Origin of the sequence: Streptococcus sp. A23, assembly GCF_043674155.1 — a bacterium.
GTDB lineage: Bacteria > Bacillota > Bacilli > Lactobacillales > Streptococcaceae > Streptococcus > Streptococcus suis_V.
The window spans coordinates 1-55,551 of record NZ_JBIMJP010000012.1 but is presented as its reverse complement, the minus strand read 5'-3'; the positions used below and the strand labels follow the sequence as shown (position 1 = coordinate 55,551).

Below are 55,551 nucleotides of genomic sequence, written 5' to 3'. Positions count from 1 at the left end.
CGACAAAATAGAATGCAATATGAACTTAAAGTTTACGATTATTATCGTTCAGAAAAGTAATATTGAGGTCTTTAATACGAAAGATACGTTTGTCAAGAGTGAACCATATTAACTATTTTCTGACAATGCTTGGTCTATTTTTAGGAAGCGTAGTAGAAAGACCAAATGATGAATAGAATCTGGAATTCATTGTAAGGAAATAGTTACTCATTGAAATCAAAAAGGAATTTTAAAGAGGTATAAATATTGAAAAGAATGAGTCAACATTCTGGACCAATGCTTAATTTTTTTAAGAGTATAATAGAATATAGGATTCTAGTTTCAATAGTGCTTTTTGTAATATGTGTTAGTTTAGAATTGCATGGTAGCTCTATTGCTAATTGGAACAATTTTGGTGTACGAGAAACGGTTAATGGACTTCAGCAATCAACAATAAATGGTTTTTCAAGGGAAGATACTAGTATTGATTATATAGAGACTGCTGTCAACTGGATTTCCATACCTCCGAGGGAGGACGGGACTATTCTTGGTTATCCTCGAATGATAAGAAGTGATGAATGGTTGGTCCAGACGCCATTTTATCTTTCTCAAGCTTCTAGAAAATTACAGGTTGAAAATCCTAATTATGCCGTTTCAGGACAGAATATGATTGTAGCTTATAATGCTCCTGTGAGACATATATCAATTATTGGTAAGCCATTTAATTGGGGATTCTTATTTTTGTCTAATGCTAAAGCTTTATCTTGGTACTGGAGTTTAAAAATCATTGGATTTTTATTGCTAGCTTTTGAATTTTCAATGATTTTGACCAGGAAAAATAAGTGGTTATCTGCAATAGGTAGTTTTTGGATTACCTATACACCTGTTATACAATGGTGGTTTATGCAACATTTGGGAGATATAGTCTTTTTTACACTATTGATTGCAGTGAGCATTTACCATTATTTTAAATCTAGTTATATTTGGCCAAAACTTCTATTTTCGTCCATGCTAAGTATTGGTATAGTTGGATTTGTTTTGGTCATTTATCCTGCTTTCCAAGTAGTTTTTGGATATTTTATATTGTTATTTTTCATTGTAAATTTGCATAAAGCTATTAAGAATAAGCTGATAAATAAAATAGATTTTTTCTTTATTGTTGCAACAGTCTTGTTCTCCGTTACTATAATAGGATATAGTTTGTACGGTAGCTTAGATGCATTAAAATTAACACTTGATACGGTCTATCCAGGGAATCGTGTTTCTAGTGGTGGAGAAGTTACAATCAATGAACTTGCCGGAGTGTTGTTGAACTTTGTATTGCCGTTTAAAACTCCTGGTTTTAGCAATCAGGTGGAGTTATCTAATGGTCTACATTTTATATTTCCAATATTAGTCTTACTTCCTTTTGTTGTTAAAACTAAAGATATAAAACGAGAATGGCTAGGTGTTCTTCTTTGTATTTTTTCTATTATTTTAGCCTTCTATTCAATTATCGGTTTTCCAGAGATCGTGTCGAAAGTAACATTGTTTAGTTTTGTGACAAGTGGTAGAGCTTGGCAGGCCATGTCAGTCTTTAGTGTTTTTTCAACAATTTGGGCTATTGGTTTGATTTGGAATCAAAAATTAGCTATTAGAAAGGCTATTTTGCTACCAACAACATTTTTTGTAACCATAGGTCTGTTTTTTATATTTTTTTCCAATCAAGACTATATTGGATTCTTGGGAAAAAAAGTTGGTATCATTTTAATAGTTTGTTTGAGTCTTACTTTTTGGTTGTTGGTATCAAGAAAAAAAGTTGCCTTCATAATGTTAATTGGTCTAATTGGTATTTCAGGAATGACAGTTAATCCAATGGTTCAGGGGCTTCCAATGCTTGACAATAAAATACTTGTTCATAAAATTAAAGAAATTGTCAATAAAGATTCTGGGGCGATTTGGATTAATGATAATAATCAACTTTATAATTTTCCACAAATGTTCGGTGCTATCTCAGTTGATGGAGTACGTTTTTATCCTGATAAGAAGTTAATGGAAAAATTAGATCCTTCACATAAATATGAATCAAATTGGAATCGTTATTCACATGTCCACTACACTTTGATACATGAAAAAACTAAGTTTGAGAATCCAGCACCAGACAACTTGCATATTCAACTGGAATATAGTCAATTGAATAAGTTAAATGTCAAATATGTTCTAACAAATAGGGAGTTAGATACTGAATTTGGTAATAGCTTTAAGCTAATTTATGGTTCGGATTTGGACGGTAATAGAATCTATCAATATGATAGATAATCATAGTTTTTCGAAGCAAAATAAAAAATGAGAAAGCACGACGATTTGCTTTCTCATTTTTTACATTTTCTTCCATTTATGATAAAATAATTTTAGAAACTGCCAGTATTTTTCGAATTATGTAAGTAGTAGAACTAAATTCGGAGGATACTCATTTGTCAAAACGCCGCCACAAGATTAATCCCTTAGCTGATATTGTTGCTAAGAAAATTTTTAGCGACCATGAGATTACCATTGATTTTATCGAAACTTTTCTGGGCTTTCGCCCCCAGTCTGTTGAGATTTTGAACGGTACTATCGCAGACCTCAAGCGAGAGCGGAAGGGATTTTTCAGCACCACAGTGGATATTCTGGCTCTCATGGAGGATCAGACCCAGGTCATCATTGAGATACAGGTGGCCTACCAGAAGAATTTCATCAAGCGGCTCTGGACATATTCTTGTCAGCACCTTGTCAAGGATTTGCCCAATGTTCGCAAGAAGGTTTACAAGACCCACGATATGTATGAAAAAATTATGCCGGTCTATTCTATAGCGCTAGTCGCCAGCCGTTATTTTGATGATAATCGTCCCATTCATTCTTTCATCATCACGGACAGTCATACGGGCGAAGTATTGGAGCAACCCTTCGGCGAAACTGGGCAGTACAAGAAACCGTTTGAAATGGTGATAATCGAGTTGAAAAAATTTCGTGACAGCATGCTGGATGAGAAGCAACGCCTCTGGCTGGAGTTTTTCTCCAACCGTGGCTTTAGCCAGCGCCCGACACCTATTATTGACAAGGCAGAGCAGCTACTCGACAGAAATGCCATGACCAAGGAGGAAATAGACATGATAGACCAATGGAATCGCAATGCATCTAACCATTTTTGGGAAATTCATTCAGGTATCACTCGCCATGAAGAGGCTGTTCGTGAGAAAGCCTTGAAAGAGGGGATTGAACTTGGTATTGAGCAAGGAATTGAACAAGGAATCGAACAAGGGCAATTGAGTATGATCGGTCGTATGTTACAGCAAGGTCGTAGTCCTATGCAGATAGCTGACTTCGTTGGTTTGGACTTGAGTTTGGTTCAAAAACTTACTCAACAGCTGTCTTGAGATTACCATGACCAAGGAGGAAGTAGACATGATAGACCAGTGGAGCCGCAACGCATCCAACCATTTTTGGGAAATTCATTCAGGTATCACCCGCCATGAGGAGGCCGTGCGTGAAAAGGCTTTGCAGGAGGGGATTGAGCAAGGAATCGAACAGGGAGTTATCATCCGTAATATGGAGATTGAACAAAACCTTTTATCTATGGGAGTCCCAGTTGACCAGATGTCTCAAGGAACAGGTCTGTCCGTTGCCGATATTTTGAACTTGGCGACGAGTCACAGTTAATCTGTGCTGGACAGGTGTGTTTCTCTAGACAACGTCATCCGTTCTGTAACACAATCGCAATCTCTTTGTAATAATTTCACACAATTTAAGGATTTTCCATAGGAAAATCCTCATTTTTGTGCTAAAATAGAAAAAGGAGGTATAAAATGATCCGACTATTTGGAAAATTAAGATACCATTGGCAACCGGATTTTGCGACCTCGATGATTTATTGGTCCCTGTCCTTGGTTCCTCTCTTTCTAGGGCTATCCCTCATTTTGGAGAGAAGTCGCCAGGTATTTATCATTTTTCTCTTGCTGTTTACGACGATTGTCTTAGCGATTTTAGGCAGTCATCGGTACTTTCTCATTGAAGATGAAAATCTATATATCGCATCAGCAAATCTATTTAAGAATAAAAAAATTGACATTGCTTCCATCAGCAAGGTCAAGGTCAATTATTTATCTATCAGTATCTGTAGGAGAGATGAAGCCGAGGAGCTAACATTCTGCATGAGGAAGTGGCCTAAGAAATACTTCATCAATGCCTTAGCCCTTCATCCCAAATTTCAAGGCGAAATAGAGCTTGTCGACCATTTGGTCAAGCAGGATTATTTTGAAGTCTACTATTCAGATGAAGCGAAATCACTCCGCAAGAATAGCCTTGGTGGGGCATGATTTTGCAGCCAGGAGAGCCTGATTATCAGCTGGAATGCTTGTTTCTAATGCTTCAGTATGGCTAAAGATAACGATACCGTCATCATCATAGTCAAACAAGGGCGAGTAGGTCTGACATAGACCACAGGCGATACATTTTTCAGGAATCAGTCTAATATTCATAGAATAATTGTAAACATAATAGGAAAAAAATACAAGGAGAAGCTATCAATGTCACAAGAACCATGGAATGATGAACTTTTTGAAGAAGAATTGGAAGAAGTTGAGGATGAACAAGTGTCAGTAAGTCGTAGAAATCGAAAAGTAGGTATGATGGCGAGTAGTCGTTTGTTTACTATTTTAGCTTCAATCTTTGTTTTCTTCCTTTTGGCCATTATCATTTTGGCTATTTACCTGTCTACAGGTGGCAGTAATACTGACTCGACAGAAGGTTTTTATAATGCTGAGAATGCCCAGGTTGCAGCTTCGAGTTCATCTGAGCAAGATTCAAACGCAACTGAAACGACTGAGACTACAGCAGCAGCCACTGAGGAATCATCAACAGAGGCAAGCTCCGCTGCCGATTTGGTAGATCGTGGAGATGGTACAACCACAACTGTCCAACCTGGCGAAGGTCTTGCAAGTATTGCCAACCGAGCAGGGATTTCTATGGCTGAGTTGGAACGCTTGAATCCAGAAAAAATGGTGGGACCTGGTGGTACTTGGTGGGCCAACCCAGGAGATGTAGTACGTATTAGATAAGAGGATTTATGAATTCAATTCAAATCGCCATCGACGGACCTGCTTCGAGCGGAAAGTCGACTGTGGCAAAAATTATTGCGAAAAATTTTGGCTATACCTATTTGGACACTGGAGCTATGTATCGTGCCGTTACACTGTTAGCTCTGGAAAATAAACTAACAGCTGATATGGTTGACGATATTTTAGCTTTCTTGGCTCAGCATCCGATTTCATTCGGCCGTTCGGAAGATGGCCAGCAACTGGTGTTCCTCGGTCAACGGGATGTCAGTCTTGCCATTCGTGATAACGACGTGACCAACAATGTTTCTTGGGTGGCAGCATTGGCTCCTATTCGTGAAAGACTGGTCGAACTCCAGCAAGAAATTGCCCAGGCAGGTGGCATTGTCATGGATGGTCGTGATATTGGCACAGTTGTTTTGCCTCAGGCAGAGTTGAAAATTTTCCTGATTGCCTCTGTTGAAGAGCGGGCCCTTCGCCGTTTTAAGGAAAATAAGGCGCGTGGCATTGAGACGGATTTGGAAACCTTGAAAGAGGAGATTGCGGCCCGTGACTTGAAAGATAGTACACGAGCAGTTTCACCACTCAAAGTAGCAGAAGATGCCATTACCTTTGATACAACTGGTGTTTCTATTGAAGGTGTTGTGCAATTTATTTCAGAAAAAGCGAAAGAAATCCTTGACAAGTAGTGTAGGACATGATAGAATGGTCGTATTGAGAAAAGCAGAAGTGAGAGCTTCTCGCCTTGCGACTAACGTTGTCTGGCCCTACGGATTAAGATTTCTTCGGAAAGAATAATGGTGTAGTGCGGACTTGTGTAGCAAGTCCGTTTCGTTTTTCTCGAAAAAAAATAAAATGAGGTGAAAGCCATAGCAAAGCAAGATTTGTTCATCAATGATGAAATTCGAGTGCGTGAAGTTCGTCTTATCGGTCTTGAGGGTGAACAGTTGGGAATCAAACCGCTCAATGAGGCTCAGGCCATCGCTGATCAGGCAAATGTGGATTTAGTATTGATTCAACCGCAAGCTAAACCGCCAGTTGCTAAAATTATGGACTACGGTAAGTTCAAATTTGAGTATCAGAAGAAACAGAAAGAACAACGCAAGAAACAAAGTGTTGTCACTGTCAAAGAAGTGCGTCTAAGTCCAGTTATTGACAAAGGGGATTTCGAGACGAAACTTCGTAATGCCCGTAAATTCCTTGAAAAAGGAAATAAGGTCAAGGTTTCGATCCGTTTCAAGGGTCGTATGATTACCCACAAAGATGTTGGCGCGAAAGTATTAGCTGAGTTCGCCGAAGCAACCCAAGATATTGCCATTATCGAACAACGCGCTAAGATGGACGGTCGTCAAATGTTTATGCAGTTGGCCCCAGCTTCAGATAAAAAATAAGCTTTTTACGCTAAAAGGAGAATTAAAATGCCAAAACAAAAAACTCACCGCGCATCAGCTAAACGTTTTAAACGTACAGGTTCTGGTGGATTGAAACGCTTCCGCGCTTATACTTCACACCGTTTCCACGGTAAAACTAAAAAACAACGTCGTCACCTTCGTAAAGCAGGTATGGTACATGCTGGTGACTTTAAGCGTATCAAGTCAATGCTTACACAAATGCGCTAATCTCGCATCAGTATTGCACAATTACTATTTGAATTATTTGGAGGAAAATTAAATGGCACGTGTTAAAGGTGGCGTTGTTTCTCGTAAACGCCGTAAACGTATTTTAAAATTAGCTAAAGGTTACTACGGTGCTAAGCACCTCTTGTTCCGCACTGCGAAAGAACAAGTAATGAACTCTTACTACTATGCATACCGTGACCGCCGTCAGAAAAAACGTGATTTCCGTAAATTGTGGATCACTCGTATCAATGCGGCAGCTCGTATGAACGGTTTGTCATACTCACAATTGATGCACGGTTTGAAATTGGCTGAAATCGAAGTGAACCGTAAAATGCTTGCAGATATCGCAGTAAACGATGCAGCAGGTTTCACAGCTCTTGCAGACGCTGCAAAAGCAAAACTTGGTAAGTAATTATCAGGAGGCTTCCTTTTGGAAGTCTTTTTGTGTTTTAGTTTCTTTTAAGTTACATCGTTTATACTAGAGAGGTCAAGCTAGGAGTATAAGAACCTGTCTTCACAGCTCAGAACCTGAGCTAAGGATATTTTTCTGCCACTCATTGGTAGAACCTACAGTCAGTATTCCATCTTAAGCGGCCTGGATTAGCAAGAAACTATCCCATATCGAAATGTATCGCACTTGTGACTACAGGTTCTAACATCTATTCGTGCACCTGCTGCATTCAATAGTAGGAATTGTTGCTAGTTTGGCTTTTTCTAAATAGAAATATGAATGTGAAGATGTTATAATGAGTAAAAAAGGAGACAGATATGATTAAAATATTGCTTGTTGAAGACGATCTAAGCCTATCTAATTCGGTGTTCGACTTTCTAGATGATTTTGCTGATGTTATGCAGGTTTTTGATGGCGATGAGGGCCTCTATGAGGCAGAATCAGGTGTCTATGATCTGATTCTCTTGGATCTGATGTTGCCAGAGAAGGATGGATTTCAGGTCTTAAAAGAAATCCGCGAAAAAGGAATTTCTACTCCGGTCCTGATTACGACGGCTAAAGAAAGCTTGGATGATAAGGGCCACGGTTTTGAATTGGGGGCGGATGATTACCTGACCAAGCCATTTTATCTAGAGGAGTTGAAGATGCGTATTCAGGCGCTTTTGAAGCGAGCTGGTAAATTCAATGATAATCAGCTAGAATTTGGCAATGTGACTGTTGATTTGTCTACCAATATGACCTATGTGGACGGCAGTGAAATTGAGTTACTAGGAAAAGAATTTGATTTACTGGTGTATTTCTTGCAAAACCAGAACGTTATTCTTCCTAAAACTCAAATTTTTGACCGTATTTGGGGCTTTGACAGCGATACGACCATCTCAGTAGTAGAGGTCTATGTTTCAAAAGTCCGAAAGAAATTGAAGGGAACGGTTTTCGCAGACCGCTTGCAGACCTTGAGAAGTGTAGGGTATATTTTGAAAAATGATCAATAAGATGAGAAAGCTCACCAAGTCGGACAATTTTTCCTACTTTATCCGCTATTTTGCCGTATTTACGCTGATTTTCATATCCATGACGGCCATTATTTTTCAACTGATGCGGTCTACCATGTATCGTAGTACAGATATCCAGTTTGACAAAATCAAGCAACATCCTGACTTGGTTTTGAATTTTGCGGCAGCTAGGATGCTGAATCCAGATTCGGAAATTATTCTTCAGCACGAGAGCAATCAAGGTAATGCGAGTGCAAATACTCTCCCAGATGATACTGATGGTGGTCCCGGTGAGCCCATTCGTTTGGGAACCAATTTCCACGTACTCTTGTATAATTCTGCGGGTGAGCTAGTCAATTCTGATGTCTTCAGTGGTTTGTCTGAATTGGCTTTTGATAAGGAAAGTTTGAAAAATGTAAAGGAAGTCAGCGTCGAAGGGCCATTTGGTGACGATGATTTCCGTTATACCACCCTGGAGTTGCCGAGTGAGGTAACGGAAAAATATTCGACGCTAGACTTGAAATACGCGACTATCTGTGTCAATGTCAGTCAGATTAAAATGTCTATTCAGACCTATGAGCGAACAGTGGCGATTGTCATGGTCTCCTTCTGGTTTATTTCGCTGTTTGCCAGTCTTTATTTAGCTCAACTCAGTATGCGGCCAATTTTGCTGAGCTATCAAAAGCAGAAGGATTTTGTGGAGAATGCTAGTCATGAGCTCAGGACACCATTGACTGTCCTACAGAATCGCCTAGAGGGGCTCTTCCGTCATCCCAATGCGACCATCATTGAATCCAGTGAAAGCATTGCCTCCAGTCTTGATGAAGTGCGGAACATGCGGATTTTAACCAGTAATTTGCTGAGTCTGGCTCGGCGAGATGATGGTTTCCATATTGTGATGGATGATTTGGATCCACAATATCTCGAGGAAATCTTTGACAATTTTAACATTATAGCTGAAGAGAGTGGCAAGGATTTACTTGTTACGAATCATATTAAGCAGCCTATTCGGACAGATAAGGCCCTGCTAAAACAACTCCTGACTATTATTTTTGATAATGCATTGAAATATACAGGAGACGATGGACAAATTAGCATTCAGGCAAGAGTAAAGGATAAATTTGCGTACTTTACAGTTGCGGACAATGGAATAGGAATTAGTCAGGATGATAAGACCAAGGTCTTCGATCGTTTTTATCGGGTAGATAAGGCTAGAACGCGACAAAAAGGTGGTTTTGGACTCGGCTTGGCCTTGGCTAAACAGATTAGTGATTCCTTGAAGGGGGAAATTTCAATTCGTGATAACCAGCCAACAGGAACTATTTTTGAAATCAAGATACCGAGATAGGATTGGCAGCGCCAGTCCTATTTTTAAAATAAAAAAAGAAGTCTTGACGACTTCGATTTTATTACGCAAGTTTTGCTGCAAGACGTGCTTTGTCGCGGCTTGCTTTGTTTTTGTGAATCAAACCTTTAGTTTCTGCCTTATCGATTGCTGAGCTAGCAGCGCGGTAAAGCTCTTCAGATGGGTTAGCTTCAAATGCTTTGATTGCAGTACGCATAGCTGATTTTTGTGCTGAGTTTTTAGCGTTTTGTTTAACGTTCAATTCAGCGCGTTTGATAGCTGACTTAATGTTTGCCAATGGTTTCACCTCCACCCTTTCTTGTACTAACCATACCATTATATCTGAAAAGACTGGTTTTGACAAGTGTTATTTATTTTTTTAGATAAATTTTATCAATTTCATGGTTTTCAGCCTTGTGCAAGATAATATCCGCCCGATTGCGCGTCGGCTCGATGTATTTTTCGAGGTTGGCAAGGTTGATATTTTTCCAAGTATTTTGAGCGACTGCGATGATTTCTGGATAGGTGAGCCGGGTGTAGCGATGGTAGTAGTTGCTAGAGTCATTTTTTGCAAGCTTCAGCAATTTTTGGAAGCGTTCTAAGTACCAGGTTTCGATATTCTCCACCTCGGCATCCACATAGATAGATACATCAAAATAATCGCTGACATAGAGTCGCTGGTTTTGAGGGTTCTGGAAGACATTGATTCCCTCGACAATTAGAAAATCAGGGACCTGAATTTTTTGACTTTTATCAGGGACAATATCGTAGGTTTCGTGAGAATAGACAGGAATTTCACAATTGATGCCATTTTTGATATTGTCTAAGAATCCAATCAGTTTTTCCATATCATAAGACTCAGGAAAGCCTTTTTTGTCCAATAGATTCATTTCCTCTAGGGTAGTATTGGGGTAAAGAAAACCGTCGGTGGTAACCAGTTCTACAGTTGAATGCTTGAAAGTGCGGGCAATCAAAATCTGGAGCAAGCGACTGGTAGTGGATTTACCAACAGCAACACTTCCGGAAATACCGATGATAAATGGTTGAGACTTGATGGATTTCTGGAGGAAGAGACTCTTTGTAAAGGTTAAATCTTTTCTGGCCTTGCGATAGATGTGAATGAGGTTGACCAAGGGGAGGTAGACGTCTGATACCTCATGAAGTTGGATCTTATCATTGAAACTTTTGATGGAATTGAGTTCACTCTGAGTCAAGGGGATGGTGGTTTTACGGTGAAGTTGCTGCCAGGTGGAGCGATCGATTTCTTCAAAATTTAAAAATTCATGTTTCATTTTTTGTTTTCCATATCTAGTAATTATTTCTTGTCATTTATTTTAACATATCTTTTCAGGTAAGTAAAACCTCTTGAAAACGTTTTTAGGAAATGTTATAATAAAGACATGTCAGAGATGTATTACGAAAAAAATCCCAGTACAGCACATGATATTCATGAACTCCGTGTCCGTTTATTAGATACCTACATGACATTCTTGACAGATGCAGGTGTATTTAGTAAGAAAATGGTTGATTATGGAAGTCAGGTGCTTTTACAATCCCTAGAATTAGAAACTGGGAAGACCCTCTTGGATGTTGGCTGTGGCTATGGACCACTTGGATTAACCTTGGCAAAGGTCTTTAATGTTGATGTGACCTTGATTGATATCAATAGCAGAGCGCTTGAGTTGGCTGAAAAGAATGCTGAGAAAAACGGTGTTCCAGCAACAATCTTTCAATCGGATCTTTATCAAGCAGTTCAAGGACAGTTTGATGCTGTTATTTCTAATCCACCGATTCGAGCAGGAAAAGCTGTAGTTCACCAGGTTATCACAGGAGCAAAAGAGCACTTGAAATCAGGTGGACGACTGACAATTGTCATCCAGAAAAAGCAGGGAGCACCAAGTGCCAAAGCAATAATGGAAGAAACCTATGGCAATTGTGAGATTATCAAAAAAGACAAAGGATACTATATCCTCGAAAGTGTGAAAGAATGAGAGCAGTTGATTTAATTCAGAAAAAACGAGATGGTTTGGAATTGTCTTCTGAGGAAATTAAATGGTTGATTGAGGGCTACGTGGCTGGAACAGTGCCTGACTACCAAATGTCAGCCCTGGCGATGGCCATTTACTTTAAAGGCATGTCAACGCGCGAGATTTCTGATTTAACTATGAATATGGTGGCATCAGGTGACCAGATTGACTTATCTGCTATTCCTGGTATCAAGGTAGACAAGCACTCGACTGGTGGTGTGGGTGACAAGGTAACCTTGATTTTAGCTCCTTTGGTAGCTAGTTTTGAAGTGCCAGTTGCTAAGATGAGCGGACGCGGTTTGGGACACACAGGTGGCACTCTGGACAAATTGGAGTCCATTAAAGGGTATCAGATTGAAGTGACTCAGGAAGACTTTATCAAGCAGGTTCAGGAGACGGGAGTTGCGGTTATTGGCCAATCAGATAATTTGGTCAAGGCTGATAAGTTGCTCTATGCTCTGCGCGATGTGACAGCGACGGTGGACATTATTCCCCTGATTGCAAGCTCGGTTATGTCTAAGAAGATTGCGGCTGGTTCAGATGCCATTCTCCTTGATGTCACGGTGGGCGAAGGTGCTTTCATGAAGACAGTAGAAGAGGCGCGTGTGCTGGCTCAGACCATGGTGGACCTTGGTAAGGCTGTCGGACGTAAGACTATTGCAGTTTTGACAAATATGTCTCAGCCGGTGGGAACCAGCATTGGTAATCGCCTGGAAATCCTTGAGGCCTTGGAAATTTTACAAGGCAAGGGTAGGGAAGACGTGACAGAGTTTATCTGTGAATTGGCTCAAATCATGTTGGGACTTGCTGATGTTGAAAAGACGGTTGCGGAAGTTCGTCAGCATATTGAAAATGGAGCTGCCCTTAAGAAATTTGAGGAAATGGTTCAGGCTCAAGGAGGCGATTTGGAAGACCTCTACCGTCCGGCAGATGTTTCCCACAAGGTGGACGTATTGGCAGAGCGAGATGGCTATATTGTTGGTTTGCCAGCTCTAGAATTTGGTCTATTTGCCATGAAACTAGGAGCAGGTCGAGCGGTAAAAACAGATGAACTGGACTATGAGACTGGTATTGTTTTCCACAAAAAAGTGGGGGATGCAGTCGAAAAAGGTCAGCCGATTGCAACCATCTATGCAAATGAAAATATTTCGGAAAATATGCTTACAAATTTCCAAAAAAATGTTAAAATAGATGATGTAAGTGTAAATACGAAGGAAATCATTGAAATCATTTCTTAATGTACGGAGAAAACTTATGAAATTAAATAAATATATCGACCATACCATTTTGAAACCGGAATCAACTGAGCAACAGGTTGCAAAGATTATTGAAGAGGCAAAAGAATACGACTTTGCTAGCGTCTGTGTTAATCCAACTTGGGTTGCCTACGCTGCAAAGGGGTTAGCTGGAACAGAGGTCAAGGTTTGTACAGTGATTGGTTTTCCTCTGGGAGCTAACACGCCAGCTGTCAAGGCTTTTGAGACCAAGGATGCGATTGCAAATGGTGCAGACGAGATTGATATGGTCATCAATATTGGTGCCCTCAAATCTCAGAACTATGACCTAGTATTGGAAGATATACAGGCGGTTGTGGAAGCCAGTGGCGATAAATTGGTTAAAGTCATCATCGAAACCTGTCTTTTGACCGATGAGGAAAAGGTGAAGGCTTGTCAATTGTCTCAAGAGGCCGGTGCTGATTTTGTTAAGACTTCTACTGGATTTTCTACAGGTGGTGCGACAGTGGTTGATGTTACCTTGATGCGCCAAACAGTAGGACCAGATATGGGTGTCAAAGCATCTGGTGGTGCGCGTACCTATGAGGATGCCCTTGCCTTTATCGAAGCTGGTGCAACCCGTATTGGTGCATCTTCAGGTGTAGCGATTATGAACGGAGCTGTAGCAGATGGCGACTACTGAGTTGATAAAATTATCTGAGGAAGTGAGTAAGAAAGCCTACGTTCCCTATTCTCATTTTCCAATTGGAGCTGTCTTGGTTGCCAAGGATGGGCAAGTCTTTACAGGTGTTAACATTGAAAACGCCAGCTTTGGCTTGACCAACTGTGGCGAACGAACAGCTATTTTCAAAGCTGTTTCAGAGGGCGTCTTGGATTTTTCTGAGCTGATTGTTTATGGTCAGACAGAGAAACCAGTTTCACCATGTGGTGCTTGTCGCCAGGTCATGGCTGAATTTTTTGATAAGGATTTAAAGGTAACACTTGTTGCCAAAGATCTATCGACAGTCGAGATGACAGTCGGGGAATTACTTCCATATTCTTTTACAGACCTGAACTAGTCTGTAAGACAGTCGTTAGACTGTAGTATCATCACCGCAACGAAAGTTGCAAAAAGAATTTTTTAGGAGGGTTCAGAAATGAACAAGAAACTTGTCGGATTTGGTCTAGCTACTGTTGCAGCTCTTACATTGGCTGCCTGTGGAAGCCGTACTGCAAACAAAGAAGCAGCCTCAACAGACTCATCAGAAATATCAGTTAAGCCAATGATCGTAACAGACATCGGTGGTGTTGATGACCGTTCATTTAACCAGTCAGCTTGGGAAGGTTTGACTGCTTGGGGTGACGAAAATGGTTTGTCAAAAGGTAGCGGCTATGACTACATTCAATCACAAAGTGAATCAGACTACGTAACAAACCTTGACTCAGCTGTTGCTGGTGGTTACAACCTTGTATTCGGTATTGGTTTCGCCTTGGAAACTGCGATTGCTGAAGCAGCTCCAAATAACCCAGAAACTCACTTTGTAATCGTTGACTCAGTTGTTCCAGATCAAGAGAACGTAGTCAGCGTTGGATTTGCAGACCACCAAGCTTCTTACTTGGCAGGTGTTGCAGCTGCTAAATCTACTAAAACAAACCACGTTGGTTTCATCGGTGGTATGGAAGGTGTCGTTATCGACCGCTTTGAAGCTGGTTTCGTAGCTGGTGCTAAGTCTGTAAACCCAGACATCAAAATCACAATCGATTATGCAGGTTCATTCGGTGATGCTGCAAAAGGTCAAACAATCGCTGCTGCTCAATACGCTGCAGGTGCAGACATTATCTTCCACGCATCTGGTGGTACTGGTAATGGTGTATTTGCTGCTGCTAAAGCTGAAAACGAAACTCGTGATGAAGCAGATAAAGTTTGGGTAATCGGTGTTGACCGTGACCAATCTGCTGAAGGTGTTTACACTTCTAAAGACGGTAAAGAATCTAACTTCGTATTGGCATCAACCATCAAAGAAGTTGGTACTTCAGTTAAAGACATCACTGAAAAAGCAGTTAAAGGTGAATTCCCTGGTGGTACAGTTGTTCAATTCTCACTTGCTGACAAAGGTGTAGAATTGGCTGAAACAAACCTTTCTGAAGATGCTTCTAAAGCTGTCGCAGACGCTAAACAAGCAATCTTGGATGGTAAAGTTGAAGTTCCAGAAACACCAGAAAAATAAGCTGAATAACATTAGTTTTCCGAAGTGGCGGCCTATCGGTCGCCCTTTTCGGAGCTGAGATTTTTCTCAGTAAAGCCTATCAAATGGTGGTAGGTTTTACTGACAAAAATGGTACAATAGTTATGTGAAAACGATTTTTCGTTTAGCGATTGTAGTCAGAAAGGAAATAGATTATGACTAAGGATTATGTCATTGAGATGCGTGAAATCACCAAAATTTTTGGTGAGTTTGTTGCGAATGACCACATCAATTTGAATGTCAGACGTGGTGAAATCCATGCCCTGCTCGGTGAGAATGGTGCCGGTAAATCAACATTGATGAACATGCTGGCTGGTCTCTTGGAACCGACTAGCGGTGAAATTGTTATCAATGGTCAATCAGTTAACATTGATTCACCTTCTAGGGCAGCCCACTTGGGTATCGGGATGGTTCACCAGCACTTTATGTTGGTGGATGCCTTTACAGTTGCGGAAAATATTATCCTCGGTAGTGAGACAACCAAGGGCGGTGTGATTGACCTCAAGAAGGCTATTGTTGAGATTAAAGAGCTTTCCCAGAAATATGGTTTGGAAGTTGACCCAACTGCCAAGGTTGCGGATATTTCGGTCGGTGCTCAACAGCGTGTTGAAATCTTGAAAACTCTCTATCGCGGAGCTGACTTGCTCATTTTCGACGAACCTACGGCTGTTTTGACTCCCGCGGAAATTGCAGAGCTCTTGAAGATTATGAAGACCCTGGTTTCAGAAGGCAAATCCATCATCTTGATTACCCATAAGCTGGATGAGATTCGTGCGGTTGCTGATACGGTAACGGTTATCCGTCGTGGTAAATCAATCGAGACAGTTCCTGTCGGAGATGCAACCAACCAAGACTTAGCTGAGTGGATGGTAGGCCGTTCTGTTTCCTTTAAAACAGAGAAAATTCCTGCCAATCCAAAAGAAGTCATTTTGTCTATTAAGGATCTGGTTGTTAATGAGAACCGTGGAATTCCAGCTGTTAAGGGCTTGAATTTGGAAGTCCGTGCTGGCGAAGTCGTCGGTATCGCAGGTATCGATGGAAATGGTCAGAGTGAGCTCATTCAGGCCATTACAGGTCTCCGTAAGGTCAAATCTGGTTCTATCAAGATTAAGGGTGAAGAAGTGGTTGGTAAGACCCCTCGTAAGATTACAGAGATGCAGGTCAGCCACGTACCAGAAGACCGTCACCGCGATGGTTTGGTCCTTCCAATGACGGTAGCCGAAAATATTTCTCTACAGACCTACTACAAAGAACCCGTTTCTAAGAATGGTATTTTGAACTACAACGTTATCAATGAAAAAGCCCGTCAATTGATGCAAGAATTCGATGTTCGCGGTGCCAGTGAATTGGTTCCTGCCAAGGCACTTTCTGGTGGTAACCAGCAGAAAGCTATTATCGCTCGTGAAGTGGACCGTAATCCCGATCTCTTGATTGTTAGCCAACCGACCCGTGGTTTGGACGTTGGTGCCATTGAATACATCCGTAAGCGTCTCATTGCCGAGCGTGATAAAGGGAAAGCTGTTTTGGTTGTCAGCTTTGAATTGGATGAAATCTTGGATGTTTCAGACCGTATTGCAGTTATCCATGATGGTGTCATCCATGGTATCGTTGACCCTGCTAAGACCAACAAGCAAGAGCTCGGTGTGTTGATGGCAGGTGGTCACATTGAGAAAGGAGAAGAACATGCTTAAGAAATATCAAAATCTGATCCTTCCTTTACTTGCTGTTGTGAGCGGTCTTGTATTGGGATCAATTGTCATGTTGATTTTTGGCTATGACCCAATCTGGGGCTATGAGGAATTGTTCTACTCAGCCTTCGGTACTATCAAGTCTGTCGGTGAAATTTTCCGCGCTATGGCACCGCTGATTTTCACTGCCCTTGGTTTTGCGGTGGCGAGTCGTGCTGGTTTCTTCAACGTCGGTTTGTCAGGTCAAGCTTATGTAGGCTGGATTTTTGCAGGGTGGTTTGCCTTGGCTAATCCAGATTTACCTCGTCCAGTCTTGATTTTGGCAACGGTAATCATTGCTATGTTAGCTGGTGGTATTGCTGGAGCCATTCCTGGTGTTCTCCGTGCCTATCTGGGAACCAGTGAGGTCATCGTGACCATCATGATGAACTACATCTTACTCTATTCTGGGAACTACATTATCCGTGATATTTTCTCAGATGATTTGATGAAAAATACGGACTCGTCTATCAACGTTTCGGCCAATGCTTCCTATCAAACAGAATGGTTGCGGGCTTTGACAGACAATTCGCGTATGAATATCGGTATCTTCTTTGCCATTATCGCTGTTATTGTTATCTGGTTCCTCTTGACCAAGACGACACTTGGTTTTGAAATCCGTTCAGTTGGTATCAACCCGACAGCGTCTGATTATGCAGGTATGTCGGCAAAACGGACTATCATCTTGTCTATGATTATTTCAGGTGCACTTGCTGGCCTGGGTGGAGCTATCCAAGGTTTGGGTACCTTCCAAAATGTCTATATTCAAAGTGGTAACCTGGATATTGGTTTCAACGGTATGTCTGTTGCTCTTCTAGCAACTAACTCACCGCTTGGTATTCCATTTGCGGCCTTCCTCTTCGGTGCCCTATCTGTAGGTGCTCCAGGTATGGTTCGTGCTCAGATTCCACCAGAATTGATTAACGTTGTAACAGCGTCTATCATCTTCTTCATCGGTGTGAAATTTATCTTTGAGCAGTTACTCAACTCAAAAAAGAAAGCGAAAGGGGTAAAATAAGATGAACTTGACTATTTTAACGCTACTCATTTCGCAAATGCTGATTTATTCAGCGCCATTGATTTTCACCAGTCTAGGTGGTGTGTTCTCTGAGCGTGGTGGTATTGTCAACGTCGGTCTGGAAGGGATCATGGTTATTGGTGCCTTTGCTGGAGTTGTCTTCAATATTGAATTTGCTGAGACCTTTGGTAAAGCTACCCCACTATTAGCTGTGATTGTTGGTGGTTTGGCTGGAGTTGTCTTTGCAGCAATCCATGCCATGGCGACCATTAACTTCCGCGCGGACCACGTCGTGTCAGGTACGGTACTCAACCTCTTAGCACCAGCTCTCGGTGTCTTCCTGGTTAAGGTTATTTACAATAAAGGTCAGACAGATAGTATTCGTCAATCATTTGGTAAATTCTCTTTCCCAGTGTTGGCAGATATTCCGGTCTTGGGGGACCTCTTCTTCAAGAACACCAGTTTGATGGGCTATGTCGCGATTGCAACAGCCTTCCTATCTTGGTTTGTCCTGTATAAAACGAAATTCGGTTTGCGTCTCCGTTCAGTTGGTGAGCACCCACAAGCGGCTGATACACTGGGTATTAACGTTTATGCTATGCGTTACGCTGGTGTATTGATTGCCGGTTTCCTTGGCGGTGTTGGAGGAGCAGTAAGTGCTCAATCGGTAAACATCAACTTTTCAGCGACAACCATTGTTGGTTCAGGTTTCATTGCCCTGGCAGCTGTTATCTTTGGTAAATGGAATCCGCTTGGTGCTATGTTAGCCAGTCTCTTCTTTGGTTTGTCACAAAGTTTGGCGGTTATCGGTAGCCAGTTGCCAGGCTTGAAAGATATTCCGACCGTTTACCTGCAAATTGCACCTTACTTGATTACCGTTATTGCCCTGTCTGCCTTCTTTGGTAAAGCTGTGGCACCAAAAGCCGACGGTATCAACTATATCAAATCAAAATAGCTATACAACAAGAACCCTCATCATTTGTTGAGGGTTCTGCCTTTTGAAAGGAGATTTATGCGTCGGTTAGTACTAAATATTGCCATGAGTTTAGACGGCCACATCGCCAGAACGGATGGTTCTTACGATTGGATACAAGGGCATGGAACAACTGACTATGATACGAGCCTGCAGTTTGATAATGAAGCTTTTTTCAAATCGTGTGATACGGTTATTATGGGCAGAAAATCACTAGAAGATTGTCCTCTGGAAATGATTGCCGGATATGAGGAGAAGGAGTTTATCATTGCTAGTCGCCATCAACAGCCCAGCTATGACAATGTCCGCTTTGTTTCAAATATTGTTGATGTAATCAAAAAGTTGAAAGGAGAAGATGGTTCAGATATCTGGTTGTTTGGTGGCGCTCAACTCGTTCAAATTTGTCTTAAGGAAAGATTGATTGATCATTTTATTATCGGGATTATTCCGACAATCCTGGGAGAAGGGATTTCCCTTTTTGACAAACTGCCAGAGGAGCAGAAGCTGACCTTGGTGGAGTCAACGGTTACAGACGGGATTGCCATGTTGCGTTATGACGTGCGAGATAAATAAAAGATGAGCTAAATCAACTCATCTTTTTTATCTTAGTTTTTGATTGCAGCTGCGATTTCAGGGTTAGCAAATGCGTCGTCCATGATATCTTTCAACTGTTTTGCAGAAGCTTGCATTTTTTGCAATTCAGCTTCGTTCAATGGGATGTTTACTGGACGAACGATACCATGTGCGCCGATGATAGCTGGTTGACCGATGAAGACATCTTCAACACCTTCGTATTGACCAGCTTGGTAAACTGACAATGGAAGTACAGCATTTTCATCATCAAAGATTGCTTTAGTGATACGGGCAAGGGCAACACCGATACCGTAGTAAGTAGCACCTTTTTTATTGATGATTGAGTAAGCAGCATCACGAACGGATACAAACAAGTCAACAAGACCTTGCTCATCGATATCGCGGTTGTCTTGCAACCAGTCGTACAATTTCACACCAGCAACGTTAGCGTGTGACCATACAGCAAACTCAGAGTCACCGTGCTCACCCATGATGTAGGCATGAACTGAACGTGCGTCGATACCAATCTTATCAGCCAAGGCTTGACGGAAACGAGCTGAGTCAAGTGAAGTACCTGAACCGATAACGCGCTCTTTAGGGAAGCCTGAGAATTTCCAAGTTGAGTAAGTCAAGATATCAACTGGGTTAGCAGCGACGAGGAAGATACCGTCGAAACCAGACTTAACGATTTCAGAAACGATTTGTTGGTTGATACGGAGGTTTTTCTCTACCAATTCAAGGCGAGTTTCACCTGGTTTTTGTGGCAAACCTGCTGTCAATACAACAAGGTCAGCATCGTGAGCATCAGAGTACTCAGCAGAATAAATTTTCTTTGGTGAAGTGAAGGCCAAAGCGTGGCTCAAATCTTCTGCGTCACCTTGTGTACGGTCCTTATTGATATCAATGATACCCAATTCTTGGCCAATACCTTGGTTGACAAGGGCATAAGCATAAGCTGAACCTACGGCACCATCACCGACAAGGATCACTTTTTTGTGTTGTTTAGTTGCAGTCATCTTCTAAACATCTCCTTAGTTTTATTTAGGGGGCATGTTGTCCCCTGACCACATTCCATTCTAGCACTTTTCCTGTGGTTTGTCACTTGGAAATAGGGACTTGAAAATGTTTACATAGCAATTCCCAAGTCAGAAAAGAGCCCCAGAATATGGTATAATAGTAGTAAGAATGCAGTTGAAATGAGGCATAGAATGCAAGATAAAAACTTAGTGACGGTGAATCTGACCAACGAAATGAAAAGCTCATTCATTGACTATGCGATGAGTGTCATTGTTTCTCGTGCACTGCCAGATGTGCGTGACGGTCTTAAGCCGGTTCATCGCCGTATTTTGTATGGAATGAACGAATTGGGAATCACTCCCGACAAGCCCCATAAGAAATCTGCCCGTATCACGGGTGATGTTATGGGTAAATACCATCCGCATGGGGATTTTGCCATCTATGAGGCCATGGTCCGTATGGCCCAGTGGTGGTCTTATCGCCACATGTTAGTTGATGGTCACGGGAACTTTGGTTCCATGGACGGGGACGGTGCCGCTGCCCAGCGTTACACTGAAGCTCGGATGAGCAAGATTGCGTTAGAAATGCTGCGTGATATTAACAAAAATACCGTTAATTTCGCGGACAACTATGATTCCAGCGAGCGTGAGCCAGAGGTATTGCCAGCACGATTCCCCAACCTTTTGGTCAACGGGACGACAGGTATCGCCGTTGGTATGGCGACCAATATTCCGCCGCATAATCTGGGTGAAACCATTGATGCGGTCAAGCTGGTTATGGACAATCCAGAAGTCACCACTCGTGAAATTATGGAGGTTTTACCGGGGCCTGACTTTCCAACGGGAGCCCTGGTTATGGGTAAATCAGGTATTCACCGTGCTTATGAGACTGGTAAGGGATCGATTACCCTGCGCTCGCGCACGGAGATTGAAGAATATGGCAATGGCCGTGAGCGGATTGTCGTAACGGAATTTCCTTATATGGTCAACAAATCCAAGGTTCAAGAACATATCGTTCGCTTGGTGCAGGAAAAACGGATTGATGGTATTACCGCGGTCCGTGATGAGTCCAACCGTGAGGGTGTTCGATTCGTCATTGAGGTGCGTCGTGATGCCTCTGCCAACGTGATTTTGAACAATCTCTTCAAGCAGACCCAGCTCCAAACCAACTTTAGTTTCAACATGTTGGCTATTCAAAATGGTGTTCCGAAAATCCTTTCTGTTCGTCAGATTTTGGAATCCTATATCGAGCATCAAAAAGAAGTAGTAACCCGTCGGACCCAGTTTGACAAGGAGAAGGCTGAGGCACGTGCCCATATTTTAGAAGGCTTGTTGATTGCGCTGGATCATATTGACGAGGTTATTCGTATCATCCGCAATTCGGAAACGGATGCTATTGCCCAAGCAGAATTGATGGCCAAATTCAATCTTTCAGAGCGTCAGAGCCAGGCTATTCTGGATATGCGTCTCCGTCGTCTGACAGGATTGGAACGTGATAAGATTCAGTCTGAATATGATGAATTGATAGCTTTGATTGCTGATTTGGCGGATATTTTGGCCAAGCCAGAGCGTGTGATTCTCATCATCAAGGAAGAGCTGGACGAAGTGAAGCGCAAGTATGCGGATGAACGTCGGACAGAATTGATGGTCGGTGAGGTCTTGTCACTAGAAGACGAGGACTTGATTGAAGAGGCAGATGTCTTGATTACCTTGTCAAACCAGGGCTATATCAAGCGTTTGGCCCAGGATGAATTCCATGCTCAGAAACGTGGTGGACGCGGTGTTCAGGGGACAGGTGTCAAGGACGACGACTTTGTCCGTGAACTGGTGTCAACCAGCACCCATGACCGTCTGCTCTTCTTTACCAACAAAGGCCGTGTTTACCGTCTGAAAGGTTACGAAATTCCTGAATACGGTCGGACCGCCAAGGGCTTGCCAGTGGTCAATCTCCTCAAACTGGAGGAAAATGAGTCCATCCAGACCATTATCAATGTGACCAAGGAGCAGGAAGATGGCCATTATCTCTTCTTTGCGACTCGTCAGGGGATTGTCAAACGTACCAGCGTGTCCGAATTTGGCAATATCCGTCAAAATGGTCTCAAGGCTCTGAATTTGAAAGAAGATGATGAACTCATCAATGTTTTCTTGACAGATGGTCAGGCAGACGTCATTATGGGAACCAAGTTTGGCTATACTGTACGCTTTACGGAGACAGCTGTCCGCGGTATGAGCCGTATTGCAACGGGTGTCAAAGGGATTACCCTGCGAGACGGTGACCAGGTGGTCGGAGCGACCATGATTTCCGATGACCAGGAAGTTCTGGTGCTATCCGAGAAGGGCTTTGGCAAACGGACGCCTGCGAGTGAGTATCCGACAAAAGGTCGTGGTGGTAAGGGAATTATCACCATGAAAGTGGCAGAAAAGAATGGTCCATTGGCTGGATTGATTACGGTGTCAGGTACTGAGGACATCATGGTGATTACAGATACAGGTGTCATTATTCGGACCAGCGTTGCCAATATTTCGCAAACAGGTCGTTCGACTATGGGTGTCAAGGTAATGAAACTGGATCAGGAAGCGAAAATCATGACCTTTGCACTGGTTGATGCCGCAGAAGGCGAAGAAAATACGGAAGAAGAGGATAAGTAATGACAAAGGATAAGAAAAGGAAAGCAAGACGGGGGTCATGGTTGAGAAATCTTGCAGTGGGTCTCCTAATGCTCATCTCGCTAGCCTTGATTTTCAACACATCTATCCGCAATATGATGATTGCCTGGAACAGTAATAAGTATCAGGTAACCAAAGTATCCAAGGAAGAAATTGCTAGCAATAAAGAGGTGGACACTACATTTGATTTTGCTCAAGTAGAATCTATCTCTACGGAAGCTGTTATGAAGGCCCAGTGGGAAGCGCAGCAGCTGCCAGTTATTGGAGGGATTGCTATCCCAGATTTGAAGATTAACTTGCCAATTTTTAAAGGTCTTTCAAACGTTGCCCTCATGTATGGAGCGGGCACCATGAAAGAAACGCAAGAAATGGGTAAAGGCAACTATTCGCTAGCCAGCCACCATATTTTTGGTATGGCTGGAGCCAGTGAAACTCTCTTTTCTCCTCTTGAAAATGCCAAAGAGGGGATGAAGATTTATTTGACTGACAAGGAAAACGTCTATGTTTATAACGTGAAAAGTGTTCAGTCAGTGACGCCTGATAGTGTCTATGTCATCGATGATGTTGAAGGGCAAAATGAGATTACGCTGGTTACCTGTGAAGACTTGGCTGCCACCATGCGGACCATTGTTAAGGGCGACTTAGAAGAAGTGATTCCTTATGACCAGGCTGATGGCGAAACACTCAAATACTTTGAACAAACATATAATCAGGTTCAACTATAAATTGATTTGTCAAAAGGGTAGAATTTCTATCCTTTTTTCAATTTTTTTACGAACAGATAGGTGAGGAGGATTTTATGTATCAAATTGATTTTAAGGAAGAAGCACTGATGCCCCGTGAACGCTTGTTAGAATTGGGGCCGGAACGCCTGAGTAACCAGGAACTCCTGGCTATTTTCATCCGTACGGGTACAAAAAAGGAGCCGGTTTCAATCTTGTCCAACAATCTACACAATCAGCTGGAAAATCTGGCGGCTCTAAAGGATTTGTCTATTGAGGAATTGCAGAGCTTGACTGGGATTGGTCGGGTCAAGGCGATTGAGATAAAGGCCATGATTGAGCTTGGTAAGCGCATCAATCAGTCTGAGATTTTGCTCAACGATCGTATTTTGGGTAGTGAAAAACTGGGGCGTAAAATGATTCAGGAGATTGGACAGCAGAAGCAGGAGCATCTGGTCGCCCTCTATCTCAACACTCAGAATCAGGTCATCCACCAAAAAACAGTCTTTATCGGCAGTGTCAATCGCAGTATTGCAGAGCCCAGGGAGATTTTGCACTATGCAGTCAAGTGTATGGCGACCTCGATTATCATCGTTCACAATCATCCGTCAGGCTCTGTACAGCCGAGTAAAAACGATTTGCTCTTTACTGAAAATTTGAAGGATTCTTGTGAGACTTTGGGTCTGGTTCTCTTGGATCATCTGATTGTCGGGCAGAAGGACTATTATTCTTTCAGGGAAGAGAGTGAATTATTTTAGTATCAAAAAACAGGGTTAGTCGAAACTAACTCTGTTTTGCTCTCTTATTCGCCTTTTCTCATAAAATACAGGAGTGTTTGCAGTTCGCTGGTCAAATCCACATATTGGACAACCACATCTTTTGGTACAGAGAGGTTAACTGGTGAGAAGCTGAGGATTCCTTTGACACCGGACTCAACTAGCACATCAGCTACTTCCTGGGCTTTAACACTTGGGACGGTCAAGATGGCAGTTTGTGAATCAGCTTCGGCAATCCGTTCCTTCAATTCAGAAATGGCATAGATTGGAATAGATTCATCAACTGTGCCCACAGCTGGATTATCATCTGCTTCAAAAGCCATAACAATCTTCATTTTGTTTCGCTCGTGGAATTTATAGTGGAGTAGGGCACGTCCCATGTTACCAACCCCTATTAGCATAACGTTGGTGATGGAATTGTCATTTAAAATTTCAGCAAAAAATTCCATCAATTTTTGGACGTCATAGCCAAAACCACGGCGACCTAGTTCACCGAAATAAGAAAAATCACGGCGGACAGTTGCAGAGTCAATTCCGATAGCTTCTGCAATATCTTTTGAGCTAGCCTTTTCAATATTGCTAGCGTGGAATCGCTTGAAAATGCGGTAATATAAGGAAAGTCGCTTGGCCGTGGCCCGGGGGATGTCAGCGTTTTTTATGTTCTTCACTCTTTTCTCCTTCTAGCTGTAGGACACCGGTTACTGGTCAGATAGATTTCACAATCTTCTGTAAATCGTATCAAAAATTTGCAAGGGATTGCAAAACCGATAACATCACTATCAGCTTGTTTGTTAATTCACTTCTTTCTTCTATTTTAGTCTATGTTTGTGAAAAAATCAACAGATTGATTTGAAAAAAAGACCAAACAACTTGGTCTTTCTATAGGGTTTGAAAATAGCGATAGAGATCTCCGACGATGCCTTGGAAGTCAAGAGCTTGTCCGTCCTTGAGAATGCGGGTAACAGGGTAATAATCTGGTAGGGTGACACAGCCTGCAAAGGCCAATTTAGCCTCATCCAGATTATCAAATTGTTGAACCCGTTCTAGTTTGTAGGCATCAGTGTAGTAGATTTCAATCATCTTAGGCCTCTTTTGTAAATATATCTCGGTCGACCAGGCTATCCATGAGGAAGTAGAATTTTTCCTGAATAACTGGATTGCTGCCTGGTTTGAAAATGTTAATCAAACGAAGACCAGACTTGTCTGTGATGTTGATTTTGAAACCAGTCAAATCTTGGTTGATGATAATTTTCAAGAGGAAACCTTGCCCAGAATTGGGAACTTCTTCTAGTAGGCGTTCCAGCTGATAGTGGCCAGCCTTGGTTTGCTCAAAGGTATTGTCACGCAGGGTGTATTTTTTGATACCCGAGCTGATATGATAGGTAAAGTTACAATCTTTTAAGCGTACAGTTTTTTCAAATGCCATTTTATCCTCCTATTATCTTGTGTAATTCAGTGATGAGTGCATCAATATCAGCAGTCGTATTGCTTTCTGAGAAACTGATGCGGATGGATTCTTTCAGTCGTGGAGAATCTTTTCCATACATAGCCTCAAGGACATGACTGTTTTGTACAACACCTGCTGTGCAGGCAGAACCACTTGAAACTGCGATTCCGGCTAGATCTAGGCGCATGAGCACCTGCTCATTGAGTTGACCAGGAAAGCCAAGATTGATGATATGAGGAAGGTGGTCGCCAGTTTGATTGATGTAGTAGTCGGTGTCGGCCAGGTGGTAGATGAGGTGTTCTTTTAGGGAAGTGATGTATTGAAGATCTTGGTCCCTTTTAGCAGTTTGCTCTTTGAGGGCTGTGGCCATCGCTGCAATGGCAGGGAGGTTTTCTGTTCCTGCACGATGTTGATTTTCTTGCTTACCGCCATGTATGAGTGCATCAAATTTAGGCAATCTTGAATAGAGGAAACCAATACCTTTTGGGCCATGAAATTTATGGGCAGCAGCAGATAGGAAATCAATTCCTAGTTTTTCAGGCTGAACAGGCAATTTTCCCATGACCTGCACTGCATCAACATGGAAAACTGCCTGGTGGTCTGCTAGTAACTGTCCAATTTCTTGGATAGGGAGCAGTTGGCCAGTTTCATTATTGGCAAACATGCTGCTAACCAGAATGGTGTCTGGTCTAAGTGCATCTTTGATCTGCTGGGCTGTGATGATTTGGTCGATTGGCTGGATATAGGTCACTTCAAAGCCAAAGCGTTCCTCCAGATACTGCATGGTATGGAGGACTGCATGGTGTTCAATGGCAGTAGTGATAAGGTGTTTGCCCTTGTCCTGATGGGCCAGAGCATAGCCTTGAATGGCTAAATTATTGGCCTCAGAGCCTCCAGATGTGAAGATTAAGTTATCAGGACGGACCGACAAGATATCAGCTATATCCTGTCGTGCCTGTCTGAGAACCTGATTAGCCTTGCGACCAGCACCGTGGATGCTAGACGGATTGCCATAGATGTCTGCAGCGACTTCCGTCATCCGTTCTAGGGCAGCCGGTGACAGGGCAGTCGTAGCTGCATTATCTAAATAAATCAAGTGTAACTCCTAGTTTTATTTAAGTGGGCTGTTAAATTTGAAAAGTGGGCTCAATGGCTGGTGTTCTTGAATGCGGTGGATAGCGTCAGCAATCAAGTTGCTAGCCGTGATGAAAGCAATATTATTAGGATGTTGTTCCTTGCTGGCAACAGAGTCTGTGACCAAAATTTCCTTGATAGGAGAGTTGTCCAAGAGTTCCGCAGCAGTCCCAGCGAAAAGTCCATGACTGGCAACGGCGTAAATTTCAGTTGCACCACCGTCTTGAACAATTTTGGATGCTTGAGAGAAAGTGCGGCCTGTATTTAGAATATCGTCGACCAGGATGGCTTTCTTCCCAGCAACATCACCGATGATATAGCCTTCGGCACGTTCCGAATCGTCTTGGGCGTAGTCAATGATAGCAATCGGTGCATTCAAAAATTCTGCGATATTACGAGCGCGCTTGATTCCTGAATTTTTGGGACTAACGATGACCACATCGTCGTTGCAGAGGCCTTTTTCCATGTAGTAGGACGCAAAGAGTGGCTCTGTCAGGAGATTATCCACTGGAATATCAAAGAAACCTTGAATCTGTGATGCGTGGAGGTCCAGGGTTAGAACGCGGTCGACACCGGCTTTTACCAACATATTTGCTACTAGTTTAGCAGTGATTGGTTCGCGTGGAGAGGCTGTGCGGTCTTGACGAGCGTAGCCAAAATACGGCATGACAGCGGTAATGGTGTTGGCAGAGGCACGCTTACAAGCGTCAATCATAATCAAGAGTTCCCACAAGTGATTGTTTACTGGGTAGCTAGTTGATTGGATGATATAGACATCAACACCACGGACTGATTCCTCAATGTTAATCTGGATTTCACCGTCAGAAAATTGACGTGAAGACATTTTTCCAAGAGGAATACCGGCTGATTCTGCAATTTTTTCAGCGATATCACGGTTACTGTTGAGAGAGAATAATTTAATGTTATGTTCACCAAGTGGTTGTACCATTTTGACTAACTCCTTTTTATAACCCTACTTTTTCATAAAAGCAATGAAACATAGATAGATTTATTTTACCAAAAAAACGGACAATTTTCAGTAGTAAAGTCAAAAATCAGCCTTATTGGGCTGATTTTATCTGGGCTGCGGTGCGGGCGACCTTGCTGCTGGCGTATTTGAATTGGATGGATTGTTTTTTCAGGTAGTCGTCAAAGAGGATTTTGCCTTCTTCGGCATCGGCCACTTCAACCTCTAGTTCATAATCATGGATGCCGGCATAGTCATTTTCATCCAGGGCCATGAGACCGATAGAGGTCTCTTTTTCATAGCGTTTGGTGGTCAAGCTACCCCAGACGGCTAGGTTATCAAGAGGGACATCGGTGGCTGAAATGATGTCAGTAATCTGTCCTTTTGGCAGTTGAAAATTGGTCAGCAATTGTCGTGCAGTATCGATGTCTAGAGCTTGATTGTATTCCTGATTGCCAATCTCCTGGGGAATTTTTAGGGTCAGCTCTGCCATGTCCTCAAAGGTCCGAATACGGAGGGAAAATCGGTTACTTTTCATATCTAAATCCGGCGTGTCTATGTAGTGATTGGTCTGCATGACAGGCTGGATATCTGCGAAATCGGGTAGCAGTCGAAGATATTCAGATTTGGTTAATAATGTTTTGTACTCAATTTCCAGATGGTTTTTCATACTGTAAACCCCTTTCATATGGTATAATAATCTTTGTGTTATTCTAATACAATTTATAGGATTTGACAAGAAAGGAGCCGTATGGAGTTTAATTGGGAAGAATTTTTAGACCCCTATATTCAGACTGTCGGGGAGTTGAAAATTAAGCTGCGTGGTATTCGAAAGCAGTACCGCAAGTTTAACCGCCATTCTCCCATTGAATTTGTGACGGGGCGGGTCAAGCCTATCGAGTCTATTCAGGAAAAGATGGCTCTGCGGCATATCAAGCTGGAAAATCTGGCCCAGGACATGCAGGACATTGCCGGTCTGAGGATCATGGTCCAGTTTGTGGATGACATTGAGGAGGTCTTGGCTATTTTGCGCAAGCGCAAGGACATGCAGATTGTCCATGAGCGGGACTATATCAAGTACATGAAAGCATCGGGCTATCGTTCCTATCATGTGGTCGTTGAGTATCCGGTGGATACGATCAATGGCAGCAAGACCGTCCTAGCAGAAATCCAGATTCGAACACTTTCTATGAACTTTTGGGCGACTATTGAACATTCGCTTAATTACAAGTATAAGGGAAATTTCCCTGAGGAAATCAAGAAACGGCTGGAAATTACAGCCAAGATTGCCTACGAACTAGACGAGGAGATGCGTAAAATCCGCAACGACATTCAGGAGGCTCAGGCTCTTTTTGACCCTGCCCACCGCAAGCTGAATGACGGTGTCGGAAATAGTGATGATTCAGATGAAGAATACAGATAGAAAAAAAATCGCTCTGCTCGCCAGCCGAAATCCCAAGAGTGAAGCGGTGTCCAAGGAACTTTGGACCAAGCTCAAAGAGGCGAATTTTATCCTCACACCCAAGAATCCAGATATTGTCATTTCCATTGGTGGAGATGGCATGCTCCTATCGGCCTTTCATAAGTATGAGAAACTCATCGATAGGGTCCGCTTTGTCGGTATTCATACGGGGCATCTGGGTTTTTACACGGATTATCGGGATTTTGAAGTGGACAAGCTAGTAGAGAATTTGAAGTTGGACAGGGGAGCTCGTGTTTCCTATCCCATTCTTAATGTCAAGGTCAAACTCAATGATGGCCGGGTAATCACGGCGCGTGCCCTCAATGAGGCGACTATCAAGCGCCTGACCAAGACCATGGTGGCTGATATTATCATCAACCATGTTCCCTTCGAGCGTTTTCGTGGGGATGGCATATCGGTATCGACACCGACTGGCTCAACGGCCTACAATAAGTCGCTGGGGGGCGCTGTCCTTCATCCGACTATTGAGGCTCTGCAGATTGCAGAAGTGGCCAGTCTGAACAATCGGGTCTACCGGACGCTGGGGTCATCAGTCGTAGTACCGAAAAAGGACAAGATTGTTATCGAGCCCCAGCATGATGACCGCTATTCTATTGCAGTGGACAATAAGACCTATGTCTACGACAATATTAAGAGCATTGAATACCAGATTGACAATAGTAAAATCCATTTTGTCGCATCGCCCAGCCATACTAGCTTTTGGAATCGGGTCAAAGATGCCTTTATCGGCGAGGTGGAGTAATGCGGTTTGAATTTATAGCCGACCAGCACACCAAAATCAAGACCTTCCTGAAGAAACATGGGGTGTCCAAGGGATTGCTGGCTAAAATCAAGTACACTGGTGGTGCTATTTTGGTTAACGACCAGCCACAGAAAGCTACTTACTTGCTTGATATTGGCGATAGAGTTACAATTGATATACCAGCTGAAGCGGATTTGACAGGTAGTTTGGAACCTATTTCCTTTCCCCTGGACATTGTCTACGAGGATGACCATTTTTTAGCTATCAATAAGCCGGTTGGCTATGCCTCCATTCCTAGCAGTCTTCATTCGTCGACCATTGCCAACTTTGTCAAGGGTTACTTGGTCGAGCAGGACTATGAAAACAAGCAGGTCCACATAGTGACTCGTCTGGATAGGGATACGTCTGGGGTCATGCTCTTTGCTAAGCACGGCTATGCCCATGCTAGATTGGACAAGCAATTGCAGGCAAAGCTTATCCATAAGCGCTACTATGCTCTGGTCAAGGGTGAGGGGAAGCTGGATGCAGAAGGGGAGATTATCGCTCCTATCGGCAGACCGGCTGATAGCATCATTACTCGAATTGTGACCAAGGAGGGCAAGTATTCCCACACTTCCTATAAGGTGGTCCAGTCCTGGGGAGACATTCACCTGGTGGACATTCAGTTGCACACTGGTCGAACCCACCAGATTCGTGTTCATTTTTCCCACATTGGATTTCCTTTGCTAGGGGATGATATGTATGGTGGCAGTTTAGAATGTGGTATTCAACGTCAGGCCTTGCATTGTCACAATTTGGCTTTTGACAATCCTTTCTCAGCTCAAAGGATTGACTTGGAAGCTCCACTTCCAGACGATTTTCAGGCTGTTATTACATCGTTAACTAATAAATAATATTTAAAAGGAGAATTTAAATGGAAATTCGGAATTTATTTGGTGAAATGAAGCAAAAAATCGTAGGTAAAAAACTACGTATCGTTTTCCCAGAAGGTACAGATGAGCGCGTCGTGCGTGCAGCAGCTCGTTTGAAATTTGAAGGTTTGGTAGAGCCTATCATCCTTGGTGTGCCGGAAGATGTTCATACTTTGTTGACAGACTTTGGTTTCTCAAACCCTGGGATCACAGTTATTGATCCTAACAATTACGCAAACTTCGATGCCATGAAGCATGAATTTGTTACTCTTCGTAAAGGCAAGGTTGATGAAGCACAGGCAGATGAAATTTTGCGTGATGTCAACTACTTTGGTGTGATGTTGGTGCAAATGGGATTAGCAGAAGGGATGGTTTCTGGTGCGATCCACTCAACAGCAGATACTGTACGTCCTGCCCTTCAAATTATTAAGACAAAACCAGGTGTAAAACGTACTTCAGGTGTCTTCTTGATGGTTAAAGACCAGCACAAGTTTGTCTTTGGAGACTGTGCAATTAACATTGAACCAGATGCAGAAACCTTGGCTGAGATTGCCATCCAATCAGCAGAAACGGCTAAGACATTTGGAATCGATCCAAAAGTGGCTATGATTTCATACTCAACAAAAGGGTCAGGTTCAGGTCCACGTGTTGATAAGGTAGTGGAAGCAACTCGCTTGGCTCAGGAACTTCGTCCAGATCTATTGATTGATGGAGAATTGCAGATGGATGCTGCCCTGGTTCCAGATACAGCTCGTTTGAAAGCACCTGGAAGTCCAGTAGCAGGTCAAGCCAATGTCTTTGTCTTCCCGGCTATTGAAGCAGGAAACATTACTTACAAGGTTGTAGAGCGTCTTGGTGGTTATGAGGCGGTTGGCCCAGTTTTACAAGGTTTGAATAAACCAGTAAATGACCTGTCTCGCGGTTGTAGTTCAGAAGACGTCTACAAACTTGGTATTATCACAGCAGCTCAGGCTGTAGACGCTTTATAAGCTTATGACATTTATCCTACGATATGTCAGGGATTACCTGAAAGAAGTTACGCTGGCTCCTCTCTTCAAACTGTTGGAGGCCTGCTTTGAACTCCTTGTTCCCTTGGCTATTGCCCATATCGTTGATACAATTATTCCACATGGCAATCAGGGAGACCTGGTTGCTATGCTTTTACTCCTGACAGGGTTGGCAATTGTGGGAGTTCTAGTATCTATTTTAGGGCAATATTATTCAGCCAAGGCAGCAGTTGGGGTGACCAAGCAGTTGACAGAGGACCTGTTTGAAAAAGTCTTATCTTTGCCGCAAGCTAGTCAGGATACTTTGTCCCGCTCATCAATTTTGACGCGCTTGACCAGTGATACCTTGCAGATTCAAGCAGGAATCAATATTTTCTTGCGCCTGTTTCTACGGGCTCCGATTGTGGTCTTTGGTGCTCTCTTCATGGCCTTCTATATCAGTCCTAGCCTTTCTCTCTATTTTCTGGGGATGATTGCTATTTTGCTGGTGATTGTGGCAGGCATTACGGTGGCTGTCAGTCGCTATCTCTTATCGATTCGTAGAGATTTGGATAGCTTGGTAGGGCAGGTGCGTGAAACGGTTACGGGCTGGCGGGTCATTCGTGCCTTTGGCCAGGTAGCGAGAGAAGTTGCTCAATTTCAAGCCCTCAATCTGGCCTATAAAAATAGACAGTTACAGGCTGGTTACTGGTCTAGCCTGCTGTCGCCACTGACTTTTCTGGTGGTTAATGCGACCTTGATGATTTTGATTTGGCAGGGAAATCTAGCCATTTCTAACAATCTGCTAGAGCAAGGGATGCTGATTGCCCTAATCAATTATCTCCTGCAAATCTTGGCGGAGCTGGTCAAGATGGTCATGGTTGTCTCATCTATCAACCAGTCTTATATCGCTGGTCAACGGATTCAGGAAATTTTCAAGCAAGAATCCGAAGACCTGGAAGGTACTCTGCCAGTCCTGCAAGCCAATGACCCAGCTGATGTTTTTGCACTATACAAGCTGGATTTTGCCTATCCCAATGCTGCTGAACAGGCCCTATCAGGAATTTCTATTCAGATAAAGAAAGGTCAGCTTATCGGCATCATCGGTGGTACGGGTGCTGGTAAGACGACCTTGGTCAATCTCTTACAGGCCTTTTATCCGATGCCAGCTAATCAATTGATGTACTTTATTGATGGAAAGAGTCCTGTGAATCTCAAAACCTGGCGGGCTAATTGTGCCACCGTTGCCCAGCAGGCCCAGCTCTTTGCTGGAACAGTCCGCTCAAATCTTACCTTGGGACTGGCTGATAGTTCCGAAGAACGCATTTGGTGGGCCCTGAAGATTGCTCAGGCGGATGGATTTGTGGCAGAAAAGGGCGGTTTGGATAGTCCTGTAGCAGCCTTTGGGAAGAATTTTTCCGGTGGACAACGGCAACGGCTGACCATTGCGCGTGCTCTCTTGAAAGAAGCACCTGTTTTGATTTTGGATGATGCGACGTCGGCCCTGGACTATCTGACAGAGAGCCGTCTCTTGCAGGCTATCAAGGAGGAATTGCCTGACCAAACCTTGATTATGGTGTCTCAACGGACCAATAGCCTGAAGACTGCGGATCAGATTTTGGTGCTGGACCAGGGACAGCAGGTGGGGCTAGGTCGTCATCAAGACTTGCTAGAAAGCTCTGCTATTTACCGTGAAATTGACCAATCCCAGCATGGAGAGGAGAGCAGCCATGAAGAAAACTAGTCTGCATCAATTGACGGGACTGGTCCTAAAACAGCCCATTCGTCTGACTCTGCTCTTGCTGGCGACACTGGCTCAGGTCCTTCTGACCGTCTATCTTCCTATCCTTATCGGTCGGGCAGTCGACGCGGTCTTGGTAGCAGATAGCCAGGTCTTGCTGGAGATTCTGCTGCAGATGTTTGTCGTCATTCTAGCCAATGGCCTGGTCCAGTGGTATCTGCCCTTGGTCACCAATGGCCTGGTCTATGATATGGTGGCAGACTTGCGGGAGCAGGTCTATGTCAAATTGCACCAGTTGCCCCTTTCCTATCTGGATAGGCAGTCAACGGGGGACTTGGTTGCACGATTTTCCAGTGATAGTGAACAGCTGACTAACGGTCTTTTGATGGTCTTCAACCAGTTTTTCGCTGGAATTTTGACCATTCTCTTGACCATTTTTACCATGGCAGGTTTGGATCTTGTCATGATGCTTTTGGTTGTTGCCTTGACCCCACTGTCTCTTTTTGTGGCGCGTTTTATTGCAAAGAAGAGCTATACTTACTACAGTCGCCAGACCCAGGCGCGTGGGCAGCAAGCTCAGCTCTTAGAGGAGACCATTAGCCAGCTCAGTCTGGTGCAGGCCTTCAATGCCCAAGACCAGTTTAAGAAGCAGTTCCAGCAGGTCAATGGCGACTACGCTCATTATTTGCAGAAGGCAATATTTGCTTCGTCTACGGTTAATCCGACTACCCGATTTGTCAATGCTTTGATTTATGCGCTTTTGACAGGTCTTGGAGCACTTCGCATCATGCAGGGGACCTTTACAGTCGGCTCTCTGACCACCTTTCTCAACTATGCCAGCCAGTACAGCAAGCCTTTTAACGATATTTCTTCTGTCCTATCGGAATTGCAGAGCGCTTTAGCTTGTGCAGACAGGCTCTTTGCCCTTGTTAATCTAGCTAGCGAAGAGGATAGGGCAGAGCGGACAATTGACTCGGATCAGTTGCAGGGGGCTATTTCCTTTGAAAATGTATCTTTCTCTTATCAGCCTGAAAAATCGCTCATTGAGGACCTGACGATTGATGTTACCTCTGGTCAAAAGGTGGCTATTGTTGGTCCGACTGGCGCAGGGAAATCGACCATGATTAATCTGCTCATGCGTTTTTACGATGTTAATACTGGCCAGATTGTCCTGGACGGTGTGCCTATTTCCCAATACAGCCGAGAGGATTTGCGGCGGCAGATTGGCATGGTTCTCCAAGAAACCTGGATAAAATCAGGAACTATCCATGAAAATATTGCCTATGGATATCCTCATGCGACTAGGGAATGGGTTATCGAGGTGGCCAAGGCAGCCAATGCGGATTTCTTTATTCGTCAATTGCCCCAAGGTTATGATACTGTCCTGACAGATGGTGGCGCCTCTCTATCACAGGGTCAACGGCAATTGCTGTCGATTGCGCGCGTTTTTGTCAAAATCCCTAAAATCTTAATTTTGGATGAGGCGACCTCGTCGATTGACACACGGACGGAGTTATTGGTTCAAGAAGCCTTTGCCAAATTGATGCAGGGACGGACCAGCTTTATCATTGCCCATCGCCTATCAACCATCCAATCAGCTGACTTGATTTTGGTCATGATAGATGGAAAAATTGTCGAACAAGGCAATCATAGGGAATTGATGGATGCGCAAGGTTTTTATTACCAGATGCAGATGAGCCAGCAGGCTGCTGAACAGTAGGTAAGCAACATTTCATACTACAGACAGGGAGTTAGTCACAGCTAGCTCCCTGTCTTTGTGCTATACTAGAATTATGTTAGATTTGAAAGAATATGGAATTGACATGTGGTCAGAAGAGAAGATTGTCGCCTTTCGCAAGGCTCTTCTTGATTGGTATGATGAGAACAAACGAGACCTGCCTTGGCGACGAACATCGGATCCCTACGCCATTTGGGTGTCTGAGATTATGTTGCAACAGACGCGTGTGGATACGGTTATTCCTTACTATGAGCGCTTTCTCCACCATCTGCCGACTATCAGAGACTTGGCAGTGGCACCGGAAGAAGTCATTCTCAAATTGTGGGAAGGGTTGGGCTATTATTCTCGTGTCCGCAATATGCAGAAAGCGGCCCAAGATATGGTTGAACGGTTCGATGGTTCCTTTCCCAAGACACACGCAGAAATTTCCAGTCTAAAAGGCATTGGTCCCTACACAGCTGGTGCTATTTCTAGCATTGCCTTTGGTTTGCCGGAGCCTGCGGTAGACGGCAACGTCATGCGCGTGCTCAGCCGTTTGTTTGAAGTGGATTATGACATTGGTCTCCCTGCGAATCGCAAGATTTTTCAAGCCATGATGGACATCATGATTGACCCAGCTAGACCGGGAGACTTTAACCAAGCCCTGATGGATTTGGGTTCAGATATTGAGGCACCTTCCAATCCACGGCCAGAAGAAAGTCCCGTGAAGGACTTTAGTGCTGCCTATCTCAATGGCACAATGGACAAATATCCTATCAAGGTACCCAAGAAAAAGCCTGTCCCAGTCGCCTATCAAGGCTTTCTCATTCGCAATCAGGATAATCAATTTCTCCTTGAGAAAAATACCGACGCTGGACTCTTATCAGGATTTTGGTCTTTTCCGCTTTTGGAAAAAGGGGCTATCCAAGCCAAACAAGTTTCCTTGTTTGAAGTGGCAGAAGAGCCGGAGCAGCCTGATATGAAGCTGCGCTTTACAGAAGAATATGGTCTGACTATTGACTGGCAGGAGCAAGAATTTGAGATCGTTCAGCATATTTTCAGCCACCGCAAATGGCAGATTGAGTTGATAGAAGGAGTAGCGAGTCAGTCGGATTTACCAGCTAATCGTGAATTAAAATGGGTTTCGGTTGAAGATTTCCATACCTATCCCTTTGCCAAGCCACAGCAGAAAATGTGGGATGAATTTAACAAAAATTTTAAAAAATAAGTTTGTTTTTTGCACACAATTATTTGAATTTATTTTGAAAAAGTGTTATATTAACATTGTAGATAGAAAGATGATTTCATTTATTCTTTAGCAAACTAGCTATTGCCCCCTAAGGCAGTAACTAGAGGAAGGTCTGCTTCAGTTTCACCCATCTATTTATGATATTCTTTATTCACAACCTTATTTTCATTGGCTTGCTGCCCGTTCAAACTTGGGAAATACCGACCTGGTATTTCCAGAGAAGATCGTCAGTCATTGATTGATTTTCGGATATTATATTTAGAACACTGTAAAAAATAAAGCAATCTCCACACTTTAGACAATTGAAAATTAATAGAAAATGGGTAGCAATCGAAGCATATTAGTTTTTAATCATTAACTTCTGGAGACGGACCTTCCTGATAATAACCACTAACCGAGTTTCAAATGAAGCTCGGTTTTTGAGTTTTTAGGTTCTTCCAACCACAAGTCATTGATTGGGTTAGTGACCGAGTAGAAGCGGTTGTGATAGTGATTGGATGAATGAATTTCTACACCAATTGTCAGAAGCTTATCAGATGACTACATTATTCTAGTCATGGACAATGCCGTCTGGCATAAATCTCAGACATTGAATATCCCTGAGAATATAGCATTTAACTTTATTCCACCTTACACACCAGAGATGAACCCTATTGAGTAAGTCTGGGCCGAAATCCGCAAACGTGGTTTCAAGAATAAGATATTTAGAAGCTTGAATGAGGTTATTGATAAACTTCAAGAGGTTATTCAAAACCTATCTCCTTCTCAACTCAAATCAATTGTACGTAGAGATTGGAGTTTGGCTATTTTTGATTTTAGTTGAGTATAAATATGTCCATAGTGATGACTTTAACACGATTTCTAGCTTGTCTGGAATAGCGCAGGAAGTGATTTCTGATTGTGGCTTGTGTGCGTCCGTCAAGGATTGTAATGACTTTTAGCGAGTCAAAATTCTGAGCGATGAAACTCATTTTTCCCTTCTTGAAACTAGCTCAAACCGTCTATCCCCAGACTGTTTGACTCCCAGCTCATATTTTCAGGAAGCAAATCCCAATCGGTTTTAAATTGGAACTCATTTAGCTTACGAATGACAGTTGAGGTGGAGACGGCAAGACGCTTAGCGATGTCGGTCATAGACTGTTTTTCAATGAAAGGTTGAGCTATTTTCTGGTGAACAATGGTTGAGATTTGGTGGATTTTCTAGATCAGAGAGGTTTCTGCGACAGCCATTTTTCCGCAATTTTTACAGCGGAAACGGCGCTTTCTCAAGCGGATAAGCAGAGGGTATCCAGCAGATTCTAAGTAGGGAATTTTAGAAGTTTTCTGGAAATTGTATTTAGTCATTTGACCATGACAAGAGTGGTATTTAGGGGCTGAATAATCCAGTTTGGCAAGAATTTCCTTGTGAGAAGTGCAGTCCTCATAATCTAAAATAGTGATGTTGGGGTCTTTCGTTCCAAGTAAGTTTGTGATACTATCCTCGCTTTATTATTTCTGGGCTCGGGGATAAACAGTCACTTCCCTGACTGTTTATCTATTCCATATGATTCCTTTCTAATGATGGTTTAGACGCTTTTCATTTTAGGTCATGTGGGACTTTATTTCTAAACTCAAAAAGGCTCCATAATCTCCATAGGGGATTTACCCACTACAGTCTTATAGAGCCCAGTTTTGTGGGTGGTTTTTTGGTGTGTAGTAACGGGATGTCAATTTATTCATTCAGAAAATATAGAGCGTTTTCATTTTTTGTGATATAATAATCATAGTAAAAAGTGAGGAAAAGCCAATGACAGAGATTGATTATGGAAAAGTTACCGGTCTAGTTCATTCTACCGAAAGTTTTGGTTCAGTTGATGGACCTGGTGTTCGCTTTGTGGTCTTCATGCAAGGCTGTCACATGCGTTGCCAGTATTGTCACAATCCTGATACCTGGGATTTGGTTAACCCGGCAGCAACCGAGCGTACTGCTGAGGATGTCCTAAAAGAAGCTCTGCGTTTTCGGATGTTCTGGGGCAAGGAAGGGGGGATTACGGTGTCTGGTGGTGAAGCGACCATTCAGATTGATTTCTTGATTGCTCTCTTTACCCTGGCAAAAGAAAAAGGCATCCATACGACTTTAGATACCTGTGCCCTGACCTTCCGTTCGACTGAGCGTTATTTGGAAAAATACAACCGTCTCATGGAAGTGACCGACTTGGTGCTCTTAGATATCAAGGAAATCAATCCTGACCAGCATCGTATTGTTACAGGTCATAGTAATAAAACTATTTTAGAGTGTGCTCGTTACCTATCGGATATTGGCAAGCCTGTTTGGATTCGACATGTCTTGGTGCCTGGATTGACAGACCGAGATGAGGACCTGGTTGAGTTGGGCAAATTTGTCAAAACCTTGAACAATGTCGAGCGCTTTGAAGTTCTGCCTTATCACAATTTAGGTGAATTTAAGTGGAGAGAGTTGGGGAGACCTTACCCGCTGGAGGGGACAAAACCGCCGACTAGGGCGCGTGTGGAAAATGCAAAGACCTTGATGGAGACGGAGTCTTATCAGGATTATTTGAATCGGATTAGAGGATGATTGAGAAAGATAGATTTATTCAGAACAAAGAAAAATTCGCTATATTTTCTGTGGTTAGCCTTCTTTTGATGACCTTGCTGAGTGGTTGGATTGTTTTTGATAAGATGGAATCCCCAGCTGTTGATAGTGGTCTGACACAGAAGCAGAGGACTATCAATCAAATGATGGAAGGTATGACCATAGAGGATAAGATTGGTCAATTATTTTTAGGGCATATTCCTGAGCAAGAGGCTTAACAGATTGTTGGGGCCTATTATCTAGGAGGTTATATGCTGGAATCCAAAGATGTAGAAGGTAAGTCGCTGAGTCAGCTAAAAAAAGACTTGGCAAGCTATCAAAAAGCCTCCAATATTCCCTTGCTTTTGGCTTCCAATGAGGAGGGAGGAGCTGTTAGTCAAATTAGTCCAATCTTGAAAGAACCTTTTGCATCACCGATGGAATTGTATGATGAGGGAGGTTTGGATGCTGTCCTGGAGGGAGCAAAATCCAAGGTTCCGGTTCTAAAGGATTTAGGTATTTCAGCGGGCTTTTTCCCGATTGCTGATGTTGTAACCAATCCCAGTTCACCCATTTATGAACGGACACTAGGCCAGGATGCCATGACAACATCTGACTACGTTCGTGAGGTCGTCACATTGCTCAAGGAAGAAAATTTTCTATCTACCTTGAAGCATTTCCCTGGTTCGAGTGAGACGGGTGATGCGATTACGGGGCTAGTCTATGATGACCGTCCTGTAGATGAATTGAGAAAGCAGGATTTCTTACCGTTTGAGGCAGGGATTGAAGCAGGGGCGGACTCAGTCATGGTCAGTCACATTATTCTGACTGCTGTTTCGGACCAACCGTCCTCTATATCACCTGAGGTGATGGCTATTTTACGTCAGGAGCTGGGCTTTGAAGGGGTTATTTTGACAGATGATTTTGATAAATTGGGTTTGTCAGAATTTCTTGATCAAAATGAAGCAGCCCTTCAAGCAATCGAGGCGGGGGCGGATATGATTTTGTCTTCCAACTTTAAGAGTCAGATTCCCTATCTTTTGGACCAGGTAAAAAGAGGAAAACTAAGCGAGGACCGCATTGAGCAATCAGTGGAACGGATTTTGGGGATGAAATACGATTTAGGTTTGATAAAATAAAAGAGGTTAGGTATCTGTCTAACCTCTTATTTCGTTTGGTAGACCAATCCGGTCCTGATGCCGTCCACATCGACAAAGGCGACTTCTTGGGTGGCAAGGTGCAGGTCAAGTCCTGCGGTCTGGGCACGTTTAATGGTGGCTTGGAAGGCTTGGATGTCTGTATAGACTAGAGTGTAGTAGGCTAGTCCTGGCATGCCTTCTTGTCTGATTTCCAGATTTTTTCCTCCCCATTCGTTGACTGCTAGGTGGTGATGGTAGTCGCCTGATGCCAGCCAGGAAGCGGAGGTGATGGAAAATTTATCCTGGACTTGTAAGACCTCTTGGTAGAATCGGCTAGAAGCGGCGCTTTCTCGGACAGATAGATGGACATGGCCCATGCGACTGCCAGCTGGCATCTGATAGGTTGCGTCAGCTTTTTTCCCTAAAGCATAGATCGTTTCAGCATCCATAGGTTCGGTCTTGCCAATGATACGACCGTCAGAGCGGACATCCCAAGTGTCTTGAGGCAGGTCGCGGTAAATTTCGATGCCGTTGCCTTCGGTGTCGGCTAGGTAAATGGCTTCGCTGTAACCGTGGTCGCTGGCACCTTGGAGGGGAATCTTATTGTCGATAAAGTGGCGGAAAATGTTGCCCAAGTCTTCACGGCTAGGTAGGACAATGGCTAAGTGGTAGAGTCCGTAGTTGTGGCTAACTTCGCCTTTCTGCTCTGTTTGAATAAGTCGAATAAGGATGTTTTTTCCAACGCCTAGGTCAATCTGGTTAGGAATTTGGGAGAGAACTTGGAGACCTAAGACTTGTTGGTAAAACAGGCTTTGGAGTTCCAGATTGCGGACGTTGAGGGCGACGTAGCCCAGTTCAAATTTGGAATTGTACATGGGAATACCTAGCTTTCTGATACAATTTATAGGAATTTTCGAGTTACTTAGTATCTTTTGGTGAAGTAATGTGTGACGAATAGACTTTTGAAAATTGATTTTTATCTCATAGCTTTCTCAACAAGTGCGCTATCTACGATTTGGATAAAGTGTGTAATTCTATTTTCAGCATTAAAATCGTAAATATGGACAAAGTCTGCTTGAAAGGATTTCTCAGTAAGGTTGTAGGCCCCTTGTAGTAGCCATAAACCATGACACGGTTTCCTGAAAAGGCGTAATCAACAGGTGTGGCACTATAATTGGTCCATTCAGAACCTAGTCTTGCATGGACGTTTTCAATCACTGCATCTGGACCGATATAGGTACCAGCATAGGGAAAGCCTGCTGCTTCTGTCCAAGAGATATCAGCAGCCAGATGGCTTTTGAAATCTTCTATTCGACCTTGAGCAGTAGCTAGATAAGTCTCTTCTAAAATATTTTTATATAATTGATTTTTTGACATAGGTATTTTCTTTTCTATTGAGCAACTGCCTCTTGGAAATTTTTTTCCAAATCGTCTACTGTGCGAACTTTATTGATAAGATTAAAGAAGTTTCCGTCTTTTTCAAGTAACAAGGTTGGGAAAGAGGTTACCCCCATTTCATAAGCCTTGATAAAGTCTGGGTGTAGACTTTCTGGTTGATTCAAGATGCTTGATAGTTCTTCCATAGCCTTTGTAGGTAGCTGATAGGTACCGATTAGGCTGGTGTAACTGTCTGCTTGACTGAGATCTAACCCATCTTCAAAAAATAAGGCTTGAATGTCTAATGTTAGCTGAGCATGGTTAGGTGTCTCAACATAGTTTTTCAAGACTGAGTAGGCTCTAGCAGGACCAAGGGAGTCCATGGTAAAGTCCTTATCCTTAAACAATTGATTGTAGTTATCGCCAAAAGACATTTGGTAATAGCTTTCGATTTGTTTGTTGATGGTCTGTGCCTGCTGAAAATCAACCATTTTCTTTTTGTTATCTCCGACAAACAAGCCTCCGTTAATGACCTCTATTTCTATGTCAGGATGGTCTTGCATGAATTTTGTGAAAATGTGGTTAAAGCCGTAGGTCCAACCACAATAAGCATCGATGATGTAATATAGTTTCATATTAAATTTCTTTCATTTCGATTTCTTGGTTTTTGATTAGAATTTAGCATTGCTATTGGAAGTTTTGGAATTTTCCTCGATTGGCTCAACAAGATCCCAGAGTTCTGCAATTTTATCATCTTCAACTCGATAAAGATCATAGAAGGATGTATATTGACTTGTAGAATCTAAGCTTCTAACAAAGCTTGAGCTTGCGCTTGTAGACCGGCGATGGCTTCCTCTGACAATACCAACTGTCCAGTTCCCCATGCTTCTGGATTGACAGTTGTCCCTGTAAACTCACCAACGACTTGCATACGAACAAATGGTAGGAGAGCCTGATAGCTAGTGAACATTTGGTCATGTCCAGCATTGGCAACAGATGATACAGTAACAATTTTGTCCTGGAGAGCTGACGGGCCACGTGTTTCTGACAAGTCTAGGGCACGGCTGAGCCAGTCAATCAAGTTCTTCACAGTACCTGGAATAGCAAAGTTGTGAACTGGTGAGAAAATCCAGATAGCATCTGCAGCCATAATCGCATCGCGTGCAGCTTGGACAGCTGGCAAGACTGGTGTTTCAAGGTCTTGGTTCATAAGTGGAGTATCCTTGTAGTCAAGGTAAGTCACAGTTGCTTGACCTTCTAAGATACTTTCAGCTTGCTTTGCCATTTGGTGATTAAATGAACCTTCACGTAGTGAACCGACGATAAATAGAATGTTTTTCATGATCTTATACCTCTAACAATTTTTTCTTCCCTGCTCTCGCAGTTTATGGTATTATTGTATCAGGTACTAAAAATATTACAAGTACGATTTTTTTGAATAGTCACTATCTTTTTGTAAAGCAATGTGTAGTATTAAGGGAAAATAAAGGAGAAATTATGGCAACTTTCACACAACATACGGTTCCGGAGTGTCCTTATGTGACCACTCAGAGTGTCTTATCTGGGAAATGGAGTATCTTATTACTACATCATATCGAAGAAGGTCCCATTCGGTTTAATGAATTGCATCGTCGTTTGACTGGAATTTCCCAAGCAACCTTGACCAAGCAGTTGCGCCAGCTAGAAGATGATGGTTTAATCATTCGGAAGGTTTATGCACAGGTTCCGCCAAAAGTGGAATATGAACTGAGCGAGATTGGTCAAGAATTTAAGTTGGTTTTGGAGCAAATTGAAGTTTTTGGGGATAAGTACATCGACTTTGTCAAAGCAAAAAAATCTGAATGAGTTCGTATCTCATTCAGATTTTTGTCTTTTATAGTTCGTCATCCTTAACGGCTTCTAGCCAGCTAGCAGCAGCCTTGGCTGTACTTTCAAGGGCACCTTCCTTGAATGGTGATTGGAGGTTTGCGGCTTCAACCACTTGCAAGAAGGACTTGGTGCCGCCCAAATCACAGATGCGGATGTAGTCTTCCCAAGCAGTTTCATCATGGTCCACCTGCGTGCGTTTCCAGAATTGGAGGGCACAGACTTGAGCCAAGGTGTAGTCGATGTAGTAGAATGGGCTGGCAAAGATATGCCCCTGACGGTACCAGAAGATACCACGGTTGAGGGCTTCTGATTCAGAATAATCACGGTCTGGCAAGTAGAGGTCTTGGAGTTTTTTCCAAGTCGCCTTTCGTTCAGCTGGAGTCATCTCTGGGTGTTCATAGACTTCGTGCTGGAAGTGATCCACCAAGACACCGTAAGGCAAGAAGAGAAGGGCACTTGCCAAGTGAGTAAATTTATATTTATCGACTTGTTCCTTGAAGAAACGGTCCATCCAAGGCCAGGTCATAAATTCCATAGACATGGAGTGGATTTCACAGGTTTCATAGGTTGGCCAAACAACTTCTGGACTTTGAATCCAACGCGAACGATAGACTTGGAAGGCGTGACCTGCTTCGTGGGTCAAGACATCAATATCACCGCTGGTTCCATTGAAGTTGGAGAAGATGAATGGGCTCTTGAAGTCAGGGATATAGGTACAGTAACCACCGCTGTTTTTGCCTGGTTTTGCAACCAAGTCCAAGAGTTCATGCTCAATCATGAAATCGAAGAACTCGCCTGTTTCTGCTGACAATTCACGGTACATGTCTTGGGCTTGGCTGACGATAAAGTCGGGGTCACCTTGTGGGACCGCATTGCCGTCTAAGAACTCAAGATTGAGGTCGTAGTGTTTCAGGCTTGGTACTTGCAAGCGTTTGGCTTGGCGTTGACGCAGATTTTGCACAATCGGTACGATATGCTTGAGAATTTCTTCACGGTACACCTTGACCATGTCACGATTGTAATCGAAACGGTTCATCTTGAGGTAGCCGTATTCTACATAGTCCTTGAAGCCGAGTTTGTGGGCGATTTCCGTGCGGACCTTTACTAATTCATCGTACACACGGTCAAAGTCGGCTTCCTTGCTTTCAAAGAAGGCAGTTGTAGCAGCAGAAGCAGCCTTGCGGACTTCACGGTCGGTTGATTGACCGAATGGCCCCATTTGTGCCAGGTTGTAGGTCTGACCTTGGAAATCAATCTCTGCACCAGCGATCAGTTTACTGTATTCATCAGATAATTCATTTTCTTTTTGCAGTAATGGAATGACGTCTGATGAGAAGGTCTTGAGCTTGTTCTCGGCCTGCATGAAGAAAGTTTCTGGCAAGATGTCAGACAACTCTTCCTTGTAAGGGGTCTGGACTATGACACGGTAGTAGTTGGTGGTCAATTCTTCAAAAAGTGGCGAATATTCATTCCAAAACTTGGTTTCTTCATTGTAAAACTCATCGTTCATGTCGATAGTATGACGAATCATCCAGAGGTTGTACTGGGTATCGACCAAGTTGAGTAATTTGGTAACGGCTGCCACAAGTGTACGAGTTGTTTCCAGGTCACTTGCCTGAGCCAACTGGTCTGTCAAGTCAGAAAATTGAGCCTTGATAGTTTCATAATCTGGACGGACATAGGTATAGTCTGAAAATTTCATATGTTTCTCCTTTTGTATTGCTACCTTCTATCTTACTCTTTTTGAAAACGTTTGGCAAATTTAGTCAACGATTGTTTGTTTAAATATGCTTTCTTTTTTCTCTTGGTCTATAGCATGAAAGTATGCGTAGAGAATATCTAACATGATCAATAGCGGGATCTGTGGTGAAATACGATTGCCATAATTTAAATTACGAACAGAGGCAACAGGGATAAGGGTGTCAATAGGAGTTGTATCAAATTCCCTGGTTGTCAAGAGGGCTGTCTGAATACCTCGCTCGGCTGCCAGAGTCAGGTGGTCGATGATATCCTCAGTATAGCCAGACAGGGAGAGCCCAATCACTAGGCAGTTGGGATCCAGGATATTGGTGGTCCAGATCAGGTTATTGCGGTCGGTAATGGCGTCGCAGACAACTCCCAGGCGCATGAAACGAGACTTAATCTCCATGGCAACGAGGCCTGAACTGCCGGTGCCGTAGAAATAAACCCGCTTGCTTTGGTCGATCAGGTGGGCGATTTCTTGCAGTTTTTCCTCGTCCACCAGCTGGCTGGTCGCAGTTAGAATTTCGTCGTAATCCACCAGGACCTTCTTGGTCAGGTTGTTTTGGACATGTTCAAATTGCTTGTCTAGCTGTTGTTGCTGGTTTTGAAAGGCAAAGACAAATTCCCGATAGCCTGAAAATCCGCACTTTTTAGCAAAGCGGGTCAGGGCAGAAGGAGAAATATGCAGTTCCTGGGTGACGATTTCCAAGCTCAAATCCATGGTCTTGGAGTCCAGGCTTGTAAAGTAGGTCGCAATTTCCCTTTCCAGCTTGGTCATCTGTTCCAGATTGCTGTCGATGATGGCAATGATATTCTGTTCAGCTTTCATATTAGTTCCCTGTAATAATATAGTGTATTTCTATTATACCATAAAAAAGAATCTTTCTGCCATTTGTGATATAATGTTAAATAGTAAAGGGAATGTATGACCATGTATATTGAAATGATTGATGAAACAGGGCAGGTTTCTGCTCAGATGCAAGAGCAGATTACAGACTTGCTCCAATTTGCGGCGGAGAAAATCGGCAAGCAAAACAAGGAAATGGCTGTGACCTTTGTGGATAACGCGCGTGTTCATGAGGTCAACTTGGAATACCGCGGGATTGATCGCCCAACAGATGTGGTCAGCCTTGAGTATAAGCCTGAAAATGAGATTTTCTTCGATGAAGAAGACTTATTGGATGATCCTGATTTGGCTGAAATGATGGAAGATTTTGATGCCTATATCGGTGAGCTTTTTATCTCCATTGACAAGGCGCGTGAGCAGGCAGAGGACTACGGCCATAGTTTTGACCGCGAAATGGGCTTTTTGGCTGTGCACGGCTTCCTCCATATCAACGGCTATGATCACTACACGCCTGAGGAGGAGGCGGAGATGTTTGGTTTGCAAGAAGAGATTTTGACGGCTTATGGACTTACGAGAGAATAATTCAAAGAAACGCTGGAAGAATCAGAACCTGGTAGCCAGTATGGATTTTGCGGTTTCCGGCTTGATAACGGCCTTTAAGGAAGAGCGCAATATGAAAAAGCATGCGGCAACGGCCTTTTTGGTGGTCTTGGCTGGCTTGATTTTTCAGGTATCGGCTACAGAATGGCTCTTTCTCCTGCTCAGCATTAGCCTGGTGATTGCCTTCGAAATCCTGAATTCGGCTATTGAAAGCGTGGTGGATTTGGCCTCGGACTATCATTTTCACATTTTGGCCAAGAATGCCAAGGATATGGCGGCAGGAGCGGTCCTTTTTGTCTCAGGCTTTGCCCTTTTGACAGGATTGATTATTTTTGTGCCGAAGATTTGGGCCTTGATTTTTTAAGATATAAGGAGAATACATGACATTTAAGTCAGGATTTGTGGCGATTTTAGGTCGTCCAAACGTTGGGAAATCAACCTTTCTCAACTATGTAATGGGGCAAAAGATTGCCATCATGAGCGACAAGGCTCAGACAACCCGTAACAAGATTATGGGGATTTACACAACGGACGAGGAACAAATTGTCTTTATCGACACGCCAGGTATTCACAAGCCAAAGACGGCCTTGGGAGACTTCATGGTTGAGTCTGCTTACAGCACCTTGCGTGAGGTGGATACGGTCATCTTCATGGTGCCTGCCGATGAAAAACGGGGCAAGGGTGATGATATGATTATGGAGCGTCTGCGTCAGGCCAAGGTACCGGTTATTTTGGTGGTCAACAAGATTGACAAGGTCCATCCGGACCAGCTATTGGAGCAGATTGATGATTTCCGCCAGCAGATGGATTTCAAGGAAATTGTGCCTATTTCTGCAACCCAAGGCAATAATGTCAATCGCTTGATGGAAATTCTCAAGGAAAATCTGGATGAAGGTTTCCAATATTTCCCAGCAGACCAGATTACCGATCATCCAGAGCGCTTCTTGGTGTCCGAGATGATTCGCGAGAAGGTCTTGCACCTAACTCGCGAGGAAATTCCGCATTCGGTGGCAGTGGTTATCGAGTCCATGAAACGGGATGAATTTACAGACAAGGTTCATATCCGCGCGACCATCATGGTCGAACGCGATAGCCAAAAAGGCATTATCATTGGCAAACAAGGAGCCATGCTCAAGAAAATCGGCTCCATGGCCCGACGCGATATTGAACTCATGCTGGGGGACAAGGTCTTCCTGGAAACCTGGGTCAAAGTCAAGAAAAACTGGCGTGACAAAAAACTCGATCTGGCAGACTTTGGTTATAATGAGAAAGAGTATTAAAAACGTCCGGGGGAGTGAAACAGTCTGGGAATAGACTGTTTCAGCTGGTCACCTAAAAATGCGAAAGTGACCATGTGAAAACCCGAGCCAAGAAATTGGAGAGCGAGGAACGTCCAGAGGACATGATCGACGTTTCTAAAATCATTCGATTTTAATGATTTTAGAAACTAGTAGGTCGCCTAGGCAATTCCGCAGAGAATTGCCATTAGTTGAGTAGCGTTTTAATGCATTCAACTTTGGCAAATTGAACCCGAGCTTGAAAATTGGAGAGCGAGGCAGTCAGGGCGTGACCTCAATAGCCCGCTAGCCTTGAAGTAAGAAGACGGCTGTGAGCTTATGGATAGTCTCTAATATTCCAATTCCAGAAATCCGAAAGTGACGCAATAATGCCATGTTGCTACATCTTTGAGGTAAAAACATATAAAGAAACATTGAGACACCACGTTAGTGGTGTTTTACGTCGCAAAGGTGAGAAAGTATGTCAATAAAATCTGTTACGGAAGAAACAGTTTCTGTTTGGGGTTCATTTGCTAGTTCGGTATGGCAGACAGATAAACAAGTTTTGATGGAACAATTTGCTGAGGGTAAGTTTCCATTTGAGTTTCTTTATTATTCTTCGTCAGGCATAGCGGTGGCATGGATAAGTTTGTCACTCCGTCATGATTATGTGGAAGGCTGTCAGTTTAGTCCAGTTGCCTATGTAGAAGGAATTTTTGTTCATCCTGATTATCGTGGACAGGGGATTGCTGCCGAATTACTCGATTTTGCAGATTCGTGGGCTAAATCTCATGGAGCATGGGAACTGGCATCGGATACGGATTTTGAAAATAGCCACAGTCAGGCTTTTCATACCAAGAATGGTTTCAGAGAAGTAAGCAGAAATATACATTATGTCAGAAAGGTTGAGGTGGAATAGTATGCCCGAACTTCCAGAGGTTGAGACGGTTCGTCGTGGGCTCAATCGTCTTGTCAAAGGTAAGAAAATTGAACGTGTCCGGGTGGACTATCCTCGTATGATTGTGACTGGTGCGGACAGCTTTCGTGAGCAGTTGGTTGGTCAAACCATCATGGAGGTGGACCGTCGGGGTAAATATTTGCTCCTCTATCTGACAGATTTTGTGCTGATTTCCCATCTGCGTATGGAGGGCAAGTACAATCTTTTCCATGATGTGGTGCCTGCTAGCAAGCACTTTCATGTCTTTTTTGCATTGTCAGACGGTTCTACCTTGGTTTACCAAGATGTCCGCAAGTTTGGCACCATGGAATTGTTGCGGGAAGTGGACTTGGATGCCTATTTCTTGTCTAAAAAATTAGGTCCTGAGCCGACGGAAGAAGACTTTGATATGGCTGTTTTTCAGACCAAATTAGCTAAGTCCAAAAAGCCAATCAAGTCGCACCTGCTGGACCAAACCCTAGTGGCTGGTCTGGGCAATATCTATGTCGATGAGGTGCTTTTCCGAGCACAGGTTCATCCTGCCCAGGGAAGTTCAACCTTGACAGCAGAACAGGTGGCGGGCCTTCGCCAAGCCACCATTGATGTTTTGGCTCTGGGAGTTGAAAAGGGCGGTTCGACCATTCGGACCTACAAAAATGCCTTAGGCATGGATGGGACCATGCAGGATTATTTACAAGTTTATGGAAAGCAGGGGCAGGCCTGTCCGCGTTGCCAGACGGAGATTGTCAAAATCCAGCTGGGCGGTCGGGGCACGCATTTCTGTCCCCAGTGTCAGGTGAAGCATGGCTAAGGTAATCGGATTAACAGGCGGTATCGCGTCGGGTAAGTCAACAGTGACAGCTTTTTTACGAGAGAAGGGCTATCAGGTCATCGATGCAGACGGGGTGGTTCATGACTTGCAGAAAAAGGGCGGACGGCTCTATCAGGTCTTGCTGGAGGAGTTTGGTCCGGCAATTCTAGCAGCTGATGGTCAATTGGACCGAGTAAAATTGGGCCAGCAGGTTTTTGCGGATAGCCAGTTGCGGGCCCGCTTATCCGAACTGCAGGACCAGATTATTCGGCAAGAACTGTTGGCACGACGGGATTTGCTAGCACAGACAGAAGAAGTGGTTTTCATGGATATTCCCCTGCTCTACGAGTTGGATTATAGCGGGGAGGTCGATGAGGTCTGGCTGGTCTATGTCGATGAGCGCCAGCAGTTGGCACGGCTCATGGCTCGCAACGGCTATAGCCTGCAGGAGGCGGAGAATCGCTTGGCAGCGCAGCTTTCTTTAGAAAAGAAAAAAGAACGGGCAGATAAGGTGATTGATAACAGTGGGTCGCGGGAGGCGACCTTGGCGCAGGTGGCGTCTTTGGTAGAGGAGATTGGAAATGGACGAGGGTAGTAGTTACTGGAAGCCGAATTTGAAGGTGGCCTGGATTGGGAATTTTTTGACGGGGGTTAGTTTTACCTTGGTCATGCCTTTTATCTCGGTCTTTGTGGAGGAGTTGGGAGTGACTGGCAGCCAGGTGGAGTATTTTGCTGGTCTGGCTGTGTCGACCAATGCCCTGGCAGCAGCTATTATGGCGCCGATTTGGGGGAGTTTGGCGGACCGTTATGGTCGCAAGCCCATGATGGTGCGGGCGGCTTTTGCTATGATTTTCACCATGGGTGGGATGGCTTTTGTGCCAAATGTTTTTTGGCTGATTGTCCTGCGTGTGCTGAATGGGATTTTTACCGGCTATATTCCCAATGCGACGGCTCTAGTGGCCAGTCAGGTGCCCAAGGACAAGACAGGCTATGCTCTGGGAACCTTGTCAACAGGGGCTGTGGCGGGTAACTTGATTGGCCCGACTCTGGGTGGTTTTTTGGCGGAAATAGTGGGGATTCACAATGTCTTTCTGCTGGTCGGTTTGCTCTATCTCTTGGTGGCGGTTTTGACAGTTTTATATATTCGTGAAGATTTCAAGCCGATGGAAAAGGGGCAGCAGATGATGATTGCAGAGCTCTTTCATCAAATCAAGGACAAGCAGATGATGGTGGGGCTGTTTATCACTTCCATGATTATCATTGCGGCGGCTCAGGCTGTCGTGCCGATTTTGACTCTTTATGTGCGGCATCTGGGTCAGACGGACAATCTGCTTTTTGTAGCTGGATTTATTATTTCCCTGCCGGGCATGGCCTCGCTGGTGACTTCAGGTCCTTTGGGGAAATTGGGGGACCGAATTGGCAATCACAGGTTGCTGCTCATGGCCTTGGCCTACAGTCTCTTGATCAATGTCCTCTGCGTCTTTGCCCAAAGTCCTTTCCAGCTAGGTGTACTGCGCTTTCTCTATGGTTTTGGTACGGGAGCTCTATTGCCGTCGGTTAATTCCCTCTTGACCAAGTTAACGCCCAAAGAAGGGATTTCGCGCATTTTCTCCTACAATCAGATTTTTAATAATCTAGGTTCGGTTGTGGGACCCATGATTGGGTCAACGACTGCTGCTCATCTAGGCTATGATTGGGTGTTTTATGTGTCTAGCGCTCTGGTTTTGTTTAATCTGATTTGGTCCTTGGTGAATTTTAGAAACTACTTGAAAGTAAGGGAAGTCTAGTGAGAGTAAAAATCAATTTGCAATGTTCTGAATGTGGCAGTAAGAATTATTTGACTAGCAAGAATGCCAAGACCCATCCGGATAAAATCCAGGTCTTGAAATACTGCCCCAAGGAGAGAAAAGTAACCCTCCACCTTGAAACGAAATAGATTCTGTGGTATAATAGCAGGAGTTATTTAAGAAAGTGAAAAAAGTATGTATCAAGTATTATTAACCATTCTGTTGATTTTATCTGTTATTCTTGTGGCGGTGATTTTTATTCAGCCAGCTAAAAACCAATCAAGTAATGTCTTTGATGCTTCTAGTGGTGCTCTTTTTGAGCGGACAAAGGCGCGTGGGTTTGAGGCAGTGATGCAGCGTTTTACAGCCATTCTAGTTGCCCTTTGGTTGCTCAATGCGCTGGTTCTGGTTATCATTTCAAGTAATTAATAGAATCAAATGTAGACTGGGGCAATGCTCTTGGTCTATTTTTTTAGGAGTGGGACAGAACTTAACTAATCAAAAGAAGTTCAACTGAACTCTCGTGTTTCTAGGTTCAGGCTAAAACGGTCTATTCCCAGATCATTTTACTCACATCCTGTACAGTTGATTAGGAAATTTTGGAGCATAAAATGCGAACAAAATTTCCAATCAACCACTGCGCTGAAATGATGACGCAAATTTAGAAAAGTAGAGCTAGGGATATTCCTAGCACTTTGGTAAAGATAAATGAAAAAAGATATTTTAAACTATATTACAGAAGCAGGTCCTGTGACCATGGACCAACTAGCGGACCACTTGCAGGCTAGTTCAGCCAAGGCGTTTACTGACTTGGTCAAGCTGGTTTCGAGCATGGAAGGTAGCCGTCAGCTTGTCTTTGACAATGCGGGTCGGATTGCTATGCCAGTTCCAAAAATTTCTAAAAACAAGGTAACCTTACAGGGTATTTTTCGTGCCCACAAGTCTGGTTTTGGCTTTGTGACTATTGATGAAGAGGAAGATGACCTCTTTGTCAGCCGTGACGATGTCAACTTCGCTATCGAGGGCGACCGAGTCGAAGTGGCTATCAAGAAAGTAGCGGACAGGCTCAAGGGGACAGCTGCGGAAGCGGAAGTCATTGATATTTTGGCACATAGCCTGAAAACAGCGGTGGGCTTGATTGTTTTTGACGAAGATAAGCCAGAGTATGCAGGCTACATCAAGTCTAAAAACCAGAAAATCGCTCAGAAGATTTACATCAAAAAGTCACCTTTGGTATTGACCGGAACGGAAATCCTAAAAGTTGATATCGAGGCTTATCCAAACAAGAAACGGGATCACTTTGTTGCGACCATTCGGGATGTGGTGGGCCACAAGGATGATGTGGGAATCGATGTCTTGGAAGTCTTGGAATCCATGGACATCGTGTCGGAATTCCCTGATGAAGTTTTGGCGGAGGCCAACCGAGTACCAGAAAGTCTGTCTGAGAAGGACTTTGAAGGACGCTTGGATCTGCGGGATGAAATCATCTTCACTATCGACGGTGCAGATGCCAAGGACTTGGACGATGCGGTCCATATCAAGCAACTCAAGAATGGCAATCTGGAGCTGGGTGTTCATATCGCTGATGTCAGCTACTATGTGACGGAAGGCTCTGCCTTGGACCAGGAAGCTGTCAAGCGTGGGACCTCTGTCTATGTGACCGACCGTGTGGTACCAATGCTGCCAGAACGCCTGTCAAACGGCATCTGTTCCCTTAATCCAAATGTGGATCGCCTGACCCAGTCGGCTATTATGGAAATTGACCGCAAGGGCAAGGTAGTCAAGCACTGGATTGGCCAGACGGTCATCAAAACCACCTTCCGCATGACCTATTCCGATGTCAATGACATGATTGCAGGTAACAAGGAAAAGCTGGCTACATACAAGGCAATCGTGCCGAGTGTTGAGCTCATGGTCAAACTCCATGAAACTCTGGAAACCATGCGCTACAAACGCGGTGCCCTCAACTTTGACACGACAGAAGCCAAAATCATCGTCAACAAGGACGGTCTGCCAGTCGATATTCAACTGCGTCAGCGGGGCATTGCCGAGCGAATGATAGAGTCCTTCATGCTGGCTGCCAACGAGTGCGTTGCTGAGCATTTTGCCAAGCTGGACCTGCCTTTCATCTATCGGATTCACGAGGAGCCCAAGTCGGACAAGCTGCAGAAGTTTATCGACTATGCGACCAGCTTTGGTCTGACCGTCTATGGGACGGCTAGCTCTATCAGCCAGGACGCCCTTCAGGACCTCATGGAGAGGGTCAAGGATGAACCCTATGCGGATGTCCTCAACATGATGTTGCTGCGTTCCATGCAGCAGGCACGTTACTCGGAGCACAACCACGGCCACTACGGACTGGGTGCGGAGTTCTACACCCACTTCACCAGTCCGATCCGCCGTTATCCCGATCTGCTGGTTCACCGCATGGTGCGGGACTATGGTCATAATCCTGCGGAAAAAGCAGAGCATTTTGAGCAGGTTATTCCTGAGCTTGCCAAGTCTTCGTCCAGTTTAGAACGCCGTGCCATTGAGGCAGAGCGGGAAGTCGAAGCCATGAAGAAGGCAGAGTTCATGCAAGAATTTGTCGGGCAAGAGTTTGACGGTGTGGTGTCTAGCGTGGTCAAGTTTGGTCTTTTTGTCGAGTTACCAAATACGGTTGAAGGTCTGATTCATATCACCAACCTCAACGAATACTACCAGTTCCACGAGCGAACTCTGACCTTGCAGGGTGAGAAATCTGGTCGGGTCTTCCGTGTCGGTCAGCCAATTCGTATCAAGCTAACGCGGGCGGACAAGATGACAGGGGAGATTGATTTTGCCCACGTGCCGTCCGAGCTGGATATTGTGGAAAAAGCTTTGAAAGCCAAACGGAGAACGGCTAGTCACTCCAACCGTGACCGTGATGATCGGTCAGGGCGAGGACGAGGTAAGCACCACAAACAAGAAGCTGCTGGTCGCGACAGCGGACGTCACAAGTCTGGGAAAGACCACAAGTCAAAAAGTGGTAAAAAAGACAAGAAAAAGAAACCATTTTACAAAGAAGTGGCTAAAAAGAACAAGAAGAAAAGGAGATAGGCATGGCCAAGGGTGAGGGCAATGTGATTGCACAGAATAAAAAAGCCCGCCACGACTATACCATTGTCGATACAGTGGAGGCGGGGATGGTCCTGACGGGGACGGAGATTAAGTCTATTCGTGCGGGGCGGATCAACCTTAAGGATGGCTTTGCCCAAATCAAGCAGGGCGAGGCTTGGTTGGTCAATGTCCATATCGCTCCCTATGATGAGGGCAATATCTGGAACCAAGAGCCAACGCGGACCCGCAAACTTCTATTGCGGAAAAAGCAAATCGAGTCCTTGGGCAATGAGGTCAAGGGAACAGGGATGACCCTGGTGCCCCTCAAAGTCTATATCAAGGACGGCTTTGCCAAGGTCCTGATTGGGCTTGCCAAAGGGAAGCACGACTACGACAAGCGAGAGTCCATCAAACGCCGTGAGCAAGACCGTGATATCAAACGGACCATGAAGGCTATCAATAGTCGCTAAGACCGGGAGAAATCCTGGTCTTTTTGTTATAGGAAAATGAAATACAGACTGTGTGCCCGTAATGTTCGGAGAAAAAAATGTGCGAATGTTGTTAATATTGATATGGTGTGTAGCTTTTTTTATACTTCTAGTAAACATCCACTATATTATTATAACACCTTGTTGTTTACTTATCGCACATTGTCAAGTCAAGTGCAACAAGTTCATTGATAACTAGAGATCCAGAGGTTAAGCTGTCTGGGCTAGCCCA

Annotated in this window: 62 protein-coding genes, 2 pseudogenes and 1 other annotated feature (1 of these 65 only partly in view); of the genes and pseudogenes, 47 read left to right on the top strand and 17 right to left on the bottom strand. The window is 43.7% G+C overall.

Annotation, left to right across the window (positions count from 1 at the left end; translation table 11 throughout):
- From ACHBIE_RS07760 to ACHBIE_RS07740, 5 genes are all read left to right on the top strand, one after another.
- Positions 1-60, top strand: partial view of a glycosyltransferase family 2 protein gene (locus ACHBIE_RS07760; RefSeq protein WP_105161121.1) — the final stretch only. It extends 873 nt beyond the left edge of the window; only the last 60 of its 933 coding nucleotides appear in the window; the start codon falls outside the window, past its left edge; it ends in the stop codon at positions 58-60.
- Positions 61-255: 195 nt separating this feature from the next.
- Positions 256-2,277: a hypothetical protein gene (locus ACHBIE_RS07755; RefSeq protein ID WP_394733094.1), complete on the top strand. Its 2,022-nt coding sequence runs from the start codon at positions 256-258 to the stop codon at positions 2,275-2,277.
- Between the two features lie 155 nt (positions 2,278-2,432).
- Positions 2,433-3,374, top strand: a complete 942-nt coding sequence (locus ACHBIE_RS07750) for an Rpn family recombination-promoting nuclease/putative transposase (protein WP_394733093.1) — start codon at positions 2,433-2,435, stop codon at positions 3,372-3,374.
- Between the two features lie 28 nt (positions 3,375-3,402).
- Positions 3,403-3,657, top strand: a complete 255-nt coding sequence (locus ACHBIE_RS07745) for a hypothetical protein (protein ID WP_170239173.1) — start codon at positions 3,403-3,405, stop codon at positions 3,655-3,657.
- Between the two features lie 146 nt (positions 3,658-3,803).
- The gene (locus ACHBIE_RS07740) at positions 3,804-4,313 is read left to right on the top strand and encodes an EbsA family protein (RefSeq protein ID WP_172080045.1); all 510 of its coding nucleotides are present in this window, start codon (positions 3,804-3,806) and stop codon (positions 4,311-4,313) included.
- Here the strand turns inward: ACHBIE_RS07740 and ACHBIE_RS07735 are convergent.
- Positions 4,281-4,475 carry a ferredoxin gene (locus ACHBIE_RS07735; RefSeq protein ID WP_105110914.1) on the bottom strand — a complete coding sequence of 65 codons (195 nt, stop codon included), beginning with the start codon at positions 4,473-4,475 and terminating at the stop codon, positions 4,281-4,283. The two genes, ACHBIE_RS07740 and ACHBIE_RS07735, sit on opposite strands and share 33 nt — an antisense overlap.
- Positions 4,476-4,523: 48 nt before the next feature.
- On the opposite strand from ACHBIE_RS07735, the gene ACHBIE_RS07730 reads away from it, so the two are divergent.
- The 7 genes from ACHBIE_RS07730 to ACHBIE_RS07700 all read left to right on the top strand — a co-directional run bounded on the left by ACHBIE_RS07730 (position 4,524) and on the right by ACHBIE_RS07700 (position 9,461).
- Positions 4,524-5,054 carry an SAG1386/EF1546 family surface-associated protein gene (locus tag ACHBIE_RS07730; RefSeq protein WP_394733092.1) on the top strand — a complete coding sequence of 177 codons (531 nt, stop codon included), beginning with the start codon at positions 4,524-4,526 and terminating at the stop codon, positions 5,052-5,054.
- Positions 5,055-5,062: 8 nt separating this feature from the next.
- Positions 5,063-5,740 (top strand): (d)CMP kinase, encoded by a 678-nt coding sequence (cmk, locus tag ACHBIE_RS07725; RefSeq protein ID WP_394733091.1) that lies wholly within the window; start codon positions 5,063-5,065, stop codon positions 5,738-5,740.
- Between the two features lie 26 nt (positions 5,741-5,766).
- Positions 5,767-5,895, top strand: a sequence feature (ribosomal protein L20 leader region).
- A gap of 16 nt (positions 5,896-5,911) precedes the next feature.
- Positions 5,912-6,442: a translation initiation factor IF-3 gene (gene infC / locus ACHBIE_RS07720; RefSeq protein ID WP_394733090.1), complete on the top strand. Its 531-nt coding sequence runs from the start codon at positions 5,912-5,914 to the stop codon at positions 6,440-6,442.
- A 27-nt stretch (positions 6,443-6,469) separates the two neighbouring features.
- Positions 6,470-6,670, top strand: coding sequence for a 50S ribosomal protein L35 (gene rpmI, locus ACHBIE_RS07715; RefSeq protein WP_024375714.1), 201 nt, complete (start codon positions 6,470-6,472; stop codon positions 6,668-6,670).
- A gap of 52 nt (positions 6,671-6,722) precedes the next feature.
- Positions 6,723-7,082 (top strand): 50S ribosomal protein L20, encoded by a 360-nt coding sequence (rplT, locus tag ACHBIE_RS07710; protein ID WP_105110910.1) that lies wholly within the window; start codon positions 6,723-6,725, stop codon positions 7,080-7,082.
- A 356-nt stretch (positions 7,083-7,438) separates the two neighbouring features.
- On the top strand, positions 7,439-8,113 hold the full coding sequence (locus ACHBIE_RS07705) for a response regulator transcription factor (RefSeq protein ID WP_105122580.1): 675 nt from the start codon (positions 7,439-7,441) through the stop codon (positions 8,111-8,113).
- A complete protein-coding gene (locus tag ACHBIE_RS07700) occupies positions 8,103-9,461 on the top strand; it encodes a sensor histidine kinase (protein ID WP_394733089.1) in 1,359 nt (452 codons plus the stop codon). Before ACHBIE_RS07705 ends, ACHBIE_RS07700 begins: the two co-directional genes overlap by 11 nt.
- A gap of 61 nt (positions 9,462-9,522) precedes the next feature.
- On the opposite strand, the gene rpsT is transcribed toward ACHBIE_RS07700, so the two are convergent.
- Entirely contained in the window at positions 9,523-9,771 is a 249-nt protein-coding gene (rpsT, locus tag ACHBIE_RS07695; protein ID WP_170239180.1) for a 30S ribosomal protein S20, read from the bottom strand.
- Positions 9,772-9,829: 58 nt separating this feature from the next.
- Positions 9,830-10,750: a type I pantothenate kinase gene (coaA, locus tag ACHBIE_RS07690; protein WP_172067250.1), complete on the bottom strand. Its 921-nt coding sequence runs from the start codon at positions 10,748-10,750 to the stop codon at positions 9,830-9,832.
- A 108-nt stretch (positions 10,751-10,858) separates the two neighbouring features.
- Between coaA and ACHBIE_RS07685 the strand changes: the two genes are divergently transcribed.
- The 9 genes from ACHBIE_RS07685 to ACHBIE_RS07645 all read left to right on the top strand — a co-directional run bounded on the left by ACHBIE_RS07685 (position 10,859) and on the right by ACHBIE_RS07645 (position 19,236).
- On the top strand, positions 10,859-11,449 hold the full coding sequence (locus ACHBIE_RS07685) for a class I SAM-dependent methyltransferase (RefSeq protein ID WP_394733088.1): 591 nt from the start codon (positions 10,859-10,861) through the stop codon (positions 11,447-11,449).
- Positions 11,446-12,723: a pyrimidine-nucleoside phosphorylase gene (locus ACHBIE_RS07680; RefSeq protein WP_105110905.1), complete on the top strand. Its 1,278-nt coding sequence runs from the start codon at positions 11,446-11,448 to the stop codon at positions 12,721-12,723. The genes ACHBIE_RS07685 and ACHBIE_RS07680 overlap by 4 nt, the downstream gene beginning before the upstream one ends.
- 16 nt (positions 12,724-12,739) lie before the next feature.
- Positions 12,740-13,402 (top strand): deoxyribose-phosphate aldolase, encoded by a 663-nt coding sequence (gene deoC, locus ACHBIE_RS07675; RefSeq protein WP_105110904.1) that lies wholly within the window; start codon positions 12,740-12,742, stop codon positions 13,400-13,402.
- A complete protein-coding gene (locus ACHBIE_RS07670) occupies positions 13,389-13,778 on the top strand; it encodes a cytidine deaminase (RefSeq protein ID WP_105122586.1) in 390 nt (129 codons plus the stop codon). The genes deoC and ACHBIE_RS07670 overlap by 14 nt, the downstream gene beginning before the upstream one ends.
- A gap of 78 nt (positions 13,779-13,856) precedes the next feature.
- Complete coding sequence (locus tag ACHBIE_RS07665; protein ID WP_105161133.1) at positions 13,857-14,927, top strand: BMP family protein; 1,071 nt, start codon at positions 13,857-13,859, stop codon at positions 14,925-14,927.
- Positions 14,928-15,100: 173 nt separating this feature from the next.
- Positions 15,101-16,636 (top strand): ATP-binding cassette domain-containing protein, encoded by a 1,536-nt coding sequence (locus tag ACHBIE_RS07660; protein ID WP_172063185.1) that lies wholly within the window; start codon positions 15,101-15,103, stop codon positions 16,634-16,636.
- Positions 16,629-17,690: an ABC transporter permease gene (locus ACHBIE_RS07655; protein WP_105110900.1), complete on the top strand. Its 1,062-nt coding sequence runs from the start codon at positions 16,629-16,631 to the stop codon at positions 17,688-17,690. The genes ACHBIE_RS07660 and ACHBIE_RS07655 overlap by 8 nt, the downstream gene beginning before the upstream one ends.
- A gap of 1 nt (position 17,691) precedes the next feature.
- On the top strand, positions 17,692-18,645 hold the full coding sequence (locus ACHBIE_RS07650; RefSeq protein WP_105122587.1) for an ABC transporter permease: 954 nt from the start codon (positions 17,692-17,694) through the stop codon (positions 18,643-18,645).
- A 57-nt stretch (positions 18,646-18,702) separates the two neighbouring features.
- The gene (locus ACHBIE_RS07645; RefSeq protein WP_394733087.1) at positions 18,703-19,236 is read left to right on the top strand and encodes a dihydrofolate reductase family protein; all 534 of its coding nucleotides are present in this window, start codon (positions 18,703-18,705) and stop codon (positions 19,234-19,236) included.
- A gap of 32 nt (positions 19,237-19,268) precedes the next feature.
- Here the strand turns inward: ACHBIE_RS07645 and ACHBIE_RS07640 are convergent, their stop codons facing one another.
- Complete coding sequence (locus ACHBIE_RS07640; protein WP_105110897.1) at positions 19,269-20,252, bottom strand: L-lactate dehydrogenase; 984 nt, start codon at positions 20,250-20,252, stop codon at positions 19,269-19,271.
- A 192-nt stretch (positions 20,253-20,444) separates the two neighbouring features.
- On the opposite strand from ACHBIE_RS07640, the gene gyrA reads away from it, so the two are divergent.
- The 3 genes from gyrA to radC all read left to right on the top strand — a co-directional run bounded on the left by gyrA (position 20,445) and on the right by radC (position 24,399).
- Complete coding sequence (gene gyrA / locus ACHBIE_RS07635) at positions 20,445-22,901, top strand: DNA gyrase subunit A (protein WP_105122589.1); 2,457 nt, start codon at positions 20,445-20,447, stop codon at positions 22,899-22,901.
- Positions 22,901-23,644, top strand: coding sequence for a class A sortase (locus tag ACHBIE_RS07630; protein ID WP_105110895.1), 744 nt, complete (start codon positions 22,901-22,903; stop codon positions 23,642-23,644). The genes gyrA and ACHBIE_RS07630 overlap by 1 nt, the downstream gene beginning before the upstream one ends.
- A gap of 74 nt (positions 23,645-23,718) precedes the next feature.
- Entirely contained in the window at positions 23,719-24,399 is a 681-nt protein-coding gene (radC, locus tag ACHBIE_RS07625) for a DNA repair protein RadC (protein WP_105122590.1), read from the top strand.
- A gap of 44 nt (positions 24,400-24,443) precedes the next feature.
- On the opposite strand, the gene ACHBIE_RS07620 is transcribed toward radC, so the two are convergent.
- From ACHBIE_RS07620 to ACHBIE_RS07595, 6 genes are all read right to left on the bottom strand, one after another.
- Positions 24,444-25,085 (bottom strand): redox-sensing transcriptional repressor Rex, encoded by a 642-nt coding sequence (locus ACHBIE_RS07620; RefSeq protein ID WP_125265833.1) that lies wholly within the window; start codon positions 25,083-25,085, stop codon positions 24,444-24,446.
- Between the two features lie 211 nt (positions 25,086-25,296).
- Entirely contained in the window at positions 25,297-25,497 is a 201-nt protein-coding gene (locus ACHBIE_RS07615; protein WP_394733086.1) for a DUF4649 family protein, read from the bottom strand.
- Between the two features lies 1 nt (position 25,498).
- Positions 25,499-25,843 carry a DUF1831 domain-containing protein gene (locus ACHBIE_RS07610; RefSeq protein WP_105110632.1) on the bottom strand — a complete coding sequence of 115 codons (345 nt, stop codon included), beginning with the start codon at positions 25,841-25,843 and terminating at the stop codon, positions 25,499-25,501.
- Position 25,844: 1 nt separating this feature from the next.
- Entirely contained in the window at positions 25,845-26,960 is a 1,116-nt protein-coding gene (locus ACHBIE_RS07605; RefSeq protein WP_257104297.1) for a cysteine desulfurase family protein, read from the bottom strand.
- A gap of 15 nt (positions 26,961-26,975) precedes the next feature.
- Complete coding sequence (locus tag ACHBIE_RS07600) at positions 26,976-27,947, bottom strand: ribose-phosphate diphosphokinase (protein WP_172059332.1); 972 nt, start codon at positions 27,945-27,947, stop codon at positions 26,976-26,978.
- Between the two features lie 112 nt (positions 27,948-28,059).
- Positions 28,060-28,635 (bottom strand): CYTH domain-containing protein, encoded by a 576-nt coding sequence (locus ACHBIE_RS07595; protein ID WP_105161139.1) that lies wholly within the window; start codon positions 28,633-28,635, stop codon positions 28,060-28,062.
- A gap of 81 nt (positions 28,636-28,716) precedes the next feature.
- On the opposite strand from ACHBIE_RS07595, the gene ACHBIE_RS07590 reads away from it, so the two are divergent.
- From ACHBIE_RS07590 to ACHBIE_RS07555, 8 genes and pseudogenes are all read left to right on the top strand, one after another.
- The gene (locus ACHBIE_RS07590) at positions 28,717-29,388 is read left to right on the top strand and encodes a GTP pyrophosphokinase family protein (RefSeq protein ID WP_105110636.1); all 672 of its coding nucleotides are present in this window, start codon (positions 28,717-28,719) and stop codon (positions 29,386-29,388) included.
- Positions 29,372-30,190, top strand: a complete 819-nt coding sequence (locus tag ACHBIE_RS07585) for an NAD kinase (protein WP_105110661.1) — start codon at positions 29,372-29,374, stop codon at positions 30,188-30,190. The genes ACHBIE_RS07590 and ACHBIE_RS07585 overlap by 17 nt, the downstream gene beginning before the upstream one ends.
- Positions 30,190-31,083 carry an RluA family pseudouridine synthase gene (locus tag ACHBIE_RS07580; RefSeq protein ID WP_394718040.1) on the top strand — a complete coding sequence of 298 codons (894 nt, stop codon included), beginning with the start codon at positions 30,190-30,192 and terminating at the stop codon, positions 31,081-31,083. Before ACHBIE_RS07585 ends, ACHBIE_RS07580 begins: the two co-directional genes overlap by 1 nt.
- A gap of 20 nt (positions 31,084-31,103) precedes the next feature.
- Complete coding sequence (gene pta / locus ACHBIE_RS07575; RefSeq protein ID WP_170238547.1) at positions 31,104-32,090, top strand: phosphate acetyltransferase; 987 nt, start codon at positions 31,104-31,106, stop codon at positions 32,088-32,090.
- Between the two features lie 4 nt (positions 32,091-32,094).
- The gene (locus ACHBIE_RS07570; RefSeq protein ID WP_394733085.1) at positions 32,095-33,831 is read left to right on the top strand and encodes an ABC transporter ATP-binding protein; all 1,737 of its coding nucleotides are present in this window, start codon (positions 32,095-32,097) and stop codon (positions 33,829-33,831) included.
- Positions 33,800-35,548: an ABC transporter ATP-binding protein gene (locus ACHBIE_RS07565; RefSeq protein ID WP_394733084.1), complete on the top strand. Its 1,749-nt coding sequence runs from the start codon at positions 33,800-33,802 to the stop codon at positions 35,546-35,548. Before ACHBIE_RS07570 ends, ACHBIE_RS07565 begins: the two co-directional genes overlap by 32 nt.
- A 73-nt stretch (positions 35,549-35,621) precedes the next feature.
- Positions 35,622-36,773 carry an A/G-specific adenine glycosylase gene (mutY, locus tag ACHBIE_RS07560; protein WP_394733083.1) on the top strand — a complete coding sequence of 384 codons (1,152 nt, stop codon included), beginning with the start codon at positions 35,622-35,624 and terminating at the stop codon, positions 36,771-36,773.
- A gap of 500 nt (positions 36,774-37,273) precedes the next feature.
- Positions 37,274-37,617, top strand: a pseudogene (locus tag ACHBIE_RS07555) (transposase); the annotation flags it as partial.
- Between the two features lie 4 nt (positions 37,618-37,621).
- Here ACHBIE_RS07555 and ACHBIE_RS07550 read toward each other — a convergent pair.
- Positions 37,622-38,267: pseudogene (locus ACHBIE_RS07550) on the bottom strand (transposase family protein); the annotation flags it as partial.
- A 313-nt stretch (positions 38,268-38,580) separates the two neighbouring features.
- On the opposite strand from ACHBIE_RS07550, the gene pflA reads away from it, so the two are divergent.
- The 3 genes from pflA to ACHBIE_RS07535 are packed head-to-tail and all read left to right on the top strand — an operon-like array spanning position 38,581 to position 40,505.
- On the top strand, positions 38,581-39,369 hold the full coding sequence (gene pflA, locus ACHBIE_RS07545; protein ID WP_105110643.1) for a pyruvate formate-lyase-activating protein: 789 nt from the start codon (positions 38,581-38,583) through the stop codon (positions 39,367-39,369).
- On the top strand, positions 39,366-39,605 hold the full coding sequence (locus tag ACHBIE_RS07540; RefSeq protein WP_394733082.1) for a hypothetical protein: 240 nt from the start codon (positions 39,366-39,368) through the stop codon (positions 39,603-39,605). The genes pflA and ACHBIE_RS07540 overlap by 4 nt, the downstream gene beginning before the upstream one ends.
- A 3-nt stretch (positions 39,606-39,608) precedes the next feature.
- Positions 39,609-40,505 carry a glycoside hydrolase family 3 N-terminal domain-containing protein gene (locus ACHBIE_RS07535; protein ID WP_394733104.1) on the top strand — a complete coding sequence of 299 codons (897 nt, stop codon included), beginning with the start codon at positions 39,609-39,611 and terminating at the stop codon, positions 40,503-40,505.
- A 26-nt stretch (positions 40,506-40,531) separates the two neighbouring features.
- Here the strand turns inward: ACHBIE_RS07535 and ACHBIE_RS07530 are convergent, their stop codons facing one another.
- The 4 genes from ACHBIE_RS07530 to ACHBIE_RS07515 form a co-directional block, all read right to left on the bottom strand.
- Positions 40,532-41,380: a VOC family protein gene (locus ACHBIE_RS07530; protein ID WP_394733081.1), complete on the bottom strand. Its 849-nt coding sequence runs from the start codon at positions 41,378-41,380 to the stop codon at positions 40,532-40,534.
- 133 nt (positions 41,381-41,513) lie between these two features.
- The gene (locus ACHBIE_RS07525) at positions 41,514-41,882 is read right to left on the bottom strand and encodes a nuclear transport factor 2 family protein (protein WP_394733080.1); all 369 of its coding nucleotides are present in this window, start codon (positions 41,880-41,882) and stop codon (positions 41,514-41,516) included.
- 14 nt (positions 41,883-41,896) lie between these two features.
- A complete protein-coding gene (locus ACHBIE_RS07520) occupies positions 41,897-42,517 on the bottom strand; it encodes a thioredoxin (protein WP_172067360.1) in 621 nt (206 codons plus the stop codon).
- Between the two features lie 167 nt (positions 42,518-42,684).
- Positions 42,685-43,224 (bottom strand): NADPH-dependent FMN reductase, encoded by a 540-nt coding sequence (locus ACHBIE_RS07515; RefSeq protein ID WP_394718024.1) that lies wholly within the window; start codon positions 43,222-43,224, stop codon positions 42,685-42,687.
- A 155-nt stretch (positions 43,225-43,379) separates the two neighbouring features.
- On the opposite strand from ACHBIE_RS07515, the gene ACHBIE_RS07510 reads away from it, so the two are divergent.
- Positions 43,380-43,727 carry a winged helix-turn-helix transcriptional regulator gene (locus ACHBIE_RS07510; protein WP_394718021.1) on the top strand — a complete coding sequence of 116 codons (348 nt, stop codon included), beginning with the start codon at positions 43,380-43,382 and terminating at the stop codon, positions 43,725-43,727.
- Positions 43,728-43,755: 28 nt separating this feature from the next.
- Here ACHBIE_RS07510 and ACHBIE_RS07505 read toward each other — a convergent pair whose 3' ends face one another.
- Together ACHBIE_RS07505 and ACHBIE_RS07500 are read right to left on the bottom strand one after the other, a co-directional pair.
- Entirely contained in the window at positions 43,756-45,453 is a 1,698-nt protein-coding gene (locus ACHBIE_RS07505) for a M3 family oligoendopeptidase (RefSeq protein WP_394733079.1), read from the bottom strand.
- A 60-nt stretch (positions 45,454-45,513) separates the two neighbouring features.
- Positions 45,514-46,323: a MurR/RpiR family transcriptional regulator gene (locus ACHBIE_RS07500; RefSeq protein ID WP_394733078.1), complete on the bottom strand. Its 810-nt coding sequence runs from the start codon at positions 46,321-46,323 to the stop codon at positions 45,514-45,516.
- 102 nt (positions 46,324-46,425) lie between these two features.
- Here ACHBIE_RS07500 and ybeY point away from each other — a divergent pair, with 102 nt between their 5' ends.
- The 11 genes from ybeY to smpB all read left to right on the top strand — a co-directional run bounded on the left by ybeY (position 46,426) and on the right by smpB (position 55,301).
- Positions 46,426-46,923, top strand: a complete 498-nt coding sequence (gene ybeY, locus ACHBIE_RS07495; RefSeq protein WP_394733103.1) for an rRNA maturation RNase YbeY — start codon at positions 46,426-46,428, stop codon at positions 46,921-46,923.
- Positions 46,904-47,305 carry a diacylglycerol kinase family protein gene (locus ACHBIE_RS07490; protein ID WP_394733077.1) on the top strand — a complete coding sequence of 134 codons (402 nt, stop codon included), beginning with the start codon at positions 46,904-46,906 and terminating at the stop codon, positions 47,303-47,305. Before ybeY ends, ACHBIE_RS07490 begins: the two co-directional genes overlap by 20 nt.
- 16 nt (positions 47,306-47,321) lie before the next feature.
- Entirely contained in the window at positions 47,322-48,221 is a 900-nt protein-coding gene (era, locus tag ACHBIE_RS07485; protein ID WP_105110653.1) for a GTPase Era, read from the top strand.
- Positions 48,222-48,699: 478 nt separating this feature from the next.
- The gene (locus tag ACHBIE_RS07480) at positions 48,700-49,137 is read left to right on the top strand and encodes a GNAT family N-acetyltransferase (RefSeq protein WP_394733076.1); all 438 of its coding nucleotides are present in this window, start codon (positions 48,700-48,702) and stop codon (positions 49,135-49,137) included.
- Position 49,138: 1 nt separating this feature from the next.
- A complete protein-coding gene (gene mutM, locus ACHBIE_RS07475; RefSeq protein ID WP_172059319.1) occupies positions 49,139-49,966 on the top strand; it encodes a DNA-formamidopyrimidine glycosylase in 828 nt (275 codons plus the stop codon).
- On the top strand, positions 49,959-50,561 hold the full coding sequence (coaE, locus tag ACHBIE_RS07470; RefSeq protein WP_172059318.1) for a dephospho-CoA kinase: 603 nt from the start codon (positions 49,959-49,961) through the stop codon (positions 50,559-50,561). The genes mutM and coaE overlap by 8 nt, the downstream gene beginning before the upstream one ends.
- Positions 50,548-51,753 (top strand): multidrug efflux MFS transporter, encoded by a 1,206-nt coding sequence (locus ACHBIE_RS07465; RefSeq protein ID WP_394733075.1) that lies wholly within the window; start codon positions 50,548-50,550, stop codon positions 51,751-51,753. Before coaE ends, ACHBIE_RS07465 begins: the two co-directional genes overlap by 14 nt.
- Complete coding sequence (rpmG, locus tag ACHBIE_RS07460) at positions 51,753-51,902, top strand: 50S ribosomal protein L33 (RefSeq protein ID WP_105122613.1); 150 nt, start codon at positions 51,753-51,755, stop codon at positions 51,900-51,902. Before ACHBIE_RS07465 ends, rpmG begins: the two co-directional genes overlap by 1 nt.
- A gap of 46 nt (positions 51,903-51,948) precedes the next feature.
- Positions 51,949-52,182: a preprotein translocase subunit SecG gene (gene secG / locus ACHBIE_RS07455; protein ID WP_105110659.1), complete on the top strand. Its 234-nt coding sequence runs from the start codon at positions 51,949-51,951 to the stop codon at positions 52,180-52,182.
- 279 nt (positions 52,183-52,461) lie between these two features.
- Complete coding sequence (gene rnr, locus ACHBIE_RS07450; protein WP_394733074.1) at positions 52,462-54,831, top strand: ribonuclease R; 2,370 nt, start codon at positions 52,462-52,464, stop codon at positions 54,829-54,831.
- A 2-nt stretch (positions 54,832-54,833) separates the two neighbouring features.
- Entirely contained in the window at positions 54,834-55,301 is a 468-nt protein-coding gene (gene smpB, locus ACHBIE_RS07445; RefSeq protein WP_002935771.1) for an SsrA-binding protein SmpB, read from the top strand.
- Positions 55,302-55,551 lie beyond the last annotated feature (250 nt).

Bases quoted from the DNA above. Each gene is read 5' to 3' on its own strand.
- ACHBIE_RS07755 (WP_394733094.1), top strand. From the start codon at position 256: ATGAGTCAACATTCTGGACCAATGCTTAATTTTTTTAAGAGTATAATA.
- ACHBIE_RS07745 (WP_170239173.1), top strand. From the start codon at position 3,403: ATGATAGACCAGTGGAGCCGCAACGCATCCAACCATTTTTGGGAAATT.
- ACHBIE_RS07740 (WP_172080045.1), top strand. From the start codon at position 3,804: ATGATCCGACTATTTGGAAAATTAAGATACCATTGGCAACCGGATTTT.
- ACHBIE_RS07735 (WP_105110914.1), bottom strand. From the start codon at position 4,475: ATGAATATTAGACTGATTCCTGAAAAATGTATCGCCTGTGGTCTATGT.
- ACHBIE_RS07730 (WP_394733092.1), top strand. From the start codon at position 4,524: ATGTCACAAGAACCATGGAATGATGAACTTTTTGAAGAAGAATTGGAA.
- cmk (WP_394733091.1), top strand. From the start codon at position 5,063: ATGAATTCAATTCAAATCGCCATCGACGGACCTGCTTCGAGCGGAAAG.
- rpmI (WP_024375714.1), top strand. From the start codon at position 6,470: ATGCCAAAACAAAAAACTCACCGCGCATCAGCTAAACGTTTTAAACGT.
- rplT (WP_105110910.1), top strand. From the start codon at position 6,723: ATGGCACGTGTTAAAGGTGGCGTTGTTTCTCGTAAACGCCGTAAACGT.
- ACHBIE_RS07705 (WP_105122580.1), top strand. From the start codon at position 7,439: ATGATTAAAATATTGCTTGTTGAAGACGATCTAAGCCTATCTAATTCG.
- ACHBIE_RS07700 (WP_394733089.1), top strand. From the start codon at position 8,103: ATGATCAATAAGATGAGAAAGCTCACCAAGTCGGACAATTTTTCCTAC.
- coaA (WP_172067250.1), bottom strand. From the start codon at position 10,750: ATGAAACATGAATTTTTAAATTTTGAAGAAATCGATCGCTCCACCTGG.
- ACHBIE_RS07685 (WP_394733088.1), top strand. From the start codon at position 10,859: ATGTCAGAGATGTATTACGAAAAAAATCCCAGTACAGCACATGATATT.
- ACHBIE_RS07680 (WP_105110905.1), top strand. From the start codon at position 11,446: ATGAGAGCAGTTGATTTAATTCAGAAAAAACGAGATGGTTTGGAATTG.
- deoC (WP_105110904.1), top strand. From the start codon at position 12,740: ATGAAATTAAATAAATATATCGACCATACCATTTTGAAACCGGAATCA.
- ACHBIE_RS07670 (WP_105122586.1), top strand. From the start codon at position 13,389: ATGGCGACTACTGAGTTGATAAAATTATCTGAGGAAGTGAGTAAGAAA.
- ACHBIE_RS07665 (WP_105161133.1), top strand. From the start codon at position 13,857: ATGAACAAGAAACTTGTCGGATTTGGTCTAGCTACTGTTGCAGCTCTT.
- ACHBIE_RS07660 (WP_172063185.1), top strand. From the start codon at position 15,101: ATGACTAAGGATTATGTCATTGAGATGCGTGAAATCACCAAAATTTTT.
- ACHBIE_RS07655 (WP_105110900.1), top strand. From the start codon at position 16,629: ATGCTTAAGAAATATCAAAATCTGATCCTTCCTTTACTTGCTGTTGTG.
- ACHBIE_RS07650 (WP_105122587.1), top strand. From the start codon at position 17,692: ATGAACTTGACTATTTTAACGCTACTCATTTCGCAAATGCTGATTTAT.
- ACHBIE_RS07645 (WP_394733087.1), top strand. From the start codon at position 18,703: ATGCGTCGGTTAGTACTAAATATTGCCATGAGTTTAGACGGCCACATC.
- ACHBIE_RS07640 (WP_105110897.1), bottom strand. From the start codon at position 20,252: ATGACTGCAACTAAACAACACAAAAAAGTGATCCTTGTCGGTGATGGT.
- gyrA (WP_105122589.1), top strand. From the start codon at position 20,445: ATGCAAGATAAAAACTTAGTGACGGTGAATCTGACCAACGAAATGAAA.
- ACHBIE_RS07630 (WP_105110895.1), top strand. From the start codon at position 22,901: ATGACAAAGGATAAGAAAAGGAAAGCAAGACGGGGGTCATGGTTGAGA.
- radC (WP_105122590.1), top strand. From the start codon at position 23,719: ATGTATCAAATTGATTTTAAGGAAGAAGCACTGATGCCCCGTGAACGC.
- ACHBIE_RS07615 (WP_394733086.1), bottom strand. From the start codon at position 25,497: ATGATTGAAATCTACTACACTGATGCCTACAAACTAGAACGGGTTCAA.
- ACHBIE_RS07610 (WP_105110632.1), bottom strand. From the start codon at position 25,843: ATGGCATTTGAAAAAACTGTACGCTTAAAAGATTGTAACTTTACCTAT.
- ACHBIE_RS07600 (WP_172059332.1), bottom strand. From the start codon at position 27,947: ATGGTACAACCACTTGGTGAACATAACATTAAATTATTCTCTCTCAAC.
- ACHBIE_RS07595 (WP_105161139.1), bottom strand. From the start codon at position 28,635: ATGAAAAACCATCTGGAAATTGAGTACAAAACATTATTAACCAAATCT.
- ACHBIE_RS07590 (WP_105110636.1), top strand. From the start codon at position 28,717: ATGGAGTTTAATTGGGAAGAATTTTTAGACCCCTATATTCAGACTGTC.
- ACHBIE_RS07585 (WP_105110661.1), top strand. From the start codon at position 29,372: ATGAAGAATACAGATAGAAAAAAAATCGCTCTGCTCGCCAGCCGAAAT.
- ACHBIE_RS07580 (WP_394718040.1), top strand. From the start codon at position 30,190: ATGCGGTTTGAATTTATAGCCGACCAGCACACCAAAATCAAGACCTTC.
- pta (WP_170238547.1), top strand. From the start codon at position 31,104: ATGGAAATTCGGAATTTATTTGGTGAAATGAAGCAAAAAATCGTAGGT.
- ACHBIE_RS07570 (WP_394733085.1), top strand. From the start codon at position 32,095: ATGACATTTATCCTACGATATGTCAGGGATTACCTGAAAGAAGTTACG.
- ACHBIE_RS07565 (WP_394733084.1), top strand. From the start codon at position 33,800: ATGGAGAGGAGAGCAGCCATGAAGAAAACTAGTCTGCATCAATTGACG.
- mutY (WP_394733083.1), top strand. From the start codon at position 35,622: ATGTTAGATTTGAAAGAATATGGAATTGACATGTGGTCAGAAGAGAAG.
- pflA (WP_105110643.1), top strand. From the start codon at position 38,581: ATGACAGAGATTGATTATGGAAAAGTTACCGGTCTAGTTCATTCTACC.
- ACHBIE_RS07540 (WP_394733082.1), top strand. From the start codon at position 39,366: ATGATTGAGAAAGATAGATTTATTCAGAACAAAGAAAAATTCGCTATA.
- ACHBIE_RS07530 (WP_394733081.1), bottom strand. From the start codon at position 41,380: ATGTACAATTCCAAATTTGAACTGGGCTACGTCGCCCTCAACGTCCGC.
- ACHBIE_RS07525 (WP_394733080.1), bottom strand. From the start codon at position 41,882: ATGTCAAAAAATCAATTATATAAAAATATTTTAGAAGAGACTTATCTA.
- ACHBIE_RS07520 (WP_172067360.1), bottom strand. From the start codon at position 42,517: ATGAAACTATATTACATCATCGATGCTTATTGTGGTTGGACCTACGGC.
- ACHBIE_RS07515 (WP_394718024.1), bottom strand. From the start codon at position 43,224: ATGAAAAACATTCTATTTATCGTCGGTTCACTACGTGAAGGTTCATTT.
- ACHBIE_RS07510 (WP_394718021.1), top strand. From the start codon at position 43,380: ATGGCAACTTTCACACAACATACGGTTCCGGAGTGTCCTTATGTGACC.
- ACHBIE_RS07505 (WP_394733079.1), bottom strand. From the start codon at position 45,453: ATGAAATTTTCAGACTATACCTATGTCCGTCCAGATTATGAAACTATC.
- ACHBIE_RS07500 (WP_394733078.1), bottom strand. From the start codon at position 46,323: ATGAAAGCTGAACAGAATATCATTGCCATCATCGACAGCAATCTGGAA.
- ybeY (WP_394733103.1), top strand. From the start codon at position 46,426: ATGTATATTGAAATGATTGATGAAACAGGGCAGGTTTCTGCTCAGATG.
- ACHBIE_RS07490 (WP_394733077.1), top strand. From the start codon at position 46,904: ATGGACTTACGAGAGAATAATTCAAAGAAACGCTGGAAGAATCAGAAC.
- era (WP_105110653.1), top strand. From the start codon at position 47,322: ATGACATTTAAGTCAGGATTTGTGGCGATTTTAGGTCGTCCAAACGTT.
- ACHBIE_RS07480 (WP_394733076.1), top strand. From the start codon at position 48,700: ATGTCAATAAAATCTGTTACGGAAGAAACAGTTTCTGTTTGGGGTTCA.
- mutM (WP_172059319.1), top strand. From the start codon at position 49,139: ATGCCCGAACTTCCAGAGGTTGAGACGGTTCGTCGTGGGCTCAATCGT.
- coaE (WP_172059318.1), top strand. From the start codon at position 49,959: ATGGCTAAGGTAATCGGATTAACAGGCGGTATCGCGTCGGGTAAGTCA.
- ACHBIE_RS07465 (WP_394733075.1), top strand. From the start codon at position 50,548: ATGGACGAGGGTAGTAGTTACTGGAAGCCGAATTTGAAGGTGGCCTGG.
- secG (WP_105110659.1), top strand. From the start codon at position 51,949: ATGTATCAAGTATTATTAACCATTCTGTTGATTTTATCTGTTATTCTT.
- rnr (WP_394733074.1), top strand. From the start codon at position 52,462: ATGAAAAAAGATATTTTAAACTATATTACAGAAGCAGGTCCTGTGACC.
- smpB (WP_002935771.1), top strand. From the start codon at position 54,834: ATGGCCAAGGGTGAGGGCAATGTGATTGCACAGAATAAAAAAGCCCGC.